The organism is Halolactibacillus miurensis, from assembly GCF_900116255.1.
Taxonomy (GTDB): Bacteria; Bacillota; Bacilli; order Bacillales; family Amphibacillaceae; genus Halolactibacillus; species Halolactibacillus miurensis.
Genome location: NZ_FPAI01000009.1, coordinates 55,057 through 108,050, shown reverse-complemented (window position 1 = coordinate 108,050; position 52,994 = coordinate 55,057). Strand labels below are relative to the sequence as shown.

At 40.0% G+C, this 52,994-nt stretch carries 57 protein-coding genes, 10 tRNA genes, 1 rRNA gene and 2 pseudogenes (1 of these 70 running past the window's edge); 17 read left to right on the top strand and 53 right to left on the bottom strand.

All coding sequences use genetic code 11. The features are described from left to right. From BM390_RS07830 to acpS, 27 genes are all read right to left on the bottom strand, one after another. Window positions 1–86, bottom strand: a 16S ribosomal RNA gene (locus BM390_RS07830); the annotation flags it as partial. Between the two features lie 101 nt (window positions 87–187). Then, a tRNA-Ile gene (locus BM390_RS07825) sits at window positions 188–264 on the bottom strand. A gap of 4 nt (window positions 265–268) precedes the next feature. Beyond that, window positions 269–342: transfer RNA gene (locus BM390_RS07820), tRNA-Gly, on the bottom strand. 12 nt (window positions 343–354) lie between these two features. Next, window positions 355–431: transfer RNA gene (locus tag BM390_RS07815), tRNA-Arg, on the bottom strand. A 57-nt stretch (window positions 432–488) separates the two neighbouring features. Continuing rightward, a tRNA-Leu gene (locus BM390_RS07810) sits at window positions 489–575 on the bottom strand. A 28-nt stretch (window positions 576–603) separates the two neighbouring features. Continuing rightward, window positions 604–676 (bottom strand) — tRNA-Lys (locus tag BM390_RS07805). Window positions 677–774: 98 nt separating this feature from the next. Beyond that, window positions 775–849, bottom strand: a tRNA-Gln gene (locus tag BM390_RS07800). A 7-nt stretch (window positions 850–856) separates the two neighbouring features. Continuing rightward, window positions 857–933: transfer RNA gene (locus tag BM390_RS07795), tRNA-Asp, on the bottom strand. 14 nt (window positions 934–947) lie between these two features. Beyond that, a tRNA-Glu gene (locus BM390_RS07790) sits at window positions 948–1,022 on the bottom strand. A 19-nt stretch (window positions 1,023–1,041) separates the two neighbouring features. Then, a tRNA-Ser gene (locus BM390_RS07785) sits at window positions 1,042–1,132 on the bottom strand. Window positions 1,133–1,136: 4 nt separating this feature from the next. Then, window positions 1,137–1,211, bottom strand: a tRNA-Asn gene (locus tag BM390_RS07780). Window positions 1,212–1,419: 208 nt separating this feature from the next. Next, entirely contained in the window at window positions 1,420–1,893 is a 474-nt protein-coding gene (locus BM390_RS07775) for a SprT family protein (protein WP_089854044.1), read from the bottom strand. Window positions 1,894–1,994: 101 nt separating this feature from the next. Next, on the bottom strand, window positions 1,995–4,178 hold the full coding sequence (locus tag BM390_RS07770) for a Tex family protein (protein ID WP_062322650.1): 2,184 nt from the start codon (window positions 4,176–4,178) through the stop codon (window positions 1,995–1,997). A gap of 98 nt (window positions 4,179–4,276) precedes the next feature. Further along, the gene (locus BM390_RS07765; protein WP_062322652.1) at window positions 4,277–4,885 is read right to left on the bottom strand and encodes a PP2C family serine/threonine-protein phosphatase; all 609 of its coding nucleotides are present in this window, start codon (window positions 4,883–4,885) and stop codon (window positions 4,277–4,279) included. Further along, complete coding sequence (gene sigB, locus BM390_RS07760) at window positions 4,885–5,676, bottom strand: RNA polymerase sigma factor SigB (RefSeq protein WP_089854041.1); 792 nt, start codon at window positions 5,674–5,676, stop codon at window positions 4,885–4,887. Before sigB ends, BM390_RS07765 begins: the two co-directional genes overlap by 1 nt. After that, complete coding sequence (gene rsbW / locus BM390_RS07755) at window positions 5,648–6,124, bottom strand: anti-sigma B factor RsbW (RefSeq protein ID WP_062322653.1); 477 nt, start codon at window positions 6,122–6,124, stop codon at window positions 5,648–5,650. Before rsbW ends, sigB begins: the two co-directional genes overlap by 29 nt. A 1-nt stretch (window position 6,125) precedes the next feature. Further along, entirely contained in the window at window positions 6,126–6,455 is a 330-nt protein-coding gene (locus BM390_RS07750) for an STAS domain-containing protein (RefSeq protein WP_089854062.1), read from the bottom strand. 75 nt (window positions 6,456–6,530) lie between these two features. Then, on the bottom strand, window positions 6,531–7,541 hold the full coding sequence (locus tag BM390_RS07745; protein ID WP_062322655.1) for a PP2C family protein-serine/threonine phosphatase: 1,011 nt from the start codon (window positions 7,539–7,541) through the stop codon (window positions 6,531–6,533). Window positions 7,542–7,561: 20 nt separating this feature from the next. Next, the gene (locus BM390_RS07740; RefSeq protein WP_062322656.1) at window positions 7,562–7,963 is read right to left on the bottom strand and encodes an anti-sigma regulatory factor; all 402 of its coding nucleotides are present in this window, start codon (window positions 7,961–7,963) and stop codon (window positions 7,562–7,564) included. A gap of 2 nt (window positions 7,964–7,965) precedes the next feature. Next, on the bottom strand, window positions 7,966–8,322 hold the full coding sequence (locus BM390_RS07735) for an STAS domain-containing protein (protein WP_062322658.1): 357 nt from the start codon (window positions 8,320–8,322) through the stop codon (window positions 7,966–7,968). Window positions 8,323–8,326: 4 nt separating this feature from the next. Beyond that, window positions 8,327–9,199: an RsbT co-antagonist protein RsbRA gene (rsbRA, locus tag BM390_RS07730; protein WP_062322660.1), complete on the bottom strand. Its 873-nt coding sequence runs from the start codon at window positions 9,197–9,199 to the stop codon at window positions 8,327–8,329. A gap of 283 nt (window positions 9,200–9,482) precedes the next feature. Then, a complete protein-coding gene (locus BM390_RS07725) occupies window positions 9,483–9,833 on the bottom strand; it encodes a type II toxin-antitoxin system PemK/MazF family toxin (RefSeq protein ID WP_062322722.1) in 351 nt (116 codons plus the stop codon). A gap of 11 nt (window positions 9,834–9,844) precedes the next feature. Further along, window positions 9,845–10,102 (bottom strand): hypothetical protein, encoded by a 258-nt coding sequence (locus BM390_RS07720; protein WP_062322724.1) that lies wholly within the window; start codon window positions 10,100–10,102, stop codon window positions 9,845–9,847. Between the two features lie 178 nt (window positions 10,103–10,280). Beyond that, on the bottom strand, window positions 10,281–11,387 hold the full coding sequence (alr, locus tag BM390_RS07715; RefSeq protein WP_089854034.1) for an alanine racemase: 1,107 nt from the start codon (window positions 11,385–11,387) through the stop codon (window positions 10,281–10,283). Window positions 11,388–11,450: 63 nt separating this feature from the next. Continuing rightward, window positions 11,451–12,452 carry a LolA family protein gene (locus BM390_RS07710; RefSeq protein WP_177220671.1) on the bottom strand — a complete coding sequence of 334 codons (1,002 nt, stop codon included), beginning with the start codon at window positions 12,450–12,452 and terminating at the stop codon, window positions 11,451–11,453. Between the two features lie 20 nt (window positions 12,453–12,472). Then, complete coding sequence (locus BM390_RS07705) at window positions 12,473–13,963, bottom strand: bifunctional ADP-dependent NAD(P)H-hydrate dehydratase/NAD(P)H-hydrate epimerase (protein ID WP_062322665.1); 1,491 nt, start codon at window positions 13,961–13,963, stop codon at window positions 12,473–12,475. A gap of 46 nt (window positions 13,964–14,009) precedes the next feature. Beyond that, on the bottom strand, window positions 14,010–14,366 hold the full coding sequence (gene acpS, locus BM390_RS07700; protein ID WP_062322667.1) for a holo-ACP synthase: 357 nt from the start codon (window positions 14,364–14,366) through the stop codon (window positions 14,010–14,012). Window positions 14,367–14,500: 134 nt separating this feature from the next. On the opposite strand from acpS, the gene BM390_RS07695 reads away from it, so the two are divergent. Further along, on the top strand, window positions 14,501–15,286 hold the full coding sequence (locus BM390_RS07695) for a rhomboid family intramembrane serine protease (RefSeq protein ID WP_062322669.1): 786 nt from the start codon (window positions 14,501–14,503) through the stop codon (window positions 15,284–15,286). Between the two features lie 214 nt (window positions 15,287–15,500). Here BM390_RS07695 and BM390_RS15735 read toward each other — a convergent pair whose 3' ends face one another. The 4 genes and pseudogenes from BM390_RS15735 to cshA form a co-directional block, all read right to left on the bottom strand. Further along, window positions 15,501–15,719 carry a DUF4351 domain-containing protein gene (locus BM390_RS15735; RefSeq protein ID WP_255349966.1) on the bottom strand — a complete coding sequence of 73 codons (219 nt, stop codon included), beginning with the start codon at window positions 15,717–15,719 and terminating at the stop codon, window positions 15,501–15,503. A 141-nt stretch (window positions 15,720–15,860) separates the two neighbouring features. Further along, a pseudogene (locus BM390_RS15730) lies at window positions 15,861–16,043 on the bottom strand (Rpn family recombination-promoting nuclease/putative transposase); the annotation flags it as partial. 346 nt (window positions 16,044–16,389) lie between these two features. After that, window positions 16,390–16,788, bottom strand: a complete 399-nt coding sequence (locus BM390_RS07685; RefSeq protein WP_062322673.1) for a cytidine deaminase — start codon at window positions 16,786–16,788, stop codon at window positions 16,390–16,392. Between the two features lie 426 nt (window positions 16,789–17,214). Then, a complete protein-coding gene (cshA, locus tag BM390_RS07680) occupies window positions 17,215–18,687 on the bottom strand; it encodes a degradosome RNA helicase CshA (RefSeq protein WP_371859886.1) in 1,473 nt (490 codons plus the stop codon). Window positions 18,688–19,162: 475 nt separating this feature from the next. Here cshA and BM390_RS07675 point away from each other — a divergent pair, with 475 nt between their 5' ends. Further along, window positions 19,163–20,035 carry a DegV family protein gene (locus BM390_RS07675; RefSeq protein WP_089854021.1) on the top strand — a complete coding sequence of 291 codons (873 nt, stop codon included), beginning with the start codon at window positions 19,163–19,165 and terminating at the stop codon, window positions 20,033–20,035. Between the two features lie 90 nt (window positions 20,036–20,125). Here the strand turns inward: BM390_RS07675 and BM390_RS07670 are convergent, their stop codons facing one another. The 11 genes and pseudogenes from BM390_RS07670 to BM390_RS07620 all read right to left on the bottom strand — a co-directional run bounded on the left by BM390_RS07670 (window position 20,126) and on the right by BM390_RS07620 (window position 29,497). Continuing rightward, complete coding sequence (locus tag BM390_RS07670; protein WP_062322679.1) at window positions 20,126–20,848, bottom strand: alpha/beta hydrolase; 723 nt, start codon at window positions 20,846–20,848, stop codon at window positions 20,126–20,128. A gap of 76 nt (window positions 20,849–20,924) precedes the next feature. Beyond that, window positions 20,925–21,164 (bottom strand): glutaredoxin family protein, encoded by a 240-nt coding sequence (locus tag BM390_RS07665; RefSeq protein WP_062322681.1) that lies wholly within the window; start codon window positions 21,162–21,164, stop codon window positions 20,925–20,927. Window positions 21,165–21,341: 177 nt separating this feature from the next. After that, window positions 21,342–21,821 carry a MarR family winged helix-turn-helix transcriptional regulator gene (locus tag BM390_RS07660; protein WP_062322683.1) on the bottom strand — a complete coding sequence of 160 codons (480 nt, stop codon included), beginning with the start codon at window positions 21,819–21,821 and terminating at the stop codon, window positions 21,342–21,344. Next, on the bottom strand, window positions 21,808–23,241 hold the full coding sequence (locus BM390_RS07655; protein ID WP_062322685.1) for a hypothetical protein: 1,434 nt from the start codon (window positions 23,239–23,241) through the stop codon (window positions 21,808–21,810). Before BM390_RS07655 ends, BM390_RS07660 begins: the two co-directional genes overlap by 14 nt. Continuing rightward, window positions 23,241–23,924, bottom strand: coding sequence for an ABC transporter ATP-binding protein (locus BM390_RS07650; RefSeq protein WP_089854017.1), 684 nt, complete (start codon window positions 23,922–23,924; stop codon window positions 23,241–23,243). Before BM390_RS07650 ends, BM390_RS07655 begins: the two co-directional genes overlap by 1 nt. Before the next feature lie 85 nt (window positions 23,925–24,009). Beyond that, window positions 24,010–24,504: a GNAT family N-acetyltransferase gene (locus tag BM390_RS07645; RefSeq protein WP_089854014.1), complete on the bottom strand. Its 495-nt coding sequence runs from the start codon at window positions 24,502–24,504 to the stop codon at window positions 24,010–24,012. A 31-nt stretch (window positions 24,505–24,535) separates the two neighbouring features. Further along, a pseudogene (locus tag BM390_RS07640) lies at window positions 24,536–25,720 on the bottom strand (dicarboxylate/amino acid:cation symporter). Between the two features lie 215 nt (window positions 25,721–25,935). Continuing rightward, window positions 25,936–26,766 (bottom strand): DUF368 domain-containing protein, encoded by an 831-nt coding sequence (locus BM390_RS07635; protein WP_062322690.1) that lies wholly within the window; start codon window positions 26,764–26,766, stop codon window positions 25,936–25,938. A 198-nt stretch (window positions 26,767–26,964) separates the two neighbouring features. Next, window positions 26,965–27,150 carry a hypothetical protein gene (locus tag BM390_RS07630; RefSeq protein ID WP_062322692.1) on the bottom strand — a complete coding sequence of 62 codons (186 nt, stop codon included), beginning with the start codon at window positions 27,148–27,150 and terminating at the stop codon, window positions 26,965–26,967. Window positions 27,151–27,318: 168 nt separating this feature from the next. Continuing rightward, entirely contained in the window at window positions 27,319–27,960 is a 642-nt protein-coding gene (locus BM390_RS07625; protein ID WP_062322694.1) for a hypothetical protein, read from the bottom strand. Window positions 27,961–28,351: 391 nt separating this feature from the next. After that, window positions 28,352–29,497 carry a CapA family protein gene (locus BM390_RS07620; RefSeq protein WP_089854011.1) on the bottom strand — a complete coding sequence of 382 codons (1,146 nt, stop codon included), beginning with the start codon at window positions 29,495–29,497 and terminating at the stop codon, window positions 28,352–28,354. Between the two features lie 237 nt (window positions 29,498–29,734). Between BM390_RS07620 and BM390_RS07615 the strand changes: the two genes are divergently transcribed. The 10 genes from BM390_RS07615 (at window position 29,735) to BM390_RS07570 (ending at window position 37,113) form a co-directional block, all read left to right on the top strand. After that, window positions 29,735–30,307 (top strand): HD domain-containing protein, encoded by a 573-nt coding sequence (locus BM390_RS07615; protein ID WP_089854008.1) that lies wholly within the window; start codon window positions 29,735–29,737, stop codon window positions 30,305–30,307. A 48-nt stretch (window positions 30,308–30,355) separates the two neighbouring features. Beyond that, complete coding sequence (locus tag BM390_RS07610; RefSeq protein WP_062322700.1) at window positions 30,356–30,616, top strand: IS1096 element passenger TnpR family protein; 261 nt, start codon at window positions 30,356–30,358, stop codon at window positions 30,614–30,616. 92 nt (window positions 30,617–30,708) lie between these two features. Further along, window positions 30,709–30,933 carry a hypothetical protein gene (locus tag BM390_RS07605; RefSeq protein ID WP_062322702.1) on the top strand — a complete coding sequence of 75 codons (225 nt, stop codon included), beginning with the start codon at window positions 30,709–30,711 and terminating at the stop codon, window positions 30,931–30,933. Between the two features lie 371 nt (window positions 30,934–31,304). Continuing rightward, the gene (ehuB, locus tag BM390_RS07600; protein WP_062322705.1) at window positions 31,305–32,177 is read left to right on the top strand and encodes an ectoine/hydroxyectoine ABC transporter substrate-binding protein EhuB; all 873 of its coding nucleotides are present in this window, start codon (window positions 31,305–31,307) and stop codon (window positions 32,175–32,177) included. 83 nt (window positions 32,178–32,260) lie between these two features. Beyond that, a complete protein-coding gene (gene ehuC, locus BM390_RS07595; protein ID WP_089854004.1) occupies window positions 32,261–32,920 on the top strand; it encodes an ectoine/hydroxyectoine ABC transporter permease subunit EhuC in 660 nt (219 codons plus the stop codon). After that, a complete protein-coding gene (gene ehuD / locus BM390_RS07590; protein ID WP_062322706.1) occupies window positions 32,920–33,618 on the top strand; it encodes an ectoine/hydroxyectoine ABC transporter permease subunit EhuD in 699 nt (232 codons plus the stop codon). Before ehuC ends, ehuD begins: the two co-directional genes overlap by 1 nt. Window positions 33,619–33,645: 27 nt before the next feature. Next, on the top strand, window positions 33,646–34,416 hold the full coding sequence (gene ehuA, locus BM390_RS07585; RefSeq protein ID WP_089854001.1) for an ectoine/hydroxyectoine ABC transporter ATP-binding protein EhuA: 771 nt from the start codon (window positions 33,646–33,648) through the stop codon (window positions 34,414–34,416). A gap of 175 nt (window positions 34,417–34,591) precedes the next feature. Continuing rightward, on the top strand, window positions 34,592–35,281 hold the full coding sequence (locus BM390_RS07580; protein ID WP_089853997.1) for an ABC transporter ATP-binding protein: 690 nt from the start codon (window positions 34,592–34,594) through the stop codon (window positions 35,279–35,281). Beyond that, the gene (locus tag BM390_RS07575; RefSeq protein WP_062322708.1) at window positions 35,281–36,612 is read left to right on the top strand and encodes an ABC transporter permease; all 1,332 of its coding nucleotides are present in this window, start codon (window positions 35,281–35,283) and stop codon (window positions 36,610–36,612) included. Before BM390_RS07580 ends, BM390_RS07575 begins: the two co-directional genes overlap by 1 nt. Window positions 36,613–36,666: 54 nt before the next feature. Next, window positions 36,667–37,113: a DUF4825 domain-containing protein gene (locus BM390_RS07570; RefSeq protein WP_062322710.1), complete on the top strand. Its 447-nt coding sequence runs from the start codon at window positions 36,667–36,669 to the stop codon at window positions 37,111–37,113. A 41-nt stretch (window positions 37,114–37,154) separates the two neighbouring features. Here the strand turns inward: BM390_RS07570 and BM390_RS07565 are convergent, their stop codons facing one another. The 7 genes from BM390_RS07565 to BM390_RS07535 all read right to left on the bottom strand — a co-directional run bounded on the left by BM390_RS07565 (window position 37,155) and on the right by BM390_RS07535 (window position 45,046). Then, entirely contained in the window at window positions 37,155–37,778 is a 624-nt protein-coding gene (locus BM390_RS07565; protein WP_062322712.1) for an ABC-2 transporter permease, read from the bottom strand. Beyond that, a complete protein-coding gene (locus BM390_RS07560; protein WP_062322714.1) occupies window positions 37,775–38,644 on the bottom strand; it encodes an ABC transporter ATP-binding protein in 870 nt (289 codons plus the stop codon). The genes BM390_RS07565 and BM390_RS07560 overlap by 4 nt, the downstream gene beginning before the upstream one ends. Next, window positions 38,644–39,033, bottom strand: a complete 390-nt coding sequence (locus BM390_RS07555; protein WP_062322726.1) for a GntR family transcriptional regulator — start codon at window positions 39,031–39,033, stop codon at window positions 38,644–38,646. Before BM390_RS07555 ends, BM390_RS07560 begins: the two co-directional genes overlap by 1 nt. Before the next feature lie 122 nt (window positions 39,034–39,155). Then, entirely contained in the window at window positions 39,156–40,769 is a 1,614-nt protein-coding gene (glgP, locus tag BM390_RS07550) for an alpha-glucan family phosphorylase (RefSeq protein ID WP_089853994.1), read from the bottom strand. Window positions 40,770–41,042: 273 nt separating this feature from the next. Continuing rightward, entirely contained in the window at window positions 41,043–42,863 is a 1,821-nt protein-coding gene (gene typA, locus BM390_RS07545) for a translational GTPase TypA (protein ID WP_089853991.1), read from the bottom strand. 180 nt (window positions 42,864–43,043) lie between these two features. Beyond that, on the bottom strand, window positions 43,044–44,363 hold the full coding sequence (locus tag BM390_RS07540; RefSeq protein WP_062322716.1) for a sensor histidine kinase: 1,320 nt from the start codon (window positions 44,361–44,363) through the stop codon (window positions 43,044–43,046). Beyond that, a complete protein-coding gene (locus BM390_RS07535; protein WP_089853988.1) occupies window positions 44,360–45,046 on the bottom strand; it encodes a response regulator transcription factor in 687 nt (228 codons plus the stop codon). The genes BM390_RS07540 and BM390_RS07535 overlap by 4 nt, the downstream gene beginning before the upstream one ends. Window positions 45,047–45,316: 270 nt before the next feature. Here BM390_RS07535 and BM390_RS07530 point away from each other — a divergent pair, with 270 nt between their 5' ends. After that, on the top strand, window positions 45,317–46,615 hold the full coding sequence (locus tag BM390_RS07530) for a S1C family serine protease (protein WP_062322718.1): 1,299 nt from the start codon (window positions 45,317–45,319) through the stop codon (window positions 46,613–46,615). Between the two features lie 157 nt (window positions 46,616–46,772). On the opposite strand, the gene BM390_RS07525 is transcribed toward BM390_RS07530, so the two are convergent. Beyond that, window positions 46,773–47,228 carry a GNAT family N-acetyltransferase gene (locus BM390_RS07525; protein WP_089853985.1) on the bottom strand — a complete coding sequence of 152 codons (456 nt, stop codon included), beginning with the start codon at window positions 47,226–47,228 and terminating at the stop codon, window positions 46,773–46,775. Further along, window positions 47,206–47,670, bottom strand: a complete 465-nt coding sequence (locus tag BM390_RS07520) for a GNAT family N-acetyltransferase (RefSeq protein ID WP_062322720.1) — start codon at window positions 47,668–47,670, stop codon at window positions 47,206–47,208. Before BM390_RS07520 ends, BM390_RS07525 begins: the two co-directional genes overlap by 23 nt. 90 nt (window positions 47,671–47,760) lie before the next feature. Here BM390_RS07520 and BM390_RS07515 point away from each other — a divergent pair, with 90 nt between their 5' ends. Beyond that, complete coding sequence (locus BM390_RS07515) at window positions 47,761–48,627, top strand: NAD(P)-dependent oxidoreductase (RefSeq protein WP_089853982.1); 867 nt, start codon at window positions 47,761–47,763, stop codon at window positions 48,625–48,627. A gap of 97 nt (window positions 48,628–48,724) precedes the next feature. Here the strand turns inward: BM390_RS07515 and yxiS are convergent, their stop codons facing one another. Further along, window positions 48,725–49,045: a protein YxiS gene (gene yxiS, locus BM390_RS07510; protein ID WP_256212405.1), complete on the bottom strand. Its 321-nt coding sequence runs from the start codon at window positions 49,043–49,045 to the stop codon at window positions 48,725–48,727. Window positions 49,046–49,259: 214 nt separating this feature from the next. On the opposite strand from yxiS, the gene trhO reads away from it, so the two are divergent. After that, window positions 49,260–50,225 carry an oxygen-dependent tRNA uridine(34) hydroxylase TrhO gene (gene trhO / locus BM390_RS07505; protein ID WP_062323387.1) on the top strand — a complete coding sequence of 322 codons (966 nt, stop codon included), beginning with the start codon at window positions 49,260–49,262 and terminating at the stop codon, window positions 50,223–50,225. A 150-nt stretch (window positions 50,226–50,375) separates the two neighbouring features. Here trhO and BM390_RS07500 read toward each other — a convergent pair whose 3' ends face one another. After that, complete coding sequence (locus BM390_RS07500) at window positions 50,376–50,882, bottom strand: GNAT family N-acetyltransferase (RefSeq protein ID WP_062323385.1); 507 nt, start codon at window positions 50,880–50,882, stop codon at window positions 50,376–50,378. Between the two features lie 254 nt (window positions 50,883–51,136). On the opposite strand from BM390_RS07500, the gene BM390_RS07495 reads away from it, so the two are divergent. Both BM390_RS07495 and BM390_RS07490 read left to right on the top strand, forming a co-directional pair. Beyond that, window positions 51,137–51,610 carry a glutathione peroxidase gene (locus BM390_RS07495; RefSeq protein WP_062323383.1) on the top strand — a complete coding sequence of 158 codons (474 nt, stop codon included), beginning with the start codon at window positions 51,137–51,139 and terminating at the stop codon, window positions 51,608–51,610. A 785-nt stretch (window positions 51,611–52,395) separates the two neighbouring features. After that, on the top strand, window positions 52,396–52,994 hold the 5' end (the start) of the coding sequence (locus BM390_RS07490) for an ABC transporter ATP-binding protein (protein WP_089853978.1). Its footprint extends 1,150 nt past the window's final position; the window shows 599 of its 1,749 coding nt (coding positions 1–599); the start codon lies at window positions 52,396–52,398; its stop codon lies beyond the right edge, outside the window.

Sequence of the window (52,994 nt, the reverse complement as noted above, 5' to 3'; positions counted from 1 at the left end):
GGTCAGTTTAGCTTCCTGCGCTCGACTTGCATGTATTAGGCACGCCGCCAGCGTTCGTCCTGAGCCAAGATCAAACTCTCAATAAAATTGATGAGCAATACTTTACTCTGGTTTCAAGCACTAGCTTGTCTTACTTTATTTCTTAACATTACTGTGTGTGTTATTCAGTTTTCAATGGTCAAATAAATGGTGGGCCTAAGTGGACTCGAACCACCGACCTCACGCTTATCAGGCGTGCGCTCTAACCAGCTGAGCTATAGGCCCATAATGGAGCGGGTGAAGGGAATCGAACCCTCATCATCAGCTTGGAAGGCTGAGGTTTTACCACTAAACTACACCCGCATCAATCTATTATGGCGCGCCCGAGAGGAGTCGAACCCCTAACCTCTTGATCCGTAGTCAAACGCTCTATCCAATTGAGCTACGGGCGCTAAATTTGCGACGTTAACTATTATATTATGTTTAGCACCGAAAGTCAAGAACTTTTTTGGTGCGGTCGAGAGGACTTGAACCTCCACGGGTTATTCACCCACTAGGCCCTCAACCTAGCGCGTCTGCCATTCCGCCACGACCGCTTAATAAGCAAGGTCAAGAATAAAAAAGTGAGCCATGAAGGATTCGAACCTTCGACCCTCTGATTAAAAGTCAGATGCTCTACCAACTGAGCTAATGGCTCATTATTTCTCTGAGAAACATGGGTAAGAAATAGAAAACCTTCAAAACATGATGTTTTAAAGGGATCAGCATTCTATCTTAATTACTCAAAAAATAAAATGGCTGGGCTAGCTGGATTCGAACCAACGCATGACGGAACCAAAAACCGTTGCCTTACCGCTTGGCTATAGCCCAATAAAAATGGCGGTCCGGACGGGACTCGAACCCGCGACCTCCTGCGTGACAGGCAGGCATTCTAACCAACTGAACTACCGGACCAATATAAAATTAGATGGTGACCCGTACGGGATTCGAACCCGTGTTACCGCCGTGAAAGGGCGGTGTCTTAACCGCTTGACCAACGGGCCATTAATCTCAAAAAATCAATGGCGGAGAAGGAGGGATTTGAACCCTCGCGCCGCTTACACGACCTACACCCTTAGCAGGGGCGCCTCTTCAGCCACTTGAGTACTTCTCCGAAATGGCTCCACAGGTAAGATTCGAACTTACGACCGATCGGTTAACAGCCGATTGCTCTACCACTGAGCTACTGTGGAACAATATTAATTTGCCGCATCAGCGACGTTTAATAATATACTATATATGAAGTAAGTTGTCAACAACTTTGTTGAAAATTGTTTTTCTTTATCACTTAACTCTATTTGAACCATCGCGCTTGCGACCTAAATAAAATTACCATATTTAGCTCGTATTCGTCAATAGGTTTTTTATAAAAACTTATTCTTTTTTACTTCCCTCATTCATTTAACGTTGAAGGACTTGTTCTGTTAAGCGCCCTTCACACCGACCACAACGATAGCGGTCAGGATTCATTCGCTTTCGTCTTTCATAGTTTTGCCCACATGACAGACATGTATACAAATAACGCTTATGTGAGCGCACACGTTGTTTACCTACTAATGAAGGCAACATTTGACAGTGCCGGGGTGCGCCGGTTTGTTTCATTAACATTTTAAAGTCCCGATCTCGGTGTTGATAGCCTTTATTCTCTAGATGTAGGTGGTAATGACATAGTTCATGTTTCACAATACCTTTTAATTCGTCTAACCCACACTCTAACAGATACTTAGGATTAATTTCAATATGATGCGTTCTCAGTAAATACCGTCCACCCGTTGTTTTAAGTCGCGAGTTAAACATCGCCTGATGACGGAACGGTTTATTGAAATATGCACGCGACAGTTCTTCTACAAGTTGTTGCAATTCTTCATTCGTCATTCATCTCACCTATTTCATTATAATCAGCACACGGATTAAATAATCCGCATGCTTATTATACGTCTCTTCTATAGTTTATCTCCGCTACTTATTTTCAGTACTCATTCTTTCACTTGTTGATCTGGTTGAATCATCGTTAACGCAATACGCCCTTTTTGCGTATCTACACTATCGACCCATACAGTGACAACATCCCCGACAGAACAAATATCCATTGGATGCTTCACAAAGCGATTGGCCATTTTTGAAATGTGAACTAACCCATCTTGTTTCACGCCAATATCAACAAACACACCAAAGTCAATCACGTTCCTTACCGTGCCTTCTAACTCTAGCCCTGGTGTTAAATCTTCCATCGATAGAATACTCTTCTTCAATAGTGGCTGCGGAAAAGCATCACGTGGATCGCGTTCTGGGCTCTTTAATGCTTTGATGATATCTTGTAGCGTCAATTCACCTATCGATAATGTTTCAGCCGTTTGTTTAATATCAAGTACATCAAGGTCTTTAATGAGTGTATCTTTCGCTAAATCTTTGGTCGTATACCCCATTTGTTTCAGTAATGCTTTTGTTTCCTTATAACTTTCCGGGTGAATCGGCGTCCGGTCTAATGGCTCTTTGCCATCTAATATCCTTAAGAAGCCAATACTTTGCTCGTATGTTTTCTGTCCGAGACGCGGAATCTTCTTTAATTCCGTGCGCGAGTTGAACTTTCCTACTTCATTCCGGTAATTCACAATATTTTTAGCCACAGTCTTACTTAATCCCGACACATACTGTAGTAAAGATTCAGACGCGGTGTTAACATTCACACCGACTTTATTAACCGCCGTCTCAACAACAAAAGTTAAAGCTTCATTCAAACGTTTTTGACTGACATCATGTTGGTATTGACCAACACCAATCGATTTTGGATCAATCTTGACTAACTCAGCAAGCGGATCACTGACACGTCTCGCAATGGAGACCGCACTTCGCTCTTCGACTTGGAGGTCAGGAAACTCTTCTCTTGCCAGTTTTGATGCTGAATACACACTTGCCCCCGCTTCGTTCACAATAAGGTAAGGCAAGTCTAATTCACTATCATTGATCACATTAGCGATAAATTGTTCCGTTTCTCGTGACGCCGTTCCGTTACCGATGGCGACTAAATCAACATCAAACTGCTTAATATAGTCTAGCACCGTTTTCGTTGCACCCGACACATCTTTACGAGGAGCCGTTGGATAGATAACCCCTACTTTTAACATTTTACCCGTTTCATCGATGACCGCTAGCTTACAACCCGTTCGAAAAGCTGGATCGACCCCAAGAATTGTTCGGCCTTTTAATGGCGGTTGAAGTAACAGATTATTTAAGTTTTTACCGAAGATATCAATCGCTTGCTCTTCTGCTTCTTCTGTTAATATTGAGCGAATCTCACGTTCAATCGACGGGGCCATTAAACGCTTGTAGCTATCACTAATGGCTGTTTCTAAGAAAAACGCCACATCCGGCGTTGTTTTTCGTTGAATGACCTGACGCTTAAGATCTGTTTCAATTCGATCGACAGGCGCACTCACACTTACTCTAATAACGCCTTCTTTTTCTGCACGGTTAAATGCTAGTACCCGGTGACTCACTAATGTTTTAATCTTTTCTTCAAACGCATAATACATTTCATAAACTTTTTTCTCATCAATCGTCTCATCTTTTATTGCCGTTTCAATCTTACCGTCTGTTAACGTCAGCTTACGAATGCGTTCACGGTAACTCGCTTCATCACTGATCCACTCAGCAATAATATCATTCGCTCCAGCCAAACAATCCTCTACCGTTAATAGTTCATGTTCCTCATTGATATAGGCATGTGCCGCTTGATTTAAATCAGACAATGTTTGATTTAATATCGCCTCAGCAAGTGGCTCCAAGCCTTTTTCTTTTGCGACTGTCGCTTTCGTCCGACGTTTTTGTTTATAAGGGCGATATAAATCTTCAAGACGTTGTAGCTGTGTTGCCCGCTTAATTTCGTCTGCCAATTCTTTGGTTAACTTATCCTGTTCATCGATGAGGCGCAGTACTTCTTCTTTCCGCTCTTCTAGTTGCGTTATGTATTGATACCTATCTTCAATCGCTTTTATTTCAACTTCATCTAAACCACCGGTTTGTTCTTTACGATACCGTGCGATAAACGGAACGGTATTCCCTTCTGTTAATAACCCAATGACTTCTTTTACTGTCGCTTGATTAATTTTCACATCTTTTGCGACCATATCTAATAAATGGCTAGCTAATTCTACTGTCATTTGACATTCCTCCAGTTCTCACTCTTTATTTTACCAAACTTTTTAAAAAACACAAAAGGAGCAAAGGTCTCCCTTCACTCCTTAATAAATGCGTTCTATTATTGCCCTTGATTCGGTAAGTACTTCAGAACAACTAACGTTGTATCATCATCGCGTTTATGAGCCATCCTGTCATGAAACTGATCGGTCACGTCATGTACATCATCTAATTGAAATAACACATGTGACAGTTCTTTCGCATGTACACCATCAGAGAAGACGGCGAATAACGTTCCTGCCTCAAGCCGATCACGTACTTCTTTCATCTTGCGCGGGTACACACCGAGATATCCTGAGATTGGTATGTTTCGCTTTTTTAGTGTCGCTTGATCAATCGTCATAAGTCCGATATTACCGATAGATGTATAGGAATACACCTGTTCATGATAATCAAGGCGCAATATCCCTAAGACGACGCCACGTTTACCAATAAGCGCGTGATTAAGTAACTTCACGAGAGCGTCACCTGTGGCGTTAGGATGTTCCTTTATTGTATCAATCACGGCTTGTGACGATTCCTTTGCGACTTCCCCCGAACCTAAGCCATCCGCGACGACACAAAGAAATCCCTCGTTTGTTTCGGTATAGTAATAGCTATCGCCACAATAATAATTCCCTACTTTCGCTTTCTGGTACACCGAAATATGAACGTGGTCAAAAACTGTCATTAGTCATTAACCCCAATCCCATCCGCTTGCAGTGCTTCACGCAGCTTTAACAGGGCACGTCGTTGAATCCGCGATACGTGCATCTGAGAAATATCGAGTAAATCACCCGTTTCTTTTTGGCTCTTATTTTCAAAGTAGGTGTATTGTAAAATTTTCTGTTCACGCTCGGTTAAGATTGGCAAGACTTTCTCTAACAACATGCGTAAGTCCGTTTGATCAAATGCCTCATCTTGTTGACCAATTAAGTCAAGAATCGATACCGTTGAACCATCTGAATCTGCTTCAATCTTTTTATCAACAGAAAGTGCTTTATAACTTTGACCCATTTCCATCGTTTCCAACACTTCTTCTTCTGTTACTTCGAGATAGTCGGCAATGTCTTTAACCGACGGTGAGCGTTGATTGATTGTCGTCAATTCTTCTGTTGCTTTTTTAATTTTCGGTCCAAGTTCTTTAATACGACGTGGAACGTGAACACTCCATGTCTTATCACGAATAAATCGCTTGATTTCCCCAATAATTGTAGGGATCGCGAAAGATTCAAAGGTTTTACCTAATGTCGGGTCATAACGACGAATCGCCGCTAGTAACCCAAGCATCCCTACTTGCACAAGATCTTCATGAATGGAATTGTTTTTCGCATATTTTCGTGCAATCGAACGAATAAGATCTTGATAGGTTAAGACGATTTTTTCTTGAATTTCTTCATCTCTGGGATTCTTTTGTAGGTGTGCAATCCATTGGTAAACCTCATCTCCACGCTTATTGACTGGTTGAGATTTGGTCGTCATCAATGCCCACCTCATTTGTAGGAAGATTTTTCGTCATTAACACAATGACGCCATAGTCACTTTTAATTTCTACTTTGTCCATTAATGCATCAATAAGAAATAGTCCAAATCCACCTTCACGTAAATTTTCAATCGGTTCTGATTGTCGATACGGTCCAGTTTGCTGTTTCACTTCGCTTAAATTAAAACTCCCACCATGGTCTGCCACCATGACTTCTAAACGGTCACGATATAAACCAAAACCTACCGTTACTTCTCCGCCTTCATTCTCTTCATACGCATGTGTGGTGGCGTTCGTCATGGCTTCAGAAATAGCTACTTTTAGATCTTCAATATCCTCATAGGTAAATCCCATGCGGTTAGCAATTCCAGAAACACTTAGACGAATCACCCCAACATATTCTGGTTTGGCCGGTAACTTCATCTCAATAAAATCAAAATGTTCCATTCTATTCTCCACCCCGTATTGTTGTGTCAATCTCAATAATTGAGTCTAAACTCGTTATTTTAAATAAGCGGTGTACCCGTTCTTGTAGATTCACGAGTGTTAATGTTGAGCCATGTTCTTTTGCTGATTTTAATGCACTAATAAAGACACCTAAACCGGTTGAGTCCATGTAAGTCACATCATTTAAATCAACAATGATTTTTTCCGTTTCCTTGGCTGTTGCTGGTAAAAGTTTTTCTTTTAATAAAGGAGCCGTGTACGCATCAATTTCTCCCTTTACGGTTAATACTGTTTGATTGTCTGTTTCTACGACATCAATTGATAAATTAATATTCATTCTGTACCTTCCTTCCGCCATGTCAATTGCTTTATGTATTACCCTAATTCGTTAAAGAGTAAACACACTTCACGTTTCTTTTTTTAGAATAATCAACGTGAAATCGTCTCGTAAATGAAAATCTTGTAGGCGTTCAAAATGTTTATACACCTTCTCTACCGCTTCTTGAGCCGGAAGGTGTAAGTAATGTTCAATGACTTCTAATACTTCATCTCGTTCAATAAAGCGGTCGCCTAAATGACATTCTGTCACCCCATCGGTAAGCAGAATAATCGCATCTCCATCATGAATAGTGACAGCTTCTTCATTATAACGCGCATCCGAGGTCGCCCCAAGCACAAGCCCTCTCGCCTTAATTTCACTGAATGATTCTGTCTTATTAAAATAGAAAAAACCTGGCTCATGTCCCGCCGAACTAAAACTAAACGTATGATTGTTCGTATTATACAAACCATAAAACATCGTAATAAACATACTCGTATCTACATTACGCTCAACGACCCGATTAAGACTTTCTAATATTTGGGCGGGTTGTCTTAATTGTTCAGGAAAACTATCCATGGAATACTTAATCATTGACATCGCAAGCGCCGCTGGCACACCTTTTCCAATCACATCAGCTAAAGCGATGCCGAGCGTCCCATCAGACCCTTCAATAAAGTGATAATAATCGCCATTCATTTGATTGGCAGGGACACTAATGGCCCCGATATCTAAACCAGAGATGGTCGGTTTCTTCGTCTGAAGGAGGGTTTTCTGCATATTCGCCGCAACTGATATTTCAGATTCTAGCGCTGATTGTTTTTCACGTAATGACTGGTATTCTTGCAAGGCTAGTCCATACGAAATCATCGCCTCCAAGAGGAAATTGAGCGAATCACTTACCTCTTGTTGTAACTCTGGATACAGTTCTTTTAGCGCCTCAATGTGTACATGAATAATTTCTTCAGGTGAAACATTATGTTGAACGGATAGCTTACTGAGTTGTTCCGCTTGATAGAGTGCTGTTTCATCATGCGTCAATAAGTATTGTTTCAACAATTTTCGATAATCATCTAAATCTAATCGTTCTTTTTTCACCTGATCACCCCCCTATTAACTTATCTTACCCATTTAACCGCAGTAATTTCTGTTCCTTCACCCCACTCGGAGTTGATTTCAAATGTATCCATAAGGCGCTTGACACCAGGTAAGCCCGCACCTAATCCACCCGAAGTTGAATAGCCATCTTGCATGACTTGACTTAAGTCACGAATCCCTGGTCCTTCATCAACCGCGACGATTTTTAAACCTTTTTTATCTAAGTGATCAATCGTCTCAAAGTAAACTTTACCGGTGCCAGCATACAGATAAATGTTACGGGCTAACTCAGAAATAGCTGTCGCAATTCGTGCTTGGTCAACGGTCCCAAAGCCGAGTTCCTTTGCTTTTTCACGCCCTAATTGTCTCGCACCAACGATGTCCCACTCTTGTCGTATATTTACACAGGGCTTCAATTCCATCATTACCCCTCCAGTTCCTGGCGAAGTTTTATCAACCCTTGTTCTAAATCTAAGGCCGTTTGAACATCTTGCATATGGATGCCAAGTTCAATTAACGTCATAGCGACCGCAGGTTGAATACCGGTTAGAACTACTTTCGCTCCCATCAAATCAGACATAGTCACCACGTCACCAAGTACTTTGGCAATAAATGAATCGATGATATCGACACTAGTTAAATCAATGACGACACCTGTTGCACCGCTTTTATGAATCTTGTTCAGTAAGTCTTCTTGAAATTGAATCGCTGACTGGTCATCTAAATCAATCTGAATAGAAATAAGTAAATAGTTATGCAGTTTCAAAATTGGAATTCGCATGTGTTCACCCCTTTGATAGTTGATTCATAATGTCTTCTACAATGGTTTCTTGTTTCTTTTCGCGATGAATCGTTCGTCCTGTTAATTCTAATGCGGTTTCAAATCCTTTACGCAACGATGATTTGGTTGGGAATTTCCCTAAATCAATACCGAGATTAACAATGGTTTGTGCAATTTCCGGTCGAATACCGACAAGAATACACGTTGAACCAATCAAACGTACCGCCTCTGCTGCTTGAATAATGTGATGGGCGACCATCGTATCAACAACCGGTACGCCAGTAATATCAATCAACACAACTTCAGCATTATGTTTAATCACACCATCTAATAGATTTTCCATAATCTGTTTCGCTCGTTCGGTATCAATCGTCCCGATGAGCGGCATAATGGTAATATTTCGCATGACCGGAATGAGTGGCGCGGATAACTCTTGAAGTGCAACTCGCTGAAGTGATACGGTATGCTCCCAACTGCCGGAGTATTCATTCACTAATTTATTAATGATCGGATCCACCCAAGTATCCACTCGATCTAAGATAATCGAAAAGAAATCGGTATCAATTTGATCATGTTGACTCAAGACAAAATCAATGGTCACTCGACGGAACGTTTGCAAACCGTCCGTTAAGTAACTAAGTGGCCAACCTAAGTTCACTAATCGTTCTGAAAATGATTCTAATTCAGTCGTCAAGCCTCCGCCATTTCCTAGACTATCAAAAATGACATTCACAAATTCTCGATTCGTACTTTGAAATAACTCATCAGAAATCGATGATGTATAATCATTTTGACGATTTTCTGATACGATTTTTAGCCAATTTTTTATAATAATATCGCTATTATCCAACACGATTCTATCCACGCGTTTCGGCACATCTATTACCACCTTTTCATATAATATATGTATGTTGCAAAATACATTAAAATTTCTTCCGTATCTCTACTTTACCATTAATTGAGTCAAAAAAACAAAACATCCAAATTAAACCTCTTATCCTCTATTTTACTAAACTTTCAGTTATTTTAATAGTCATTAGCATGTTTTCATTCTGTTTGGCACCTTCTACTTATTAATAGTTGAAGGATACACCACCTTTTGATCAATTAAAAAAAAGCACTTGCCAACTTCTAAGTTAAGAGACAAGTACTTCCTTTCCTTAAATATTTGCTAGACCGACACTAATCTCTAACGCTCGATCAATTTTATCCATCATCGGTTGATCGAGATGGGTGATTTTATCTGTTAAGCGTTGTTTGTCAATGGTGCGAATTTGTTCTAAAAGAATCACAGAGTCTCTTTCGAAACCGTATTTTTCCGCATCAATTTCAACATGGGTCGGTAATTTAGCTTTTTGAATTTGGGCGGTAATAGCTGCGACAATCACCGTTGGACTAAATCGATTGCCAATATTATTTTGTATAATTAACACCGGTCTGGTCCCTCCTTGTTCTGAACCAACGACCGGTGAAAGGTCTGCAAAATATACATCACCGCGCTTTACAATCAAAGTCAATCGCTTTACACCCCACTCACTAGGCGCTCTGCCTCCTGTTCAACTAAAAAGGCTTCTGAAGCGATGGTTAAATTAATTTTGGCCATCTCTAAATAGCCTTGTCTCATATCCTCACGGATCTGTCTTTCTCTTCGTTCTTCGAGGTAGCACTTTGTTGCTTTAAATATTAAATCTTCAAAGTTACACTGTTCTTCTGTCATTACACCCTTGACTTCATCCATTAAATAGTCAGGTAATTTGACAACAACTTCCTGCATGTCCATTGACAAAACCAACACCTCCAACACGATTCCTGTTCAATTATGATCCCTTTTATCATATCATCTAAGCGCCTAGAATTAAAGGTGTAATTGACAGATATTTAAAATTTATTCGTGGAAAAACATAGATAAAACCTTGATTTCAAGAGGTTTTGCCCTTTTCTGAGCATCCGTACCTACTTTAGTTATGGTACCGTCGCGGTAATCGTGCAGTAAGTAAACAACTGACTTCATAATTAATTGTGCCTAAATGTTCAGCCACTTCTTCTAAGGTAATCCTATCTTCCTTATCCAATCCAATAAAAGTCACTTTCGTCCCAACAGGATAAGCTCTATCTAATTTTACCATGCATTGATCCATACACACCCTACCGACAATCGGCATCCGTTTCCCATCAATTAAGACATCGAAATTTTGAAACCTTCGTTGAATTCCATCTCCATAACCGATGGGGATGGTGCCAATCCATTCATCGGCCTTTGTTTCATACGTCAGTCCATAACTAATCATCTCTCCTTGCGGGAGTTGTTTTACATGAACTAATTGGGTCGTTAAAGACAGTGCCGGTTTCAATTCAAAGGGGGGATGATCTCTTAAATAGATTGACGGATACAAACCATACATCCCAATGCCAAATCTTACTGCATCATACATGTCTGACGGAAACTGCATACTAGCGGCACTATTGCCAGTATGATAAATAATCGACTGTTGATACCGCTGTTTAATCGGTTGAATGAGCTCACGGTAATGCGCCTCTTGATAACGGTAGTAAGCATCATCAGCTGCATCCGCTTGAGCAAAGTGGGTAAAGACACCGGCAACGTTAAATAACGGATCATCAACCGCATCTAAAAAGACGGACACATCTTCAACAGTCCTTAAACCGAGACGCCCCATACCGGTATCTAACTTCATATGCAGACTTAGTTGCTGGGTGATATGTCGCTTCGCCTCTTCTAACCAATCAAGTTGAAAAGCTGTTAGTTGAATGTCTAACTTTTCTGCCTCACCACTAAAAGCTGGATCGGTATATCCCATGACGAGAATAGGCGCATCGATCCCCGCTTCTCTTAATATGATAGCTTCTTCTAATATCGCAACACATAAAGCAGATGCACCCGCGGCTAAAGCTGCTTGCGCTACTTCAACACTGCCGTGACCATAGCCATCCGCTTTAACAACGGCAAAAATCTCGGTCTTTCTTGGTAACTGGCTCTTTAACAACTGAATATTCTCTTTAATGGCATGTAAATCAACGATGACTTGTGCATTTCGGTACTGCATTGTTTGACTTCCTTTCTCACTATTACTTCAATTTCTAAAGATTGACTCCTGCATTTAATTTTATTATTTATTTTCTACCCATTCAACAGATGTCGCGATGGCCTCTTTTTCTTCTGGCGTTAGGCTGTCTGAGGCAATATAAAACTCAGTCGTTTCATTCGCCCATACAAAGCCAGCATCATCACTCATAAACGACGCGCCATCTTTAATGACTGATAAGACATCTGCAACACTACTTGTCTGACTTTTGTTCACTTGAATAAGCGTAAAGGGTTGATCTCCCGTATAGCTCATCATAACAACGCTTTTGCCATTTACCAACCGTTCCTCTGTCTCATCTAACGCTTGATTAAAGGTTTCTGTCGGGTAATACCAACCAGAGGTTTCGTCTTCCTGTTGTTCTTCGGTCTCTACTTCGTCATCACGCGGACTTTCTTCTTCCAGCACAACGTCAAACAAATCTGTTTCAAAGTCAGGTGTGACCGTAATCGACTGAAATTTTACTGACACGTGTTTTGTTTCAGCTTCATTTGTTACGAATACTTCCACCGGTAAATATGTCTCTTTATCAAACGTTAATGTTTGTATCGTTAGATCTGGGTCTTCCTTTAGCGGTGCCTGAATCGTATACATATATGTGTCATCATTTTCTTCAAATTGCGCTTCTGGATAGGCTTTTAATGTGTCTATTACAGAAGACAACAAGTAAAGTTGGGGCCGGTCATGAGGCCAATCCATTCGAAACGGTTCTGGTGTTTCATTTTCTGTTAATAAGTATACCCCATCCGCATTACGGACTAACGTTTGTTTTAACCCTCTCGCTTCATCAGTTAAATCGACATGATAAAAATCATCCGATCGACTGACACGAAGTAACACATGCTCTTCTCCACTTGCGGTGAGCACTTGCATATCGGCTTCCGCTTGATAAGTCGTTAAGTTCTCACCTACTTCAATGATTTCTTCAAACACATCCTCGGCATCCAGAGACTTACAACCAACCAACAACAACATAAATATAAAACTACTTAATAACATAATCCGTCGTCGTTCTATGATGTCCACGTCCTTTACCTATTAATCACTTAGGCAGGATTTTCGATAAAGGTTCGATAAGCCTTGCTTAGGCTATCTACTACATCTGTTGGGGTTATATCAAAAGCGGTAAAATCTTCTCTTACAGCAATGTCACTCGCATATCCGTGTAAGTATACAGCATTACAAAGACCTGCCAACACCGTCTCATCTTGCATTATACGCACACACGCTATGCCACTTAAAATGTCTCCACTGCCACCTTTACTTAGTGCTGAATTCCCCGTTGTATTAATAACTTGTTCACCCCTCGGTGATGAGATAATCGTATGGGTGCCTTTTAACACAAGATACACCCCGTGTTCTTGTGCAAAAGCTTTTGTCAATGTAAAAGGATCGTTTTTAATCACATCTACTGAGAACCCTGTAAGTCTGGCGAATTCCTTAGGATGAGGCGTTAGTATCGTCGGTCCCTGCCGTTCTTTTAGACGACTGATGTCACGCGCTAACAACGTTAATCCATCTGCATCAATAAGGAGTGGGACCTCTGTTTTTAATATTTGGTAAAACAGGGCTAGTTTTTCATCAGTTAATCCAAACCCCATACCAACAGCAATGGCTTGGTAGTTAGATAATAACTGTGGCGTAAGTTCATCATGTGAGCGGTACATCACTTCATGTGGTAACTGCAAGAAAGGACGCGCTGCTTGTTCTGTCATAACCGACACGAGCCCAGCACCAGATTTTAACGCGCCACGTGCACTTAACTGAATCGCCCCTGGCATATCGACACTACCGCCAATAAGTAAGACGTGACCATAGGTGCCTTTGTGTCCAAACCGCTCCCGCTTTTTTAACGTTTGTTTAACGTGACACACCTGCCAAATCGTTCGGCTAATTTTATCTAATTCACGTGTAGGTAAGCCGATAGAAACAATGGTTAACTCACCATAATAGGGGGCGGTTTGCTCGATATACGCGGTCACTTTAGGCGCTTCAATCGTCACTGTTTTAGTAGCTTTTACGACAGCACTCATTGATCCGATTGTTTCACTGACACCACTTGGAACGTCAATACTATAAATAGGGGCCCTCGCATCATTCATCAGAGCGACATATCCGTGCATCGGTTCGCGCATCGGTCCAGTATACCCTGTACCAAATAACGCATCAATAATGACTGTTGCTTCATGTATATATTGTACGGCATCAGGAAAATCATAAATGATGTCAACATTAAACCGCTGCATGACGTTTAAATGCACATTCGCTTCTCCTGAAATTTTATCATTTGTGACCGTCTGAATAACCGTTACCATATAACCCCTATTCTTTAGCTCGCGCGCCACAACAAAACCATCGCCGCCATTATTGCCTGGCCCAACAACGACAACAATACGATCACTTTTTATGAGATCTTGAACCATTGCCTCAACAATCGCGCGCCCGGCATTTTCCATTAAAACTTCTCCTGGCATATGATAAGCATTAAACGCCAACATATCCACTTGTCGCATCTCTTCACTCGTCAAACACTTCATTCGCTTCCTCCTGCCTTTACTGTAATTTATGTCCTAACGACCTGTATTATGATTCTAAGACAACATTTGCGACAGCTGACGTATGACTATGGGAGATAGAAACATGTACCTTGTACAAATCATCACCGATAAAGTGCAGGGCAGGTTTACCAAGAGCGTCATTTAAGATTGAAATGTCACTAAAACTTAGTTTCCCTAGCCCTGTCCCTAATGCCTTTCCAAGTGCCTCTTTGGCCGCAAAACGGCCGGCCACAAATTCCGCACGCCGATTGTCTGATGTTAATGTCCAGTATTTTTCTTGTTCCTTCACTGAGAGTACTTTTTCAATAAACCGGGGATTACGTTTGATCAATATTTTTATTCGGGCTATTTCAACGATATCTATGCCAATGCCTCTAATCATTTTTGTCACCTATTCTTCTATAAAGTATAAATTTTTTCACACTTATAGTATATCAGATTTGCAAGTTGAGCGTTTATTTCGGTATACTTCTTTATAGGTTAACAATTGATTTTGAAGAAGAAAAGGAGCCTATTATGTTTTTTAGAACTGAATCGTTACGTGATTTTTTCAGATATTACCCGGTCGTTTCCGGCATTATCATTATTCAAGTCGTTATTTGGTTACTTATGTATTTTGAAACATCTCTTGGTTTTATCATTTTAAATGAAGGGATTGGAATGAATGCGCTCGTTGGGCAAGGCGAATATTGGCGTTTAGTCACCCCAATTTTCCTTCATGACTGGCAAGGTATTACCCATATTCTCTTCAATTCCTTTGCTCTTGTCTTATTTGGCCCAGCTCTTGAACAGATGTTAGGTAAAGTGAAATTCGTCGTACTCTATTTAGGTGCGGGTATTTTCGCGAATGTGTTCGATTATTTAATCGCCATGGATTCGACGACTCTCTCACTCGGAGCTAGTGGGGCTATTTACGGAATGCTTGGTCTGATTGTCTACATGATTTTCTTCACACCTGGACTTATCGACCCCGCCAGCAGACAATTAGTCTTAACTTATGTGATGATTGGTTTAGTCATGACCTTCATTCAGCAAAATGTCAGCATTCCCGGTCACGTGTTTGGCTTAGTCGGTGGTTTTAGTTTCGGACCACTTCTAGTGAATAACGTCAACCCCTACCGTCGACCTAGACCACGTCCTAGACGCACACATGCAAGTGGGGTTAACTTCGATCCTAACCGCTGGCAAAGACGTCGCCGGTTTAAAATGAATGGCAACGTCTCAGCTATCCTCTGGTGGGTGTTGCTTATTTTAGCCGTTGTTGGTTTATTAGGACCTGTTATTTTACCGTTGTTAAGATAACGACACAAGGGATAAAACGCCTTTCTAATCCCAATCGATATGTAAAAAGAAAAAAATTAGCGCCATCATGACGACGTATCTTTAGACAGAAAAATAGCCCTCTATATCAAGTTTCTACTTGGTACAGAGGGCTATTTATCTCCTATCAGATTGATAATCGAACACTTAAACCTTCAGGATATATTAACCAATTCATACACATCGTATGGTTTTGTTATAAGTATTTATTCAAGTCTTTTGCCGTTTGGATGTCATCCAAATTCACCGCAATTGTCTGGAGCGTTTGTTCATCTGACATTTTTATTTTTTCTTGTAAACTTTCGGGTATATGAGTGAATTTTTCACTTAGGATTGTCAACAACATGTTCACCATGCCTTCTCCTCTGCCTTCTTCTCTACCTTCTTCTTTAAGTACATCAGCAATCGTCTTCATGCGTTCACTTCCTTTCGGATAAGTCTTTTCTAATGTCTTGACTATATCACGGATATCGTGTTTTGTGAATGCATCACTGGCACTAAAAACATAGCGCAACAGCGTTTCGACATACGCTATCGCGGTCTCTTCTTTCTCTAGTGCGCGTAACGCCTCCATCGCCTTAAAAATTGTTTGTTTTAATTCTTCGGGATTTTTTGTATAGATATCTCTAAGTAGGCTAAATAATATTTGTAACTGGGCGACGCCTTTTATGTCTTGATCGGAGTAGGTCGACAAATCGTACAAGATATAATGAAAATTTGGGACGACTTGTTTTAACTCTTCCGGAAGGAAATCAAACCCTTCATCTGTGCGTGAAAGACACGGATTTAAGAGAAGTAAATAAAGCCTTTAACCGTAAGGTTAAAACGTGACGCTAGCCACCGACTGGCGCACTCTCCGCCCTCGGTGGGCCTATTTCATGCATTCAGTGGCTCTAAACTCCGCTCAAGTGGCTCTTTTTGTCCGCAATATTCACTATACTTTACATCCCTTGCCTGGGGCTAAAATCAGGGGTCTGTCACTCTATGGTGACAGCTTCCCCCGAGGTCAAAAGCAAAAAAATCACCTCATAGGGTAACTGAAGAGGTGATTTTTATCAATCTTTATAATAAACGTTCAATCTTTTTCACATTTCTAAATCTGTGAATGCGTAAGGGAGCAAATCCTTTAGTGTCAATTCTAATATATCTTTATTTTCATTAGTTAAATAAACTGGCATTTCAGGTGAGCAAAATTCCGCTAAAACTTGTCTGCAAATACTACAAGGAGGAAGAAAATCTACCGTATCACCTGCAACAGCTATAGCCTGGAATTCACCCTTATTATAACCATTCGATATAGCGGTAAAAATAGCTGTTCTTTCAGCACAATTAGTTGCACCTAGTGAAACATTTTCTACGTTTACTCCATTAATTACAGTACCATCTTTTAGTAATAATGCTACTCCAACTGGGAACTTGGAATAAGGTACGTATGCCGTTACTTTCATCTTACGTGCACTTTCCATTAATAGCTCTTTATTCATATTTTTCACCCTTTTTCTAAGAATGAACTTTTTAAAAGTTCCCTTAACGTCAACAGTTTGTTGACAAGATTTCTAATTATATATATGAACAAGGTCTTTGTCAACACAACAGATGTAATAGAGTATACAATTTTACAACAGATCATTATCATATAACGCGCTTTAACTTTCTACAAGCAACAGCAAGATCATCTCTTTTTGTCGATTTTCACTTTCCCCTCACAGGTTTTTAATCTTTTCATGAAAAAACTCTCCTTCTATTAATTTTCATACCTTTTTCGGTGGATCATTTTTTGTTTTAAAAAGATGATGTAACCGTCTGTCTGAAGAATCATCTTTATATCTCTCATCTCGAATGACGTCATCGACCTAAAAACAAAGAAAAACGCAAGGACCTGTTTTAGATCAGATCCTTGCGCTTGTTTATTATGAATTTTGTTTATTTGAATTATTTGAACCGCGTTTGTTGTTAAACTTACGGTTACGGCCTTTACCTTTGTTGCGGTTAAAGTTATGGCCTTTATCACTGCCACCTTTACCGCGATAATTACCTTTACCTTTACCTCCACCGCGCTTCACGCTAAGTGGTGTAACAGATGATAAAGTCACCGGTGTTTGACGACGTGATTTTGACATAATCTTAAGTGCTGCCGCTACAAGTGTCACTGAATCATATTCATCTAGTAATTCACTTGCTGTTTCACGGTATTCGTCTAACCCTTGTTTTTCGATTGCACGCACAAGCTTATTAACTGCTAGCTGTTGTTGACCACGTCTAGCTTCATCATAGCTTGGTAATTGCATACGGTGCATTTTAGAATTTGTTGTCTTCTCAATTAAGTGAAGGTGTGACATTTCTCTTGGTGTAATAAATGACACTGCAACACCTGTTTTACCAGCACGGCCTGTACGTCCGATACGGTGAACATAACTTTCAGGATCTTGTGGAATATCAAAGTTATATACGTGGGTCACGTTCGAGATATCTAAACCACGAGCAGCAACGTCAGTTGCAACAAGAATCTCTACACGGCCACTTTTAAATTTACTTAACACACTCATACGCTTACCTTGTGTTAAATCACCGTGAATGCCTTCAGCTTTAAAGCCACGGGCTTGTAAGCCTTCTGTCACTTCATCTACACGTTTCTTTGTACGACCAAAGATAATCGCAAGTGATGGTGTTTGAATATCAAGTAAGTTCGTTAACGCATCAAATTTTTGTTTTTCATGCGCTTCAATGTAATGTTGTTCGATATTTTCAACAGTCATTTCTTTAGCTCTTACTTTGACTTCTTCAGGGTCACGCATCAATGTTTGCGCAATCTGACGAATCTCTTTCGGCATCGTTGCAGAGAAGAGGAGAGTTTGACGGTCTTCAGGGATTTGCTTTAAGATATCACGAATATCTTCGATAAAGCCCATGTTTAACATCTCGTCTGCCTCATCTAATACTGCGGTGTGCACGAAACGGGTATCAATTGTTTTACGACGGATATGGTCTAGTAAACGTCCTGGTGTCGCTACTACCACGTGTGGGCCATCTTTTAAACCACGGATTTGTCGGTCCATTGGTTGACCACCAAAGATCGGTAACGTGCGGATACCTTTAAATTTACCTAAACGGTGAATTTCTTCTGATACTTGAATCGCAAGTTCACGCGTTGGCGCAACGATAAGTCCTTGGATTTTGCGTTGGTTCTTATCGATTTTGTCAAGCATTGGAATACCAAAAGCGGCTGTTTTACCTGTTCCTGTTTGTGCTTGTCCAATAACATCTTTCCCTGCAAGTCCGAGCGGGATTGTTTGTTCCTGGATGGGTGTTGCTTCCTCAAAGCCCATCTTGTCGAGAGCCTTCATAATTACGTCTGAAATACCTAGTGATTGAAATGTTGCCAAAGTCATTCTCCTTTTTGTTTATATCTCATCGGAATCGTTACGACACGTTAACACTATTTACACGTTCAAATGAAAACGGCGTAGCTGATGTTAAATGTTTATCTTCATGTACTAGCTTACCCTTATTAATCATATTTACTACTAAAAGAACAGTGGTAAACTAATAAGTATCGGTGAAGACCAGCGTTATATTAACGTGAAAAAAAGCCGACCCTTAAAACAGAAGCGGCTTGGTTACGAGCATTCAATGGATATTGCTATCTTACCACACATACTTGATAAATTCTAGCACGAAAACTCGAGTTAACCTTTGATTTATCACGTTTTCATATTTCTTTCATTCCAATCAATAAAAATGTAACAGCTTACAACTCACTGTTAGCGCAAATCCTTGCAATTTATCGCATTCTCTAATATTATTATAGTCAGAATATTTTTTTTACGATTCAACAATATATGAGAGCTAGGTGATGAGATGACTATTCAATTGACAACCGATAGTGGTGCCGATGTACCAAAGCATTTACAAGAAGCGTGGGACATTAAAGTCGTATCCTTATTTGTACGTTTCGGTGAGGAACAATATAAATCAGAAGATATTACAACGAAAGACTTTTTAGAACGAGTATCAACAGGGAAAGTCTTCCCACAGTCGGCTGCGCCTTCTCCACAAGACTATTATGATACTTTTAAAGCGATTGATCCGGCGAAGCCAATCATTCATATAAGTTTATCAAGCGGCGTGAGCGCGTCTTACAATCATGCGGTGATGGCAAAAACGCAATTACTTGAAGAAGAACCGAACCGAGACATTTATTTAATCGATACAAAATCCGCCTCAAGCGGGATGATCTTAATGTTGGATGATGCGATTCAAATGATTGAGCAAAACATGTCAGCAGAAGACATTGCCCTTCATCTAGAAAGACGTGTCCCATACTTACGAACTGTTTTCTTGCTTGAAACGATTGACAACCTTATTCGCGGTGGCCGTTTGAGTCGTGCGAAGGGCGCCATTGCGAAAACATTAAATGTGAAACTCATTCTTCACGCAAGTGAAGAAGGAAAAATCGATGTTCTTGAAAAAGTTCGTGGAGCAAAGAAAGCGCATCGTCGTTTCCATGACCTTATTGGTGAGTATATTAAAGACCCAGCCGAAAAAGTTTTTGTGATGACACATGGCTATGCGAAAGAAAAATGCGATGACGTCTTAGACAAAGTCAGAGAACGTTACGCTTTTAAAGACGTATACCAAGCAGAAACCGGCCCAGTGATTGCTGCACACGCAGGTAAAGGTGCCCTCGTGATGTCATTCTTTAGTGATTTAACACACCAAGAAAAACATTAACAAGATAAAACCTTAACCCCCTGATGACTTTTATCAGGGGGTTATTTTCACTAGATGATCAGTACCTGCACCAGATAAGTTCCTCTAACTTTAAGTGGTATTAGCTTCTTTCTCTTTTCTTTCATGCGGCGCTTTCAACAAGTAGTCAAGCACACTTCCAACGACCACTTCTTGGTCATCCCCTAAACAAATCATATGTTTAGAGTCTAAATAGTAAATAACGTCAATATCGATAGGGATTTCTTTGTCTAACGCATGGGTTGTTTGGTAAGGGACAAGACCATCCTCCATTCCTTGTAATACGAGGGTTGGATTTTTAATCTCTTTTAAGTATGGTTCTGTCACTTTTACACATTTGACAAACTCTAAATAAGCTTTAAGCGGAATTTTACCTTGTTTATGATGATAATGTTTATAGGTGAAGTTCTCTTCTAGTTCACCTACCACTCGATCTTTTACGAGTTGTGTCACTTCTTTTGTCAGTTTTATCAGATTGAGATATTTACGAGAAGGGGACAACATCACTAATTTATCCGCCCCATATTTACCAGCCAAATACCCAGCAAGCATGCCACCCATGGAGAAACCAACGATATATAAGCGATCCACCTCTTGGTTTAATTTTTGGTAAGCTGTCTCTACTGTCTTAATCCACTCTTCATGTGTGTACGGTAACAAATCTAAATCTAATCCGTGTCCTGGTAAAGTAGGCACTTCTATTAACCAGTCGGTTGTTTCTTTTAACCTTTCGATTAAGGGTGCGAGTTCATGTGGCCCGCCAGTAAATCCATGTATAAGGAGAACACCAATCATTTCTTGACCTTCTTTCAATTGTCTGTTGTTAACTGACTGTCTACAAAAATACCGTCCACGTTATGGACGGTATTCATTATAATAACCGGTTTAACAATTGTTTAATGCGTTGTTCTTGAAAACCGAGTACTTTCTTTCCTTTCACAATGAGGGCAGGTGTCGCATACACATGGTGTTTTTGCAACTCATGTAAATGCTTTTTATCATCAGATATATTTTTCAACTCATAAGTCACATCTTCTTGATCAAGTAATGCTACCATCCGGTCGCATTCATCACAATCATCACTGACGTAGACAAGCACTTCTTTTTCCATTTCTATTCCCCTCCGAACCATGGTGCAAGTTCATGATGTCTCTCTCACATCAAACTTTTCCCTAGTATGTGTATTTTCCGTATTATTTAAACATGAATGCATTGATTAATTAAGCTATTAGTTATATAGCCATATCGACCTGGTTTTAAACATAAAAAGAGAACGAATCTCATCTATTTAAGATTCGCTCTCTTTTTTTAACTGATCAGCAAACGCGCCTAATTTTTTAAGCAATGTGATCGCTTGTCGTTTTTCTTCTTCTGTTAGTCCATCTGTAATGTGCTCAATTTGTTTCCAGTGATCCGGAAAGATATCATTAAGTAATGCTACACCTGCGTCTGTAATCGAGGCATAGGTGACCCGGCGATCCTTCTCTGATTGGGTCCGTTTTACTAGCCCCTTCTTTTCCAATTTATCTACGACATAGGTAATACTGCCGCTCGCAAGCAGTATTTTATCCCCGATTTTTTGTAGCGGTTGATCACCTGAATGATACAACAGTTCTAATACGCCGAAATCTGTCGTATTGAGACCTTTACTCCTAATATCATCGGCAACTTGATCACTCACGGCACGATAAGCTTTTGATAAGACAACAAACAGTTTCAGTGACGGGTCTTGTTTTTTCTTCTCATATTCATGTTTATCTTGTGTCATGTTTTTCGCTCCTAAACCTCTTAGATATCAGCTCTAATATTGTTAAACCAGTAATCACAGATGCCAGCCCATATACAATGGGGGCGTAGGTGACAAACGTGACACCATACCCGACCATATAGATAAAACATAAACGAAAGACCATAGTCTCTTTAGGCCTTTTCGTTGAAAATTTCTTTATTACTCGGTTTAACCACTCACGATTTAATATAACCGTGATTAAAAGAAATGTAAAGGATTCCAGTGTTGTAAATGCCTCAGGATAGAATAAATGAGAATAACCAATCAGACCTAACACCCATACTATGAGCGAAAAGGTTGAGAAAAGACCATAGTACCGTGACCACGGACCCTGTCTAAGCGGTAAGGTTTTTAACAATGGACGGTCAAAGATAGCTTGAAATATCACATGATACATCCGACTAAACAACAACACCACTAGCACGATCCCCACACGTAAAAACATCGGTCCTTGTAGAGAGAGCAGCGCGACAATGACCACCAGTTGTATCACCATTTGAAAAATTGTCGTCATATTCTCTGACAGGTGTTGCCAAATAAGCCGCGCATATAATTTCCACATGGTCTGCTTCGTCAATCGCTTTTGATACCGCCTCTTTTCATACCATTTATGGCTTTTGATTGGCACATCTTTCACCGCTGTTTTCGAGAAAAACACCTTGCTTAAAACCGTCCGGTAACTCATATAATCACTGACACTCATAATGTAATCTAAATCGTTTACTTCTTCGATATAAGTGAAGCCGAGTACTTGCGCGATAAATAGTATGAGGATTAAAAAGACGATAATACCCAGTCTCTTCTCACCTGTTGAAACAGCTAAGGAGACAATAGTAGATAAAACAGCCAGTTGAATAAGCAATCGTTCTAAAAAACCACGCCAACCAATCATCGTCGATAAATAGACGCGTGGGATAATCAGACTGATCTGTGTGATGATCACAACGAGTATAAGGCCCACGATTTGCTCCGAATATAGAGGAAATACCAACAATAAGACACTGGCAATAAAAATATCTAGTCCTAGATAAAACGCGACACGCTTTAACCAGAGTAATATAAACATATCACGCCGCCTATGACTTACATATTCCATCAACCGTTCACTCGAACTATAAGGTAAAATTGGCGTTTTTTTAAATAAGCCAATCTGCCCCACGACTAACCCAAAAATCAGTATGTCACGGTTAAAAATCGTGTCACTCACCGTCTGTAATAACGGTTGATAGGTCATTAACGCATCACGTATGATTAGGCCACCGATTATGACAAACGGAATAAGGTAAAAGGCAGTGACAGGATCAATGACCATGGTGATAATATCCCGATTCGTGTGGTGACGTTTTTTTGTCCGTTGCCAATGAATGCGACTGAACTGCTTAATAGTTTCTTTTCGCATTAATCAAACCGCCTTTTTAGTTCACCTAAATCGGTCCGGTCGCCTTCTTTTATCACCTTACCTTGGTGTAACATGACATAACGGTCCATAACCCCTTCTAATTGATCGAATTGATGGGTCGTTAAAATAACCGCTTGATCTTTTTGTTTCTTTTCTATTAAGATTGAGGTGAGTTCTTGTTGGGCATAGATATCCAGTCCGACAAACGGTTCATCAATCAATAACACCGGTGCGTCAATAATCAATCCCGCAATCAATTGAACTTTTTGTTTCATTCCTTTTGATAGTTGGAGCGGGAATTGATCCAGTTGATCCGCAATTTCAAATCGCCTAGTTAATTCATGAATCTTGTTTACTTTCTCATCTGAATGTTGTTGATAACTTTCAAGATATAGTTGAAAATGTTGAAACACTGTGAGTTCTGGCAACAGGAAAGGTTGTTCCGGTATGTATACGACGCGTTGTTTATAAGCTAGGCTATCCTTCGTGAAACCATCTATTTCAATACTTCCGTCTCTTAGGTCAATCATGCCCATGACGGTTTTAAAAAAGGTTGATTTCCCTGCTCCATTATGACCGATTAACGCAACAACTTCACCTGTTTCAACAGATAAATTCATCCCATTTAAGGCTAGTGTCTCGCCTTGTTTGACCGTTAAATCTTCCACTGTTAATATCGCCATATAACCTCTCACCTTCTTTGTTCATTATCTTATCTCTATCTCGGTATAAGCATGATGGATCGTTTCGCATCTTTCTTCGTCGTACTTACTTCAATGTCAACTCATAATAATAGAGAGGGACATCTCCTTCATCATCTGGACGTTCTGCGATAAAACAAAAGTCATGTTTTAAGAAAAATGCTTGAGCGTCAGGATTGTTTTTAAAGGTATCCCCATTAATGGCCTGTTTGTTCTTTTCGTCCGCCACTCGTTTGATTGCCTCAATAAATTGATGACTAATGCCTTTATTTCTGTACCGAGGGCTAATCGCCAGTCGTTTAATTGTTAAGGCGTTAGTCGTTGAAAAAGGAATCAGTGAATATTCCGCGTGACCTGTTTCGCTAAAGGCACACATACCCGCGACTTCACCTGCTTGTTCATAAACATACAGTTCACGCTTGTTGATATCTTGTATAAAATCCGCACGTTTAGGATAGTCTGTTGACCACTGTTGACTTCCGCGCACATGCATCTCCTTAATAACTTCATTCACAATAACCATAATACGATCAAGGTCTGAATGTGTTGCTAAGCGAATCATTTTCCCCACTCCTTTTGGCTACAACAACGCATTAACGGCTGTTTGCTGCCTTATTTTCTGATTTATCCACGACTGCCGCTCCTATGATATCTCCGACAACGTTTGATGCTGTCCCCCCCATTCCTATAAGAGCATCAACACCAGCGATGAGTGACACAACTTCTAACGGTAAATCAAAAAGGGTTAATACAGCGGCTAAGGTCACAAGCCCTGCTGCCGGGATACCGGCTGTGCCAATTGAAAGAAGCGTTCCGATAATAACAATAGTAACAAGGTCGACTAAAGAAAAGTTGGCACCGGTCACATTTGCAGCGAATACAATCGACGCCCCCATTCGAAGGGCACCTCCATCAGAATTAAACACAGCTCCTAATGGTAAACTGAAATTAACAATCTTGTCTGATATACCTGCCTTTTTAGCACTTTCCATCGCAATTGGTAAAGTGGCAATACTGCTCGATGTGAAAAAGGCAGTGGTAAAAGCTTCTCTTGTTTGTGTATAAAAATGTCGAATCGGTATCTTGAACATCCAAAGGATACCTGTATATATGAATACCCAAAGTAACACAAGCCCAAGATAGAAAACACCCGTGAATTTAAGTAATGAAGTAAAGGTATCCCAGCCCTGTGTTCCAAAGGTCGATGCGGCAATCGCAAAGATACCGATTGGGGCATAAAGTAGAATACCTTTTAAAATGTTGAAAAATAATGTATTCGCCACTTCAAAAAAATCTTGTAAATAGTGACCGTACTTTTTCATCTTTTCATCATGTGAAAACATCATATGCGACATAGTAAAGCCAACAATGACCGCAAGAAAAAGAATCGCCATTAAGTTGCCTTCACTAAAAGCAGTAAAGATATTACTCGGAACGATATTTAAAAGAACTTGCTACAGACTTGGGTTGGTCGGATTATCTACTGAAACATTCGGCAAAGATAAAGATTCGCCCGGGTTAATCCAAAGCGCTAAGCCGAGTCCGATTAAAACCGCAGCAGCCGTTGTTGTGCCATAATATAAAATCAACTTCCCACCCGTTCTGCCTAATTCTTTAGGGTTCATTTTGTTTACGGCGAGTACAACCGTCAAAAAGACGACCGGTGTCGCAATCATGCTTAATAGATTGATTAATACAGTACCAAGTGGTTTAATGATCTCCGCTTGAGGCCCCACTATGACGCCAACAAGTATACCTAATACGAAACCTACTGTCATTTTTGCGATTAAAGAGGTATTTTTGTATCTATTCCATAATCTCATATGATTGTCACTCCTATGTTTTATTTTGTTCATTCATTATATGCGGAAAACTTAGATGTACCAAGTGATACGTCTTTATATAGAATCCTATTTAAGCCCGAAACATCCATGAACGTGCGCCTTAACCATGTAGACAAAAAAGGCATAGTCCATTGACTATACCTTATTATTTATTCGGTCTCTAAGACCTCTTGATATTCCATCTGCCCTAACATGTAAGCGAGACTTAAACCAAAACCAAACGCCACGACACTGAGTAACCAATCAAGCGTCCCAACAGGAAGCCCTGGGAAAATGACATAAATCGATCCGATCACTAGTCCGATGACGACCGCATAGGTCGCATACGTATAATTCGTTAAGAAAAACTTAATCACTTTGCTCATCGTAATAATACCAAAGCCAATCCCAATCGCGGTAACGATTAAGATATCTAGTTTCATCTCATTGACCGCATTAATAATGGTACCGTAAGCCCCAATAACGACTAAAATAAGTGAACCACTAATCCCCGGTAAAATCATCGCCGTACTCGCGATAAAGCCCGCCAGCATTAAATACCCGTAAACACTTGGAGTAATCGTCTCAATAACAAAAGCTTCATCGCCTTTTAAAAAGCCCATCATTGCCGCTAACCCAACACCAATAAAGAGTAACACATAGTGATACGTTTTAAATTGATGTTTACTATCTGCTTTTTTAAATAGGTAAGGTAAGACACCTAAAATTAACCCGAGAAAAGCAAATTGGGTTGGTCTTGGGTGGTGTTCAAATAACCACTCGATTGCCTGCGCTAACACGAGAATCGCGGTTAATACACCAATACCTAAAGGAATAAGAAAGCCTAAATGTTTCTTCCACTCCTTACTAAACAGTCCGTTAATCGATAAAATCAGTTGATCGTAAATACCTAACACTAAAGCTATCGTGCCACCGCTGACACCGGGGACCACATCACTTGCGCCCATCATCATACCGCGGTATATATTTCTCCACTCCATACATACACTTCCCTTTATACATAAATAGTATTTTAAAACTGTTCCTTATTATAACAAATATCTCATTCAAGTGATACTAGAAACAAAAAAGAGGGCCGAATGCCCCCAGTATCTACTGTGATTAACTCTAACAACGCTTTGATTGACTGATTACCAATTAAAATACACATGTTAAGTATTAAATATGCTATTCATGTATTATTTGTTCTTTAATTGTAACGCTCTTAATATTTCAGAAACACCGATAGCAATACTGGCATTTAGCATGCCAAACACGGATAAAATAAACGATAATCCATAATATTGCGTGAAAACATTCATCACAAAAAATATAACACAAATAAGAAAAACGACAAGACCAAAAACAAACAAGAATCTATCCAACATCATCCCTCCAATTGAACAATATCTATCTCTAGTTGAGGAAGCCCTGCTTCTTTTTTCAATTCATGTTGCGACTGTTGCGGCCATTTTATTCGTTTGATTTGAAACGACCTAGGCAGAGAGCATCATCCATCAGCTAACGCTTTTTTAAACAGAATGAGAGAATTTTTACTGACTTTTTTCTTCTAAGTCCCTAAAATAGGGTAGCATATCCATTTTCCAAATGCCTGATTCTTTCTTCAATCCATAAATAATCGATTTATTAAACTTCCCGTAACTGATCCTCAATTCTACGAATGCGTCTTTATCTGTTTGATTTTCTTCCCTAACTTCGATTGTATGATAGTATCTGAACGTTGCCGCACTGTTTAGGTCCTTCATAAGCAAACCTTCTTTAGTATATGTTTGTTGAAATGTAACAAGGTCAGGTAATGTCCCATCATTATATGTGAGTGTGTAGATCGCATCTATATCACCAATGACGACAGAATGATAGTAAACCAATAAGATGTTCTCAGGTGAAAATTGTGATAAATGTTCTATTTTCTTTTCTTCTGCGAATAATTTATATGCTTCTAATTCTGATTGGGAGAGGGTGTTCAAATAAGAAAATTCATCTTCATGTTGCTCGATTATCTTTTGCTTTTCCTTAATCGTTTCTTCTAGTTCAACAATTTGTTGATCTAATTGTTTTAGCATACTTCTTTGCGCTTCTAACGTACTTTTTTGTTCTTCTACTAGAGCCTCGTTACTACAACCTACCAAAACTAACATAAGCATACCAAGAAAAATACATACAGACCGTCTCATTAGTACCTCATCCTCCTAATTGAACTACCCCCATCTAATATTCTAACGAACCCTTGAGGAAGGCGTCTTCTCGCTCTAAATGATCAACTTTCATTCATACGTATTTTAACATATTTTTTCCTTTTTGTTTACAAAATTTAAATATATTCCTGGTCATCCCGACATTAAAAATCCGTGAGGGTGTATTAAAATTGATTAGATAATCATATATAATCTCTTTCACCGCTTTCATAACTGACAATCATCTTTTAACTTTCCAAGGTCTATTCACATCTTGGCATATATAAGATTTCCATTTTTTCTATAACGAAAAAAGAGAGCCCTTTAGCTCTCTTTTCCATTTGGTCATCGTTGCTTCCTATATTACCGGATAACGACTTATTCCCTCAAATTATTCAATAAACGTCATCTCTGGCATCCACTCCGTATAATGTTGTTTCAGTTCTTGTTCAATCGCTTCATGATTTAAAAGCATATCATCTGTCACATCCGCTAGTGGATGAACGCGGTACTGTCTCGGCACTTTTTGATTAAAGTGAACATAGGTCAACAACATTTCCGGTTCTTTTAGCTGAATATTGTCGCCCGTTTTTTCAACCGTCACATTGACAATCCCTCCGATTTGACGATACAGTTCGTCTTGACCAGATAAGAAGTTTCCGAGCGAATAAATCACAAAGCCCCTTGTCCCGTCTTCTCGTTCAATCCATTCTGCTGGCTGTAAGACGTGCGGGTGATGGCCAAAAATAATATCAACACCGTGCTCTATCATTTGCTTAGCCAATTGCTGTTGTTCGTCGTTTGGGGTGCGCTGATACTCTTGTCCGAAATGAAGGTGCATCACGACAACATCAGCTTCTTCTTTCGCCACTTCAACATCTATTAACATGCGTCCTTCATCGATCAATGAAACGAGATGTGATTTCCCGCTTGGGACCGGAATACCATTTGTGCCGTAAGTATAGCCTAAGAATGCGAAGGTAATGTCATTCTTTTCAACGACCCGTAACCTATCTTCATCCGCTTCGTCTTTATAACTACCTACATAAGGAATAGCTAACTGATCCCAGTATGCTAAAGCCGACTGAATCACACCTTCACCACGGTCAAGCGTATGATTATTGGCAAGATTAACGAGGTCGACGCCCATCACTTTGAGGAGATCACCTACTTCTTTCGGGCTATTAAACTGAGGGTAAGTCGATAAACCATGACTCTCCCCACCAATCATCGTTTCTTGATTGGCTGTTAGTAAATCATAGCGATCGAGGTACGGCATCACGCCTTCAACCATCGGGGTGAAATCATAACCACCTTCAACTTTGGCATCATTATAGACGCGACTGTGAATGAGCATATCACCAAACGCACCTATACGAACTGACCTTGTTACAAGAAAATTAGGCAGGGGTTTTTCTTTGCTTACAAACTCAATCTCACCACTTGAATTCTTTGCCGTTCCGCTAAAACTCTCAGAACAAGCGGTTAAAGTCATGACAAGTATGAATAAGCTTATGATCTGAATTATTTTTTTCATTGTTGTGGCCTCATTTCACTAAATTCGTTGCCCCTCTTCTGTTTCTTTCCCTTTTTCTTTTCACTTCATGCAATAAAAGTTATAATAGATGTGTAGAGCTTATCATATAAGCGCAAAAAGTAAATGAGACATTTTAACGTATCTGATACCTACTTGATAAGACAAAGAAAAAAGTATCACCACTAACTCATACTCATAAATGTACAATGCACCAGCTAGCCTAGAGGGGGACAAACCATGATCAGAAATAACTTAATGCGAGCCATTACCTACGCGGCCAATAAACATAGAGACCAAGTAAGAAAAGTAGATAAAACCCCATTTATCGCTCATCCATACCGGGTGGCGATGTTGCTACAAGAACATGATTGCGACGCTGAGATTGTGATTGCTGCCCTACTACACGATACAGTTGAAGACACTGACTGTACGTTTGAAGAAATTGAACACTTATTCGGTGGGGGCGTAAAGACTTACGTTGATTATGTCACGGAACTTGATAAACACGTCCCGTGGAAAGAACGAAAAGAACATAGTATTGAAGCCTTTAAATCTGTTCCGTATGATGTGAAGCTACTCATTGCCGCTGATAAAATCGATAACTTACAATCCATGATTGACCAAGAGATGGTCCACGGTGAGGCCATGTGGCACAACTTTGTCGGCTCAAGAGAAGAACAAGTCTGGTATTACAGCGAGATTTTCTCATCAATCACAGAGAACTTGGCAGATGATGAGTGGCACCCACTCTTTTATTTGTTTCAGGCACTACTCGAAAAATTTGCTGAAGGTGACCTAACTCATGAATAATGTGACTAATCTGTCACATTATTGACATTTTTAAAAAGAGTCGATTCAATGCGAGGCTTTATTGTTTCTCTATCTATAAATGACACAGACCCACTCGTTTATCGCCAAATTATTTTACCGGAGCGGACAACCTTTAACCGACTTCACGATACAATTCAAACAGTAACGAATTTTTTAAGTGGCTACCCTTATCCTTACCGTCACTTTCACTCATTTGATTTATCAGAAGAAAATCAAGTCGTGACCAATGATGAGGAACGCTATTTAGATCACAAAGATTACGTCAATTACCCTCCACTTAAACTCTAACGAGTTTTGAAGTGGAGGCTTGTAAAAGCCTTAATTTTAAAAAACAAGCAATGGTTTGAAGATCGCCTAAACCATACACCGCGAGAGAAGAAGTGGCCGGTGTCGACGGTTTTTATCGTTTCTTAGATTCGTATTCCAATCCCTCAGACCCAGAACATGAACAAGCCCTGGCCTTTGCGAAAAAGAACGGCTTTAAACCACTTGATATGGATGGTATCAACGAAAGTTCAAAGCGTATTACATACCGAAAAACAGCGTGGGAACATATTCATCATGAACGCTACAACATCATTGGACCGCGCTACACAAAAAAGTAAGCATGGGTACTTTTTAAAGATGATATTAATATACTTATCGAAGAGATGACAATCGTGTCATCTCTTTTTTTGATTAATATGTTAGCAGTTGGTGATTAATTCATCTCTCTTTTTACATTTTTTAGCTGTTTTTATGGTATCCCCCCGTATTTACGAAGAAATCCATCTATATTTAACGATACACGAGCTATACCGGTGAGAGACAAGCTGAGTCGGTTATATCCTAAAATAGGGGATTTTATCCACTTTGAATAATCATCATCATATACGTTAACATAATTAACGTGAGTGTCGACGACAAGATATTGACAATGGCTAAAGAGAAATAACTATATCTTGTAGACACAAAAATACAGGGAGGTACAATCATAATGAAAAAGATAATTAAAGGGTTGGTTTTACTCAGTATACTAGTATTTGTCACCGCGTGTGGTGGCGAAGATGAAGAAGCAGGTTCATCACTTGATGCATTAAAAGAACAAGGTTATGTCACCGTTGGTTTTGCTAACGAAGCACCTTACGCGTATGAAGAAGATGGTGAATTAAAAGGGGCCGCTTATGATATTGCCGCAGCTGTCTTTAATGAACTCGGTATTGAAGAAGTACGTGGTTCTCTTCAAGACTGGGGTCAGTTAGTACCAGGCGTGCAAGCAGGTCAATTTGATGCGATTACAGCTGGAATGGCGATTACACCTGAACGTGCTGAAAACGTCTTGTTTGGTGAACCGGAAATGACTTATGGTGAAGGTTTGGTCGTAGAAGCTGGTAATCCACATGACATTCAAAGTTTTGAAGATATCGCGAGTAACGAAGATATTACTGTCATCGTGATGGAAGGAGCGACAGGAGTCGAATTTCTTCGTCAGTCTGGTGTAAGTGATGACCAAATTACGTATGCAGCCAATATTCCTGATACATTCGCGGCGGTTCAATCAGGTCGAGCGGACGCAACAACAGGAACGGAAATGACCATGCGTATGGCATTCGAGTCAGCTAACACAGAAGACTTAGAATTTGTTGAATCATTTGAACAACCCGATGTTGAGGGTGTGCCAAGTTATGGTGCCGCGGCCTTTAGTTTAGAAAACGAAGCGTTACGCGAGGCTTATAACGAAGCCCTTCAAACATTAAAAGACGATGGGACCGTCCAAGAACTGCTTGAGAAGAATGGCTTCCACCCAGAATCAAACTTCCCAAGTGCTGATATTACGACAGAAAGTATTGTGAACGGCGATAACTACTAAGGAACCGTCTTAGTTTTATGATCCAGTTCCTGATCTAGGAACTGGATCTTCTTTTATTAAACGAAAAAGGATGTGTAAACGATATGCAAGATATTCTCTCGATTTCACAAGAGCTATCACGTGGCTTATTCGTCACGATTAGTATCTTAATTGCCTCGAGTTTATTCGCCTATTTTATGGGCTTTGTTTCTGGCTTACTGCGCCTATCTAAACATACGATTATTCGAAAATTGACCGGGCTTTATATTGAATTATTCCGCGGCACCTCACTTATCGTCCAGTTATTCTGGCTCTATTATGCCATTCCGATGTTGTTTGGTATTAATTTAGGATCGAACTGGATTATTGGTGTCATCGCGATTGGACTAAATTACGGGGCTTACCTGTCAGAAGTCGTCCGCGGGTCTGTTGAGGCCGTTGATGAGGGACAAACAGAAGCAGCGATTGCCCTTAATCTATCGAGTTTTCAAAAAATGCGCTACATTATCTTACCACAAGCGGTACGGATGATGTTACCGGAGTTTGGTAACTATACGATCCAAATGTTAAAAGGGACCGCTCTTGTGTCCTTAATTAGTTTGAATGATATTTTATATTACGGAAACATTCTCCGTAGTTCTAATCTATCACAAGCACCCCTGATTTATTTAGTCATTTTAATCTTTTATTTCGTCCTCGCTTTACCACTTATTTTCCTTACCCGTAAAGCAGAAGAAGTTTCTAAGAAAGGGGTGGCTAATTAATGAATTATTGGAGTTTTGAACGTTTCTTTGAAGCTTGGCCTTATATATTAAAAGGTCTCCATATTACCGTTGGGGTTACGATTAGTGCGTTTCTTTTCGCTCTTATTTTCGGGTTCGTCTGGACCTTCTTACGCCGCATCCCAGAACGTCATATCAACTGGGTCGTCACCTGGGTGATGGAATTTATTCGTTCAACACCACCGCTTGTACAACTGTTCTTTATTTACTATGCTTGGCCCGAGATTCCTGTTGTAGGCGTGACACTCAGTCCATTTGCGAGTGCGGTTGTTGGTTTTGGTATTCACTTTAGTACGTATATCGGTGAGATTTACCGGTCTGGTATCGAAAGTGTGGATAACGGTCAATGGGAAGCTGCGACAGCTTTGAACTTCTCACTACTCGATAAATGGCGGTTAATTATTTTACCACAAGCTTTCCCACCAACCGTACCGATGCTTGGGAACTACTTTATCATTATGTTTAAAGAAGTACCACTCGCGTCAACGATTGGGCTTACCGGGATCTTGCACATGGCCAATAGTTTCGGTTCCGAGCACTTTAACTTAATTGAAGCACTGACGATTGTCGGGATTATTTTCCTTGTGTTAAGTTACCCATCGGCACGACTCATTAAGAAGTTAGAAGTAAAACTCAATACCCGTTTTGATAAAAATCAAGTCATTGATCCAGTAGAATAATGACAACTTAAAGGAGTGACGAACGTTATGACAAAACCTATTGTTGAATATAAAGACGTACACAAATCATTTGGCGATGTGGAAGTATTAAAAGGGATTGATTTAGATATTTTCCCAGCCGAAAAAATCGCCGTTATTGGCCCAAGTGGGTCAGGTAAAACAACGATTATCCGGATGTTGATGACGCTAGAAGAACCAACAGATGGTGACATTATCGTCGACGGTAAAAACCTATGGAAAATGAACAAGAACGGAAAGATGGTTGAAGCTGATGAAAAGCACTTACGCGAGATTCGCGGAGACATCGGGATGGTATTCCAGCACTTTAACCTGTTCCCTCACATGACCATCTTAGAAAACTGTATGACCTCCCCTATTCATGTCAAAGGCGAAAAGAAAAAAGAAGTCAAACAGCGTTCCATCGATATGTTGGAACGTGTTGGCCTTGGTGATAAAATTAATAACTATCCATCACAACTCTCAGGTGGACAAAAACAACGCGTGGCGATGGCACGTGCGCTCGTTATGCGTCCGAAAATTATGCTGTTTGATGAGGTCACCTCAGCCTTAGACCCTGAGCTTGTCGGGGAAGTACTTGAAGTTATTCGTGACATTGCCAAAAACGACGACATGGCCATGGTCCTTGTCACACACGAGATGGACTTTGCGCTTGATGTTGCTGATAAAGTCCTATTCTTAGATGACGGTGTCATCGCTGAACAAGGTTCGGCGAGTGATGTCATTGAACATTCAGAAAACCCACGGGTGCAAGAGTTCTTAAGTCGTTTCCGTGGCTAGGTCTGGAAACAGAAAAATAACTACAAAATTATCAAGAAAAATTAACTAAATACCCTTTCGAATCACGACGTGTCAATCCTTTGCCGTGTCGTGATTCTTTTTATGAATAATTTTATGCATCTTTTTTTCCATCAGGCTCGTCACAGACAGTGAACAGTAAATGGAGGGAATAAATATGATTGAAGTAAAACAACTGTCCCATCAGTTTGAACTTGGGAAAAAAGATAAGAAAACCGTCATTCCTGTCTTACAAGACGTGAGTTTTTCAGTAACTAAAGGTGAAATTGTGACGTTAGTTGGTCGGAGTGGTTCTGGTAAATCAACGTTGCTACATTTAATTGGAGGTTTTTTACCAAGGCAAAGCGGGGCCATCACGATTAACGGAACGGATGTGAGCGACTTTACAGAAGCACAATTTGCCGAATTCCGCCTTGGTACGATTGGTTTTATCTTTCAGAACTTTCAATTGATCCAATCAATGACTGCTTATCAAAATGTTGAATTACCACTCATTTTACAAGGCGTGAGTGAAACCGCCCGTAAAATTCAAGCATTAGAAACATTAGAAAAAGTCGGTCTCAAAGGGTTTGAACATCATTATCCGAGTGAGCTTTCCGGTGGTCAACAGCAACGGGTCAGCGTCGCACGTGCCCTTGTCTTAAATCCACTCATTATTCTAGCAGATGAACCGACAGGGAGCTTAGACTCTGAAACAGAAGAAGACCTGCTTCACCTCATTAAAGAGCTAAATGAATCCCTTGATATCACCTTCCTCATTATCACGCATGATGAGGAAGTCGCAAAAATTGGTCACCGTTCACTGATGATGCATGACGGCGCCCTTATCGATCAGGAGGTGAAGTAATGTTATTTAAAGATCAGCTTTACTTCGTCAGAGAAAATATGAAAAAGAATAAAATGCGGATTTTTATGACCGTGCTCGCGACGGCGATGGGGACAGCCTTTTTAATTGTATTGGCATCTGTTGCCTTCGGTTTACATGACACCTTAATTAAAGACGTGCTCGAACAAGAAACGGTGAATCAAGTCCAAATCTACGGAAAAGACGATCCAAACAGTCAAGGGATTACTGACAAGGACATTGACTATTTCCAGTCGCTTGAGCATGTCCGTGCGGTTAGAAAACAAAGTTACCTTCGCCAGTCTCCACTTGTCTCACTTAATGGTTATGAAACGAGTCCACACACCGTCGCGGTTGATATGGGCGCATTAGAAACAGGTGGTACACCACTTGAAGATGGACGATACGCCACATCAAGTGATGAAGTTGTTGTTGGGTATCACTTTTACGAACAACTTCTAGAAAAAGATACTGATCCTGAAGATATGTATGATGAAAATGGCGAGCGAACCGAAGACACCTTGTATCAAGGTGAGCTTATTGGTGAAACAATCGACCTTACCGTGTCACGATTAATCGATGAGACGGACACAGAAGAAAAAACGTATCAACTCACCATTGTTGGTGTGACAGCTGAACCAGCAAACGAATGGCAACAAGACCAAAGTCTTTATACGACCTTTGACTTTTATCAGTCGATCAGTGAATATACCGGGACTCCTGGTGGGGAAATGTATTTCCAAGAAGAACCGATGGATCTGACCTTCTATTATGATGAAGTGACGATTCAATCAAACAATTTAGAAAATGTTCAAGCTTTAACTGATACCATTAATGATCAAGGTTATTACGGCTACTCAGTTGCGTCAGAACTTAAACAAATCAATATGCTATTTACCATCGCAAAAGCTGGTTTAATTTTCATTGGGGCCATTGCCGTTATTATTGCTTCAATTGGGATCTTTAATACGATGACGATGGCGGTCACTGAGCGGGCACCAGACATTGGGATTATGAAAGCGATTGGTGCTAGTCCTAAGACAATTAAACAGATTTTCTTACTAGAAAGTAGTATCATCGGCATTATGGGCGCAACGATTGGGACCTTGGTGAGCTACCTCATCAGTTTCTTAGTTAATATCGGCTTACCAATGATTTTAGAAGCCACCTTTGAAGATCAACTCCCGGAAGGGTTCCAGTTCTCAAGTATCCCGTGGACGCTTGTGTTGATTGCCTATGTCATTTGTCTTTTAGTCACACTTATTTCTGGCTCACGACCAGCTAAAAAAGCAACAAAAATTGATGTCTTAAGTGCGTTAAGACGCGAATTATAGTTTAACAATCAGAGATAATCGATGACCAACCAAGTCATTTGAAAGGAGCATCCTATGAAACATTGGCGAATAATCGTTATGATTTGTCTCATAGTCCTCACCGCTTGCGGACAAACAGAATCAGACGCATCTGTCTTCCAATACAAAGGCTCTCTTATTGGCGACAACAGTGCTGTCACGAGTATAAGTCGGATGGTCACAACAATGGAGACCGTTGATAACTTTAAACTTCAAACAGATAAAGAACCTTACGGGATTGAGCTTTATTATAAAAGTGATGAGCCCTATGCCTTTAATGTAATAGATAAAGAAGTCCATCAACAATCTGTTTATCTCTATTACTTGATTGACAATGTGGACTACATTAGTTTTATCTTCAATAACCAAACCATTCATACGGAACGCGACATGTATACGGTTGACTTAAAAGCACTCAATAAGATTGAAAATATCAATGAACAAAAAGTAAATAACTATTTATATGAAACATATGCACCTTAATGAAACAAGCGCCTGACTCTTCCTTGAGTCAGGCGCTTGTTTTAACTATTGGTATTTTGACTGTAAAATCTTTGACTTAGTTTTATTGAGCCAATATTAACAACGATGGCGAGCAATAAAAGCATCCAGATAAACCAAGGAGATATAAAGAGTCCATTAGAAACAATTTGAATAAAAGAGAACGGGATAGTTAAGGAAATTAGTACCGCAAAAACGGCACCAAACACAAGCCGTCCTTTTTCCATGCCGAGTTTAAAGATAAACGGCATCAATACGGCATAAGCGATTAAAGCTGTTAAAACCATGAAGATCACATTCACTAGAAAGGCTGGGTATGACGCTAACGTTAAATCTTGATAGCCAAAGACGTGATAACCAAATTGCGCCATCAACATAATGACACTGACCATTCCAACAAAACCATAACCCAGCACATATTTACTTAAGATAATTGACTTTTCTGGTATCGGCATCATCCGCATCAACCGGTCCCATTTTGCGCGTTCATCATAACCGAATGAAGAGATTGGAATGATAAGTGCGTACATCATGGTAAAACTGATCATATTCGATGCTGGAATAAGCGCAAAACCAACAATGACAATGAGAAGCACCCGCATCTGTTTTTCTAACGTGAAAATATCTTTTAGAAGTAATCCTTTCACGATTGCTTCACTCCTTTCGTCATCAAAATCATCACATCTTCTAATGTCGCTTTTTCTAAATCACCAAAGACTGTGTCAGACGAGGAGAGTGCCTCTTTATCCACCAACAACTCGACCGCATAACGACTGGTCCGCTGACCTTTAATCGCGGCTTGATTAATGGTTAAGGCATTGATCTCTTCCGGCGCTACTTTTAGTATCCGATATCGTTCCAATAACCCATCTTTTTCTTCCATGAACTTAAGGCGCCCTTCGTGTAAGAAAGCAATATAGTCACAACTTTTCTCTAAGTCACTGACGATATGTGACGACAACAGTACCGTGTGACGCTCATCACGGGTAAACTCATTAATAATATCCAAAATTTCTTCTCGCACCATCGGGTCTAACCCACTTGTTGCTTCATCTAAAATCAATAATTCTGCGTGATGCGACAAGGCAACAGCTAATTGTAATTTCATTTTCATCCCACGTGAAAAGTCTTTAAACACTTGGTTGTATGGCAACTTAAACTGTTCCATGTAGTGATCAAAAACGTCATCATCCCATGCATCATAAATATCTTTCAACATGATCCGAATCCGTTTCGCTGTCAGCGTCTCAGGATAATACGCTTCATCTAAAACGACTCCAACCTTCTGTTTTACTGCTAAAAATCCATCCGTCTCATTATTCACACCAAGGACATGAATCGTCCCACTATCTTTTTTTATTGCCTGCATGATCATATGTAACGTCGTACTTTTACCTGCGCCGTTCTCACCGACCAGTCCAACAATCGATCCCGTCGGGATCGTTAAATGAAGGTTATCTATCCTAAAGTTTTTAAACTGCTTACTCACATTCGTTAATTCAATCGCATGCATCACTTTCGTCCTCCTTCTGTTTCACTCTTTAATACATCCAGTAACGCTTTTAGTTCAGCTATTGATATACCGACAATGTCGGCCAAATCAAGCGCGTCTTGTAGATGCGTTTCGATTTGTTTTAAATACTCCTCTTTAATAAGCGACGGATTCATGCCTTTTACATAAGACCCACGCTTAGCCATCGTGTATATAAACCCGTCATGCTCTAACTCTTCATAGGCGCGTTTTGTTGTAATAACACTGACTTTTAAGTCTTTTGCCAGTTGCCTGATTGAAGGTAAGGCGTCATCTTGTTTTAACTCGCCTGCAATAATTTGCGCTTTAATTTGGTCATAGATTTGTTTAAAAATGGGCGCATCTGATTGATTATGAATCACTAAGCGCATCGTTTCACCAACTTTCTGTATATATACACTATACACAAAATGAACAGATATGTCTACTGTTTTTTCCAAATGGAAAAGCGCCTCCTCGTTAAAGGAGACGCTTAATTATTATTTATATTCTATTAGTTTTTCGCATACAGCTTGTCATAGTAATCTTCAAGCATACGCTTGACCGCGTAACGATCGCGTGTGGATTCGATACTACGTGCCATCATTTGTACCCACTTATCGTGGTTTTGATAGAAGGTTGGTAACACTTCTTCACGCAATACACGATAAAGCGCATCTAAATCATGCTTATCTAATGCCTGAACGTCATCAGATTCGAAGCCATCACCAAACTGCCAGCCGTTTTCACCATGTTCACATGCTTCTGGCCACCAGCCGTCTAATGTGCTTAAGTTTAAGACACCGTTCATCGCCGCTTTCATACCTGACGTTCCACTTGCTTCTTTCGGACGACGTGGGTTATTAAGCCATACATCAGACCCGCGGGTTAACATTGCCCCAATGGTCATATCATAGTTTTCTAAGAAGACAACGGCATGTGGGTATTTCTTCGCCATCTTCACAAGTGACGACACAATGCCTTTACCAGTATCATCGAGTGGGTGCGCTTTACCTGAGAAGACAATCTGTACATCACCAGATTCAAGTAATGGGCCGATGATCGCTTCATCCGTAAAGATAAAGTCACTGCGCTTATAAGGTGCAGCCCGACGAGAGAAACCGATGATCAGTTTATCTTCTTTAAGGCGAACGCCGTTACGTTCTTCAATAAAATCAATTAACGCGCGTTTATTTTCTAAGTGACGTGACCATAAGTCCCCGCCATTTGCTTGTAAGTCTAACATTTGTTCATCGACCCATGTTGGACGGTGAATACAGTTCGTAATTGGAATAATTTCTGAACGATTATCCACATGTGCCCACATTTTATTTGCCGTCTCACCGTGTAATTCGGCAACAGCGTTGGACATACGGGACAGTCTCAGTGCCCCAACTGTCATGTTGAACGGTGCGCCACCGATTTCAACGAGTTGTTCCACGGTTAAGCCATTAGCTGCGCCCATGTATAATAATTTTTCAATTGGATGTGATTCATTTCCCTCAACAATTGGCGTATGGGTTGTGAAGACTGTTTCATCACGTGTTTGTTTCCACGCCTCATAAAAGTCGGCGCCTTCTTCCATCTTTTCACGCATTAATTCAAAGCCCGCAAATAATGCGTGACCTTCATTAAAGTGATAGACATCAATGTCATGACCGAGTTTACGTAAGGCACGTACCCCAGCAATCCCTAACACCATCTCTTGGGCAATCCGTTCTTCACCGAACCAACCGTATAGTTGTCCTGTAATCCAGGCTTCTGGGTTACCTGGAACATCTGTATCTAATAAGTATAACGGGACATTACCGAATTGTTCAACTTTCCATACTTTACACGTAATGTTTTGCTTTCTAATCGTCACATCAACGGTCACACCTGTATCTTCTAAGAAATCATACTCATAATTGTGATAACTATCATATGGCTTACCATGTTCATCAATGCGTTGATCTGTATAACCTTGTTTCCACTTAATACCGATTCCTACCATTGGGTAATCATGATCTTTGGCACCTTTTAAGTAATCCCCTGCGAGAATACCTAAACCACCTGCATACGTTTTCATACTTGTGTCCAATCCATACTCCATACAGAAGTATGCTACACGTGAATCTTTATTTGTCATTACAATTCCTCCTTCGTATGATTAGCTTGATATGATGCTTAAGTTTGCGTTTTGAAAGCGCAATCACTCTACATGTTCTATCCTACACTAATTTTTTACTTTTGCCTAGTGCTTTTGAGAAATCGGTTGCATTATTTTAAATTGTCTTATAATTAAACAGCCAATCCATGCGGTTTCTTTTAAACCCCCTTCTTCTTATTACTTTACTCTTTATACCCTGAAAAAATTAGCACAAAACAAAAAACAGGACATCGCTGCCCTGTTTGTGTTCACTTATTTCTTTTTCGTTGCTTTTTCACGTTCGTTTTTATTTAAAATCTTTTTACGTAAACGAATCGATTCTGGAGTAACTTCACAATACTCATCATCATCTAAATATTCAATTGCTTCTTCTAAGCTTAACTGACGCGTTTTTCGAATGGTTGAGGTTTGATCTTTATTTGCTGAACGCACGTTAGTTAAGTGTTTCTCTTTCGTGATATTAACGGTTAAATCATTATCACGGTTATGTTCACCAACAATCATTCCTGCATACACTTCTGTACCAGGTTCAACGAAGATAATCCCACGGTCTTCTAAGTTCATGATACCATAAGTCGATGCTTTACCATTTTCTAAAGCCACAAGCACACCTTGACGACGTCCTCCGACTTTACCTTTAACAACCGGCTGGTAGCTATCAAACGTATGATTGATAATACCGTAACCACGTGTTTGAGTTAAGAATTCAGTAGAATATCCGATGAGACCACGTGAAGGTATCTTAAATTCAAGTCTTACTTGACCATTTCCTTGGTTAACCATATCAACCATTTCACCTTTACGTGAACCGAGTGATTCCATGACAGCTCCCGTATGTTCTTCTGGCACATCAACTTGAACGTGTTCAACTGGCTCACATTTCACACCGTCAACGTCTTTAATGATAACCTGTGGCTTTGATAGCTGTATCTCAAAACCTTCACGACGCATGTTTTCAACAAGAATCGATAAGTGTAATTCCCCACGACCCGACACAATCCATGCATCTGGTGAATCAGTTGGATCGACACGTAAACTTACATCTGTTTCTAATTGAAGCATCAAACGTTCTTCAATTTTACGTGAGGTAATATATTTCCCTTCACGACCCGCAAATGGACTATTGTTCGTCACAAAGGTCATTTGTAGCGTTGGTTCATCAATGTGTAAGATTGGTAGGGCGTCTAAGTGATTACTCGGACAAACTGTCTCACCTACGTTAATATCTTCCAGACCAGCTAAGGCAATAATGTCACCACTACGTGCTTCATTAATTTCAATCCGTTTCAGTCCTAAGAAGCCGAAGATTTTAGAGACACGGAAGCTTTTCGTTGAACCGTCTTTTTTGATTAACGTCACTTGCTCGCCAACTTTAAGCGATCCACGCACAACACGACCAATACCAATACGACCTAAATAGTCATTGTAATCAAGTAAGGTTACTTGGAATTGAAGTGGGTCACTTGAATTATCGATTGGCGCTGGGATATTTGTCATAATCGTCTTAAAGACCGCTTCCATTGATTCCTCTTGAGCTTCAGGTTCTTCACCTGATGTACCGTTTAAGGCTGATGCGTAAACAACAGGGAATTCTAACTGCTCATCATCTGCACCTAGTTCGATAAAGAGATCCAACACCTCATCAACGACGTGCTCTGGACGTGCGTTCGGACGGTCAATTTTATTTAATACGACAACCGGTCTAAGTTTTTGTTCCAATGCCTTTTTCAACACGAAACGTGTTTGTGGCATACAGCCTTCATAAGCATCAACGACAAGTAAAACGCCGTCAACCATACGTAAAATCCGTTCTACTTCACCACCAAAGTCGGCGTGACCAGGTGTATCTAAAATATTAATACGCGTATCATTGTAATTGATCGCGGTATTTTTCGCTAAAATGGTAATGCCACGTTCACGTTCGATATCGTTTGAATCCATCATCCGATCATCGGTTTGTTCATTCTCGCGAAACGTGCCTGAATAACGCAACAATTGATCGACTAACGTTGTTTTTCCGTGGTCAACGTGGGCAATAATTGCTATGTTACGAATATCTTCTCTTAATTGCATCCCTAAACATCTCCTCTTTGTGTAAAAAAACCTCGACTGACAGTTTAACTGAGTAAGTATAGCATAAAAGAAACCTTATCGTACAGCCTTTTCGCCAAAAAAATGAAAAAAATCGCTGATCTTTCAACTATTTCGCGGTTTTTCACATTGTTTTTTCCAACTAAGATAGATATTTCTTTCTTATAAAATGATGGTGAACCTGGCACCACCTGATGGTGAATGAGCTACTTCGATTGTGCCATTAGAACGTTCAATGATCGCCCGAGAAATAGCCAAACCAAGTCCTGTCTCGCCACCTTTGCCTTTAATAAACCGGTCAAATAATTGTGGCATCAGCGCTTCATCAATGCCGTCACCGTCATCATCTACAGTGATATAGAGCCGTCCTTGTTCGTGACGGGCTTCCACTAACACCTGCGTTTTCGCATGGCGAATGGCATTCGTCATCACATTCATTAAGGCGCGCAACACCTTCTCTTCATCAACGACGACGGTTAAATCATCAATGACCTTGTGATTTAACGCAATTTGTTGATCAGTGGCAAGTGGAATCGCTCGGTCAATGGCTTGTTGAATCAGATGTGAAATGTAGATAGTTTCATCATGATAGATTGTTTCATCACTATCTAACTTAGCGAGAAGAATCATTTCATTAATAATCTTTTTCAAACGACCAATTTCTTGTGTCATGACTTCTAGACCACGGGCCTCTTCCTCACCAGTAAATACACCGTCTTTGATTCCTTCGGCATAGCCTTGAATCGTCATGAGAGGTGTTTTTAACTCATGACTCGCATTTTGGAAAAATTGTTGCTGGGACTTCATATAGCGTTCCAGTGCCCTCGCCATATCGACCATACTTTCTTCTACTTCCTTGATTTCACCGGTCGCTTTGATTCTTTCTAATGCATCGAATTGGCGTTTTTCTACTTTCTTTAATTGATGCTTTAACTGTGTGAGTGGTGTGACTAAACGCATCGTTAAATAATGCGACAGAATAGCAATGACAATAACGCCAAACATAAACACAATCACGAGCCGGTTAAAAAATACACTTTGGACGGCTTGTAAGTCTCCCAGTGGTGTAATAAGGACGAGCTCTTGATTGAGTAACTCTGGATAAATCGGTAAGATTGAGACGACATACTCGGTCTCACCATCACTCCAAAGCGGTTGATTATTGTTCGTTAAGTCATAACGATTCACCCACGTTTCAATCGTCGATACTTCCAGCGAAGAAGAGTATAGCATCACTTGTTCATTGGCCCGGTTATATATAAACAAATAGACTTCTTCATCATTTAGCCAATCAGAAAAGTTTCTTGGCGCTACCTCACTGTATAAAAACTGCGCCAATAGTTCCCCTTTTTCTGCCAGTTGATCTTTTTCATTTTGAATTAATACATCGAGCAACAAGGAATGAATCGCAATCGTGACAAATAACATCGTTACAACGAGTAACGTTGTAAAGGCAACGGTCAGTTGTGTTTGAAGTTTCATTCGGCTTCATCCTGGCGAAGACGATAACCATAACCCCAGACCGTTTCAAGTGGGACACCGTCCATCTTTTTTCTTAACCGTTTCACTAAATCATCGACCGCACGGTCACTCCCGAAATAATCATCCCCCCACACAAGGGTAAGCAACTCTTCTCGGGAAAAGGCACGGTTTTGATTTTTCACAAGATGGTAAAGTAAATCATATTCCTTTGAGGTGACGTCAACCTCTTCATCATGCCAAAACACCCGGCGTTCATTATGGTTGATTGACAAGTCACCAACTGCTAACGTCTCACTTGTTAACGTCACGATTTCTTTCGGCTGCGTTCGTTTAAATAAACGCTTGACTCTGGCGACCAACTCTCTTGGACTAAAAGGCTTCGTTAAATAGTCATCACTACCAAGTTCTAGACCAAGAATCTTATCGACTTCTTCATCTTTTGCCGAAATAATAATAATCGGCACCTCACTTATTTGTCTGATTCGCTTACATAATTCATAGCCATCCATACCTGGCAACATAATATCTAATATCCACATATCCGGTTGTTGGTTCAAAGCGTAGCTCCAAGCACTTTCAGCATCACCAACAACAGACACCTCATACCCTTCTTTCACTAAATAGGCTTTCACAATATCTCTAATATTAGGATCGTCTTCAACGATAAACACATGTTCATGCATCGTGCTTCCTCCTTTTATCTATCTTCGTTCTCATTCATAAGTCGTTCAATGTTTATAGCTATCGTTCTTATTATAACATGCTTCAATAATCATTCTTTTCCCTTTTTACCCCGCATATAAATAGACGTCCTTTTATATTTTCTCATATTTTAACCGATGTGTCTTTCCATACTTTTTTCATAACTTTACCGTATTCATGCCTAAACTCTAACCTATACTAATAAGTATCAAGTCATTATTCACTTTTACATTATGAAAGGAGTCTTCCGAATGGATGAATTCAACAATATAAACAACGCGAGTAAAGAAAAAGAAACAAACGAAGAGAAAATGAACGAGGTTAATCAAGGTTATACGGAAGCATCAATTACGGATGAACCCGTACCGTTTGTCGAAAAAGAAAAACCAGAAAAGACTATAGTTAAAAAACAGAGTGTCCTCAGTCTTTGGCTCAGTGGTCTTGTTGGTGGTTTGACTGTCGCAGTGATTGGTTTTTTATTACTATTTAATGGGGTCATTCCATTTCAAAACGAAGCCATATCAAATAATGACACATCAGAACCAACGTCATCACTGATTCAAACAGGTACATCAGAAGATGACGTTTCAACTGACATGTTATCCAATGTCGGCGAAGCTGTTGTCGGCGTTGCCAATATCCAAGATCAAAGTTTGTGGTCAGAATCAAGTGATGCTGGTTCTGGTTCAGGGGTTGTCTATAAAATTGAAGATGAGCGAGCTTTTATCGTAACGAATCACCATGTGATTGATGGCGCCAACAGTATTGAAGTTATTTTAGCTGATGGCGAACGTGTAGAAGCGCAGTTACACGGATCTGACGAGTTAACGGATTTAGCCGTTCTTTCCATTGATAAAGCGCACGTGTCAACGGTCGCCACGTTCGGTTCATCTGAAGATTTAGTTGTGGGTGAAACTGCGATTGCGATTGGTAATCCTCTCGGAGAGGAATTTGCCGGCACTGTTACTAAAGGCATTATTAGCGGGGTCAATCGTTCGCTTACCGTCGATAGTAACCAAGATGGTCAAGCTGATTGGACTGTGGATGTTTTACAAACAGATGCCGCCATTAACCCTGGTAACAGTGGTGGAGCTTTAATCAATAGTCAAGGAGAAGTCATTGGAATTAATTCGATGAAAATTGCTTTAGAATCTGTCGAAGGGATTGGCTTTGCGATTCCGATTGATGAAGCTCAACCCATCATTGAACAACTTGAAACCGAAGGGGAAGTGAACCGTCCCTTTATCGGTATCAGTGCAGTAGACTTCTCAACTGTACCAACAGAGCACGTGACACGCACATTAAATCTTGATCCGAATGAAGTGACAAGTGGTATTGTGATTGCCGAAGTTCATCCAAATTCATCAGCCGCAGAAGCTGGACTTGAAACATATGATGTGATTACTGATATTGATGGTACAGCGATCACAAATATGATGGATTTACGTCAATACCTCTATCAAGAGACAAATATCGGTGACACCATTACTGTCACATTCTACCGTGATGGGACTCAGTCAACCATTGATATTACTTTACAAGGTGAGTAAGTCAAATTGACAAGTGATTTTCACTTGTTTCATATATATAAATAGGTTGGCACTCTCCCTTATCTTTAACGTGAAACTCAACCCTTATGTGTCAATCTACTAGAAGAGCCACGCCCAATGGGCGCGGCTCTTTTCTTTATCTATCTTACACTTTTTCTTATCTCTTACTATCTCGATTTGATAATATCATATCCACATGTAAAATCCCGTCTTCTAAATATTCTTCACTCACAGGTTCGAATCCAAAAGAGGAATAAAAATCATATAAATACACTTGCGCATGAATCTTTATATCGCTCGGGTTAAATTCATCTTTTATCACTCTGATCGCTTCACTGACAAGCTGTCGTCCTAACACTTTCTTACGATAGTCTGGATGGACTAATATCCGACCAATCGACGGTTCATGATACATCACACCGGGTGGAATAAGCCGACAATAGCTCGTGATCACCCCTTCTTCTTCAGTGAAGAGATGCAGACAATCTTGATCGATACCGTCTACTTCTGGATAAGGACAATTTTGTTCGACGACAAAAACGTCGACTCTTAGTTTTAATAATTGATACAGTGTATCAGTCGTTAAGTCATCAAATTGTTTGACTTGAAACATCTTTTCTCCTCCTGATCATATCAACATGGTAAATATCGCAATCCAAATAAGGTTCTGATATAACCTCAAAACCAAAACCCTGATAAAATTCGGTTAAATATTGTTCAGCCTGAATTTGGATTGATTTTGTATCAGCCTCCGAAGCGACCTCAACCGCTCGCTTAAGCAGCTGTTTACCTAAGCCTGTTTTGCGATGACTCTTCTTTACAATGACGCGACTAATGGTCGCCTCACTATAGACATACCCTTCTGGGATGATGCGACAGTAGCTCACGACTTTTCCTTCATCTTCATAATAGAGATGCAGACTCTGTTGATCTAAATCATCAAATTCATGATACGCACTCGTTTGTTCCACAATAAAGACATCAGAACGTAGCTTAGCAATCTCGTACCACTTATGTGGTGATAGGTCTTGAAATGTTTTCACGTGCCAACTCACCAAAAACCCCCCCTAAAATTCTCATTTATCGCATTTTTCTTTCTTTTCAGCTAGAATAATCATAACAAAACTTTTATTGGAGGGGTAGTCATGAAAACAATCGGATTTATCGGTACCGGTGTGATGGGAAAAAGTATGGCTGATCATTTAATTGAGGCAGGCTATGAGGTACATATTTATAATCGCACGAAAAGTAAAGCAATTGATTTGATCGAGCGAGGGGCGCATTGGCATGACGATGTCAAATCTGTGAGTGCCGTGAGTGACTGCGTAATGACAATGGTCGGTTATCCATCAGACGTTGAAGCAATATATTTCGGTGTAGATGGTATTATTGAACATGCGAAAAAAGGCAGTCTCCTGATTGACTTTACAACATCAAAGCCAGCCTTGAGTAAAAAAATTGAACAAGCTGCTCATAAGCATGGGTTGCAATCACTTGATGCCCCTGTATCGGGTGGTGATGTTGGCGCTAAAAACAAAGCTCTAACAATTATGGTCGGCGGCGAAGAAACGGCCTTTACTCGTGCCAAGCCACTTCTTGAACTGCTCGGTAAAAACATTATCCTACAAGGACCAAGTGGGGCCGGTCAACATACAAAAATGTGTAACCAAATCACGATCGCATCAAATATGATTGGGGTAACAGAAGCGATGCTTTACGCTAAAAAGGCAGGACTCGACCCTACCCGTGTATTAGACAGCATCTCACAAGGGGCCGCTGGCAGCTGGTCACTTGATAACCTTGCGCCTAGAATGATTAAACAAGATACCGCCCCTGGTTTTTATATTAAACATTTTATTAAAGACATGACCATCGCAAAGAACGCAGCCGACGAGATGGGGCTTCATGCACCTGGTTTGAGTCTTGCCTTATCGATGTATCAACAATTAGCGGATGAAGGACTCGAGGACTTAGGCACACAAGCGCTTTACTTACTCTACAACAAAGCCTAACCCAAACATCATGAATATTAATATTCTAACAGTAATCATTACAACACAAGCGCAAAGCATCGATGCTTTGCGCTTGTGTTGTAACTTATCTTAGCCGCTATTTCTTTTGTTTCTTCTTCAACTGTTCATCATAGTTATTCACGACAAAAGCTAAGTCATTGTTACTGAACTGGCTCATCACGTCAATGAGTAACGCCGTATCGACATCAAGCCCTTCATCTTTTCCTACCGTTTGTTCATTGATTTCTTCTAATTGTTTAGGGACAAGTTGGGTCGGATAGGCTTCTTGGTATAACGTGGCCGGGTCTAAATCATGATTTACACACCACTGACAAAACAATAAAATCATCGTCTCTTCTTGTTGCTGGTAATGTTTAATCACCGCTTCTTCTTGTGCTTTTTTGTCATATTGATCCACTGTTTGTTCACCTTCTTTTCTATACAAGTAGTGTAGTAGATATCTGAGCTTTTTGTAAAGTATAAAACAAAGCCTCTTTCTGACTCTGTCACTTTATTAACTTAAAGGTTGATAAAGTTTATGTATTTCATTATAATGGATGATGCAAGAGACTAAGTTGATTTACCCCTACATCCGTATCTTGCAAATACGAAAAATAGGTGGTTATAAGAAAATGGAAAATTATCAAGTATTATTGTATTATCAATATGTTGACATTAAAAACCCGGATCAATTCGCTAAAGAACACAAACGTGTTTGTGCAGACTTTAATTTACTTGGACGGATTTTAATCTCACATGAAGGGATTAACGGTACCTGTTCAGGAACAAAAGAAGATACTGAGCGTTACATTCAGTATATGAATAATCATCCGATGTTTCATGAGATGCCGTTTAAGATTGACCCAGCGGAAGGCCATGCCTTTAAGAAGCTGAAAGTTAAATCACGCCCTGAGCTTGTGACATTGAGACTAGGCGCTGAGGATATTAATCCAAATGAAATCACAGGAAATTATCTAGAACCAAAAGATTTCTACGAAGCGATGCAAGATGAGAACACCGTTGTCATCGATGCCCGCAACGACTACGAATACGACCTCGGTCACTTCCGCGGGGCCGTGCGTCCAGATATCCATACATTCCGCGAATTACCTCAATGGATTGATGAGCATAAAGAGAAGTTTAAAGGTAAACGCATCTTAACTTATTGTACCGGCGGGATTCGTTGTGAGAAATTCTCTGGTTGGTTACTTCAAAAAGGCTTTGAAAATGTCAACCAACTCCATGGTGGGATTGCGACTTATGCGAAACACCCAGAAACAAAGGGGCAATTATGGGACGGTAAAATGTATGTCTTTGACGAAAGAATCAGTGTGCCGATTAACCAAGTAGAACACGTGGTTGTTGGTCGCGATTATTTTGACGGCGAACCTTGTGAACGCTATGTAAATTGCGCTAATCCTGAATGTAATAAACAATTCATCTGTTCAGAAGAAAACGAACATAAACATTTACGTAGTTGTACACATGACTGCCGTGTGCACGAACGTAACCGTTATGTAGAAGAATACGAACTAACAGAAGCAGATGTGGCTGCACGTTTAGCAGCCCTTGAACAAGATACACAGAAAGCGATCTAATTCGCCACTATTTTATACAACATAATAATGAGCGGCATGCCTTATCACGTAAGGGATGACCGCTCATTTTTTCTTTCTGATCTGCAAAATAACTTTTTAGAATATCAAAAAAAGAATTTAGATTTTTGTTTATCAATAGCTAGGCGTGTATTAATGACGCCAATCGGATTCAAATAAACTCATAAAGTACGTATCATAATATTTCCCGTTCACAAAGCAATGGTCTTTAAACGTGCCTTCAATCTTAAAGCCTAACTTTTCATATAAACCTTTTGCTTTTTCATTAATGCCTCGTGTGGTGAGATACACTTTATTCAGGCGTAAGTGATCAAACGCATACGACAGCATCTGAAGCATCGCCGCTTCCCCGTGACCTTGTCCTTGATGCTCTCGGTCTAACATGAGGCCAATCTCAGCTCTCCCGTGGCTTTGGTTGATCGATGTTAAATGAATCCATCCAAGCTTATCATGTTGGCGTGATTCAATCACATAAATTTCTGCCCCGGTCTGTTCCATCTGTTCAACCATCTCTTCAATCGCTGTTAAACTTTTCGGTGTGTGTCCAATCATCGTTAATGTTGTTGGGTCATTGTACCACCGTTTCACATCAACTAAATCTTCATACTCAAGTGGACGGAGTGTTACTTGTACAGCCATTTTCTTCACCTCATTTATTTTTTTCAAATGAACAATCGACTATTGTTATCATTATGTAATTAGCCTTTTTACATTGCTCTTAAACCTTATCATTTTCTCTACTATTTAATATCTTCTATTTACCTGCTTATCATTGATTAACCTTTTAAACAATAGGGTATACACAAGAAGTGGCTCATTCGCTATTAATTCGTACCAGTGCGTAACTAAAGCCAAATCAGATGAAAATTAATATATGACACGGAGGGAAAAGTATGAGTATTTATGAATTTAACGTCCAAACAATCGATCATAAAGAGCAGTCGCTTGAGGATTATAAAGGCAAGGTTGTCTTAATCGTCAATACGGCAACAAAATGCGGGTTAAAGAATCAGTTTAACAGTCTCGAAACACTGTATCAAAAATACAAAGATGATGGGTTTGTCGTATTAGGTTTCCCGAGTAATCAGTTCTTAAATCAAGAACCAGGGACAGACGAAGAAGTCAGTCAAGCATGCCAGCTTAATTTTGGCGTCACCTTTCCACTGTTTAGTAAAATTAATGTGAACGGGAAAGACGCCCATCCATTATTTAAGTACTTAACCAAACAACAGTCGGGCATCTTAGGCGGGGCAATCAAATGGAACTTCACCAAGTTTCTCATTGACCGAGACGGCAATGTCGTCAACCGTTTTGCGCCAAAAACAGAACCAGAAGCGTTTGAAGGTGAGATAAAAAAGTTACTCTAAATACAAAACAGACAAAGAAGACATAAATCATTAGTGATATATGTCTTCTTTGTCTGTTTTTATTTGTCACATTTAATAATCTATCAAAAAAATTCATGTTTGTACTTACTAACATATAGCGATATGCTTTTCATTGTAACACTTTAACACCCATTATAACGGGCCGAAATATGGCGGTTTTTAGATATTTTACCGATAGGTAGTTAAACATATTTTAGGCTATTGATGAATGAGAATTGTGACTAGATGATGTGTTGATCATGAATAACTGTCAGTACATATTCATGATCATATTGGGACATTATGTACTTTTTAGTCTTTTTTTCTTTTTTCTGTTGACGGATAGTTTTGATAGGTCTATACTTTGTTTATTGATTAATAAACGAAAAGGAGGTCACAATCATGAATTCAATCATTGTAAAACCCGCACCTATGACACAAGTAAATGATTTCACCGTGACCTCCACTGATATGATGTTTGCCTAAATTATTCGGCTCATCTTTACTTATCATTTTGACGTTAAGTAAGGATTGATCGATACATTTAGCACATCTTCAAACCACGTGGTCACGAGAATATTCGTGACCTTTTTTTGCGTATACCCATCACTTTTAGATGGGTGTTTAGCACAGACGTCTCGGATGTCTGTGCTTTTTTTCGTTTAATCAATCATTAACGAAAAGGAGGAAAAAGAAATGTTAGTAAGAACACCCATTAAAAATGACAACCAAGGAGAAGGCTTTGGCTAGTCAAATGTTTATGTGTTAGAAAAGGAGTGAACAACATGTTTCAAGTATTTAAAAAGTTAGCTTGGTTTTTTAAAGACCAATGGTTACGTTATCTGGTCGCAATTATGGCACTTATGTTCGCAAGTTTCCTTGACCTTATTCCCCCGAGACTCGTCGGGAATGCGATTGATGCCATTCAGTTCAACGAACTGACCAAAGAATCGTTAACTGAGACACTACTCATATATGGCGGACTCATCATTTTAACGTATGCGATTATGTTTTTATGGGATTATACTTTATTTAGCGGTGCTTTGTTGCTTGAACGGCAAATACGTTCAAAGTTAATGCGTCACTTTCTCATGATGAGCCCACGATTCTTTAGTAAAAACCGGACCGGTGACTTAATGGCCCGGGCCACGAATGATTTAAAAGCCATCATGATGACATCAGGCTTTGGTATTTTAACGCTTGTCGATTCAACGGTATACATGTCTTTTATCGTCTTAATGATGGGCTTTACCGTGAACTGGACATTGACATTGATGGCCCTCATTCCAATGCCAATTATGGCCATTATTGTTTATAAGTACGGAGAAATTATTCATTTACGCTTTACCGATGCTCAGGAAGCGTTTAGTGACTTAAACAACTA

What these genes read in the sequence shown, in the direction of transcription:
- BM390_RS07775 (WP_089854044.1), bottom strand. Translation starts at nt 1,893, where the DNA reads ATGACGAATGAAGAATTGCAACAACTTGTAGAAGAACTGTCGCGTGCA.
- BM390_RS07770 (WP_062322650.1), bottom strand. Translation starts at nt 4,178, where the DNA reads ATGACAGTAGAATTAGCTAGCCATTTATTAGATATGGTCGCAAAAGAT.
- BM390_RS07765 (WP_062322652.1), bottom strand. Translation starts at nt 4,885, where the DNA reads ATGACAGTTTTTGACCACGTTCATATTTCGGTGTACCAGAAAGCGAAA.
- sigB (WP_089854041.1), bottom strand. Translation starts at nt 5,676, where the DNA reads ATGACGACCAAATCTCAACCAGTCAATAAGCGTGGAGATGAGGTTTAC.
- rsbW (WP_062322653.1), bottom strand. Translation starts at nt 6,124, where the DNA reads ATGGAACATTTTGATTTTATTGAGATGAAGTTACCGGCCAAACCAGAA.
- BM390_RS07740 (WP_062322656.1), bottom strand. Translation starts at nt 7,963, where the DNA reads ATGGAATTGAAGCCCTGTGTAAATATACGACAAGAGTGGGACATCGTT.
- BM390_RS07735 (WP_062322658.1), bottom strand. Translation starts at nt 8,322, where the DNA reads ATGCGAATTCCAATTTTGAAACTGCATAACTATTTACTTATTTCTATT.
- BM390_RS07720 (WP_062322724.1), bottom strand. Translation starts at nt 10,102, where the DNA reads ATGGACATGCAGGAAGTTGTTGTCAAATTACCTGACTATTTAATGGAT.
- alr (WP_089854034.1), bottom strand. Translation starts at nt 11,387, where the DNA reads ATGCAGTACCGAAATGCACAAGTCATCGTTGATTTACATGCCATTAAA.
- BM390_RS07705 (WP_062322665.1), bottom strand. Translation starts at nt 13,963, where the DNA reads ATGAAGTGTTTGACGAGTGAAGAGATGCGACAAGTGGATATGTTGGCG.
- acpS (WP_062322667.1), bottom strand. Translation starts at nt 14,366, where the DNA reads ATGATTAGAGGCATTGGCATAGATATCGTTGAAATAGCCCGAATAAAA.
- BM390_RS07695 (WP_062322669.1), top strand. Translation starts at nt 14,501, where the DNA reads ATGTTTTTTAGAACTGAATCGTTACGTGATTTTTTCAGATATTACCCG.
- BM390_RS15735 (WP_255349966.1), bottom strand. Translation starts at nt 15,719, where the DNA reads ATGAAGACGATTGCTGATGTACTTAAAGAAGAAGGTAGAGAAGAAGGC.
- BM390_RS07685 (WP_062322673.1), bottom strand. Translation starts at nt 16,788, where the DNA reads ATGAATAAAGAGCTATTAATGGAAAGTGCACGTAAGATGAAAGTAACG.
- BM390_RS07675 (WP_089854021.1), top strand. Translation starts at nt 19,163, where the DNA reads ATGACTATTCAATTGACAACCGATAGTGGTGCCGATGTACCAAAGCAT.
- BM390_RS07670 (WP_062322679.1), bottom strand. Translation starts at nt 20,848, where the DNA reads ATGATTGGTGTTCTCCTTATACATGGATTTACTGGCGGGCCACATGAA.
- BM390_RS07665 (WP_062322681.1), bottom strand. Translation starts at nt 21,164, where the DNA reads ATGGAAAAAGAAGTGCTTGTCTACGTCAGTGATGATTGTGATGAATGC.
- BM390_RS07660 (WP_062322683.1), bottom strand. Translation starts at nt 21,821, where the DNA reads ATGACACAAGATAAACATGAATATGAGAAGAAAAAACAAGACCCGTCA.
- BM390_RS07655 (WP_062322685.1), bottom strand. Translation starts at nt 23,241, where the DNA reads ATGCGAAAAGAAACTATTAAGCAGTTCAGTCGCATTCATTGGCAACGG.
- BM390_RS07650 (WP_089854017.1), bottom strand. Translation starts at nt 23,924, where the DNA reads ATGGCGATATTAACAGTGGAAGATTTAACGGTCAAACAAGGCGAGACA.
- BM390_RS07645 (WP_089854014.1), bottom strand. Translation starts at nt 24,504, where the DNA reads ATGATTCGCTTAGCAACACATTCAGACCTTGATCGTATTATGGTTATT.
- BM390_RS07635 (WP_062322690.1), bottom strand. Translation starts at nt 26,766, where the DNA reads ATGGAGTGGAGAAATATATACCGCGGTATGATGATGGGCGCAAGTGAT.
- BM390_RS07625 (WP_062322694.1), bottom strand. Translation starts at nt 27,960, where the DNA reads ATGAGACGGTCTGTATGTATTTTTCTTGGTATGCTTATGTTAGTTTTG.
- BM390_RS07620 (WP_089854011.1), bottom strand. Translation starts at nt 29,497, where the DNA reads ATGAAAAAAATAATTCAGATCATAAGCTTATTCATACTTGTCATGACT.
- BM390_RS07615 (WP_089854008.1), top strand. Translation starts at nt 29,735, where the DNA reads ATGATCAGAAATAACTTAATGCGAGCCATTACCTACGCGGCCAATAAA.
- BM390_RS07610 (WP_062322700.1), top strand. Translation starts at nt 30,356, where the DNA reads ATGCGAGGCTTTATTGTTTCTCTATCTATAAATGACACAGACCCACTC.
- ehuB (WP_062322705.1), top strand. Translation starts at nt 31,305, where the DNA reads ATGAAAAAGATAATTAAAGGGTTGGTTTTACTCAGTATACTAGTATTT.
- ehuC (WP_089854004.1), top strand. Translation starts at nt 32,261, where the DNA reads ATGCAAGATATTCTCTCGATTTCACAAGAGCTATCACGTGGCTTATTC.
- ehuD (WP_062322706.1), top strand. Translation starts at nt 32,920, where the DNA reads ATGAATTATTGGAGTTTTGAACGTTTCTTTGAAGCTTGGCCTTATATA.
- ehuA (WP_089854001.1), top strand. Translation starts at nt 33,646, where the DNA reads ATGACAAAACCTATTGTTGAATATAAAGACGTACACAAATCATTTGGC.
- BM390_RS07580 (WP_089853997.1), top strand. Translation starts at nt 34,592, where the DNA reads ATGATTGAAGTAAAACAACTGTCCCATCAGTTTGAACTTGGGAAAAAA.
- BM390_RS07575 (WP_062322708.1), top strand. Translation starts at nt 35,281, where the DNA reads ATGTTATTTAAAGATCAGCTTTACTTCGTCAGAGAAAATATGAAAAAG.
- BM390_RS07570 (WP_062322710.1), top strand. Translation starts at nt 36,667, where the DNA reads ATGAAACATTGGCGAATAATCGTTATGATTTGTCTCATAGTCCTCACC.
- BM390_RS07560 (WP_062322714.1), bottom strand. Translation starts at nt 38,644, where the DNA reads ATGCATGCGATTGAATTAACGAATGTGAGTAAGCAGTTTAAAAACTTT.
- BM390_RS07555 (WP_062322726.1), bottom strand. Translation starts at nt 39,033, where the DNA reads ATGCGCTTAGTGATTCATAATCAATCAGATGCGCCCATTTTTAAACAA.
- glgP (WP_089853994.1), bottom strand. Translation starts at nt 40,769, where the DNA reads ATGACAAATAAAGATTCACGTGTAGCATACTTCTGTATGGAGTATGGA.
- typA (WP_089853991.1), bottom strand. Translation starts at nt 42,863, where the DNA reads ATGCAATTAAGAGAAGATATTCGTAACATAGCAATTATTGCCCACGTT.
- BM390_RS07540 (WP_062322716.1), bottom strand. Translation starts at nt 44,363, where the DNA reads ATGAAACTTCAAACACAACTGACCGTTGCCTTTACAACGTTACTCGTT.
- BM390_RS07535 (WP_089853988.1), bottom strand. Translation starts at nt 45,046, where the DNA reads ATGCATGAACATGTGTTTATCGTTGAAGACGATCCTAATATTAGAGAT.
- BM390_RS07530 (WP_062322718.1), top strand. Translation starts at nt 45,317, where the DNA reads ATGGATGAATTCAACAATATAAACAACGCGAGTAAAGAAAAAGAAACA.
- BM390_RS07525 (WP_089853985.1), bottom strand. Translation starts at nt 47,228, where the DNA reads ATGTTTCAAGTCAAACAATTTGATGACTTAACGACTGATACACTGTAT.
- BM390_RS07515 (WP_089853982.1), top strand. Translation starts at nt 47,761, where the DNA reads ATGAAAACAATCGGATTTATCGGTACCGGTGTGATGGGAAAAAGTATG.
- trhO (WP_062323387.1), top strand. Translation starts at nt 49,260, where the DNA reads ATGGAAAATTATCAAGTATTATTGTATTATCAATATGTTGACATTAAA.
- BM390_RS07500 (WP_062323385.1), bottom strand. Translation starts at nt 50,882, where the DNA reads ATGGCTGTACAAGTAACACTCCGTCCACTTGAGTATGAAGATTTAGTT.
- BM390_RS07495 (WP_062323383.1), top strand. Translation starts at nt 51,137, where the DNA reads ATGAGTATTTATGAATTTAACGTCCAAACAATCGATCATAAAGAGCAG.